This window comes from Streptomyces griseoluteus (genome assembly GCF_004784465.1).
GTDB classification, from domain to species: domain Bacteria; phylum Actinomycetota; class Actinomycetes; order Streptomycetales; family Streptomycetaceae; genus Streptomyces; species Streptomyces griseoluteus.
The window spans coordinates 282,155-339,216 of record NZ_SRRU01000008.1 but is presented as its reverse complement, the minus strand read 5'-3'; the positions used below and the strand labels follow the sequence as shown (position 1 = coordinate 339,216).

The following is a 57,062-nucleotide window of genomic DNA, read 5'->3' as shown; positions in this document are numbered from 1 at the left end:
CGATGCGGGACTGCGTCTTGACCGGCGCCTTCCGCGCCCAGCCTCGCTTGACCCAGTACGGGTCGTAGGAGTCGAACGTGGTGAGTTCGATGTCCTGGATCCACTTGCAGGCGGAGACGTACCCGTACAGGCCGGGCACGAGCATGCGTACCGGGAAGCCGTGCTCGAAGGGCAGCGGTTCGCCGTTCATGCCGACGGCGAGCATGGCGTCGCGGCCGTCCATGATGTCCTCGACGGGCGTGCCGATGGTCATGCCGTCCACCGAGCGGGCCACCAACTGGTCGGCCGGTCCACCGTGCGAGGGGGCCTTGACCCCGCATTCGGCGAGCAGGTCGGCCAGGCGGACGCCGGTCCAGCGGGCGTTGCCGGCGTACGGGCCGCCGACCTCGTTCGACACGCAGGTCAGGGTGATGTCGCGCTCGATCAGCCGTCGGCGCAGCAGATCGTCGAAGGTGAAGGTGGCCGGCCGGGTCACGCCCTTGCCGTGCACCCGGAGGTGCCAGGCGGTGGCGTCCACCTTGGGGACCACGAGGGCGGTGTCGACGCGGTAGAAGCTCTTGTTGGACGTGACGTAGGGGCTGACGCCCTCGACCCGCAGGGCCGTCCGCGCCGGTACCGGCCGTGCGGGCGAGCCGGGGCGGGGCAGGACGACCTGCTGGCGGGAGGCGACGGCGCCCCCCGCCCGGCTGCCGCTCAGCGTCCGGCCGACCCTGCCCACGACGGCGGACGCGGCGGCCGCGGAGGTGGCCGCGATGACGAAGCCCCGCCGGTCCCAGTCGCCGGGCTCGCTGTCAGCGACCGGTACGGGGGTGATGAGGCGTCCGGCCAGGAAGTGGAGCAGCAGCGTCCCGACGGCGGCCCCGATCAGGGACGGCAACGTGTCCGTGAAGCCTCGGGAGTCCGGGCGGGTGAGGGCGGCCACCGCGCCGATCACGCCGAAGAGGAGGACACCGGCGGCTCCGACGGCCCGGCGGCGCACCGCCGACGCGCCCAGGCCCAGGGCGAGCAGCGCGAGTACGGCGAGGATGCCGAGCTGCAGCACCAGCTTGTCGTCGGTGCCGAAGTGACGGATCGCCCAGTCCTTGACCGCCGCCGGGGTCTGGTCGATGGAGGCCCCGCCGACCACGACCACCGGGCTTGCCTGCGGCCGTACCCCCGCCGCCACCAGTTCGGCCACCGCCAGCGCGGCGAACCCGGCGAGCATGCCGCTCAGCGCGCCCAGCGCCGTCCGCGCCGGCCCCGGTGATCTCCTTGGGTCGCTCTGTTCCTCACTCACGCGGGGAATCCGGGGCCGGGGGCGGGGCCGGATTGGTGGCTTCCTCAGATCGGATGAAGACGCATCTCACACCAGTCCGGGGGGCGTTCGGCGACGGATCATCTGGGTGTCACCGCCTGACTGCCGAGGCGCTGTCAGCCGGTTCGGCCGCTGATGCCGGTTTCCGTTACGGCCGTTGCCGGGGTGCGCCGCGGGGGGCCGCCGCGCCGCTCCGGGCGCCAGGTGGTCACGAGGGCGGCGGCCAGCAGGAGTTCGGCGATGTCTCCGCCGTAGTACATGATCTCCGCGCCGCGCCGGACCTGGTCGATCGGCGCGTGGACGTCGGCGAAGAAGCCGCCGTACAGGGCCTGGGCGATCAGGGCGTGCGCTGCGATGGCGATGCCCAGGCAGGTGAGCCGGGCAGGTACGCCGGGGCGGCCGGGGGCGGGGTCGGGGCCCGCGATGGCGTGCGCGAACAGGCATCCGGAGAGCAGGAAGTGTGCCGCCATGAGCCAGTGCCCGGCGGGGTGGCTCATGGCGGTGTTGTACAGCGGGGTGAAGTACAGCACCGCCAGGCTGCCGGTGCTCAGCAGGAGCGCGCTGACCGGATGGACCGCGCACCGGACGGGCGGGCTGTGCAGGACGGCCGTGATCCGGCGGGCCCCGGCGGGTGGCAGCGCGCGCAACGCCAGCGTGACGGGGGCGGCCAGCACGAGCGCCAGCGGGGCGTACATGCCGATGAGCATGTGCTGGGCCATGTGCGCGGGGAAACCGGTGGGCGCCGGGGGCACCAGGGCGACGGCGAGGAGAGCCAGGCCGGTGACGAAGGAGATGGTGCGCCAAGCCGGCCAGTCCTGGGCGGGGTTGTGGCGTACGGCCCGTCGCACCGCGAGGTGGTGGAGCGCGGCGAGGGCCAGCAGGGCCAGGACGACCGTCACCGCCTGCGGCAGGACCGTGCCCGCTCCGTGGTGGTGTTCCGTCATGCGCCGCGCTCGGTCGCGGGGTCGTGGAAGCGGCCGCCGCGCCGGATCAGGTGGCCGGCGGCGATGAACAGCGCGCCGAGGACGAGGAAACCGGCGTCCCACCACGCCTGGTAGGGCCCGCCGTGCACATGGTGGATGCCGAGGATCTGGTGGTCGAGGACGCCCTCCACCAGGTTGAAGACGCCCCAGCCGGACAGCACCCACCCCCACAGCACCCGAGAGGTCCACACGGTGCGCCGGTCGTGGGTGACGCGGGAGTACAGGACGGCGAGGCCGAGCAGGACGGCGATCCAGCACAGGGCGTGGAAGACGCCGTCCCACACGGTGTTCATCTCCAGCCCGGACACCGTGTGCGGGTCGTAGTACTTGACGCCGATGCGGTCGTGGTTGGTGCTGGTCAGCATGTGGTGCCACTGGAGGAGCTGGTGCAGCAGGATGCCGTCGACGAATCCGCCGAGGCCGACGCCGAGCAGCAGTCCTGGCAGCCGCAGGCTCGCGGGTGCCGTGTCGGGCGGCCGTGCGGTTCCCGCTGTGGTGGCCATCGGCTGTGCTCCCTCCGGTGAGCGTGCGCTACGGTCCGTCCGCACACGGCTTTCCCACCGCGAGCGCGATCGACACCCGCTCCGCCGGCTTCCGTCCGGTCGGCTCCGCTCACCGCACGGGCGCCGCCTCGACCACGGGCCGCCCGCCGGGGCGCAGGGCGACGCGCTCGCCGCGTGCGCACGGTACGAGCCGTGCGCCGAGCCCGCGCTGCCGTACGGCGTGGAGGAAGTCGCTCAGCGGGGACTTCATGACGGTGTACTCCTCGTAGTGCACCGGCAGCACCCATTCCGGGTCCAGCCGTTGGGTGAAGCCGGCGCCCTGGGCTCCCGTCATGGTGACGAGGAAGCCGCCGGGGAGCGTGGTGCCGCCGAGGTGGAGGACGGCGAGGTCGAGGTCGGGGCAGCGGCGGGCGATGGCCGCGACGATCGGCGGGAAGGGCAGCGTGTCGCCGGAGAGGTAGAGGCGGAGCACGGGCGGGCCGCCGAGGGGGCCGAACTCGAGCAGGCTGCCCATGACCTGCGGCAGCAGGGGCCGGAGCGGGCCGCCCGCGTGCTGCCCCGGCAAGGAGGTGACGGTCACCTGGGTCTCGCGGCCGGTCACCGTACGGCTCTGCCAGGTCTCCAGCGCGGTGGCGTGCGGGAAGCCGTGCAGGCGGCGCAGTTTGCGGGCGGCCTGGGGTGTGGTGAGTACCGGGAGGCCCGAGTCGAGGCCGCGCCGCGCAACCCGGTCCCAGTGGTCTCCGTGCAGGTGGGACAGCACGATCGCGTCGATGCCGGCGGGCAGGTCGGCGACACCGAGGGTCGGCTCCAGCAGACGGCGGCTGACGAGGCCGTGCCCGAGGTAGGCGTACTGGCCGCGGTGGAGGAAGTTGGGGTCGGTCAGCAGGGTGACGTCGCCGTAGCGGATCAGGAGCGTGGCGTTGCCGATGAAGTGGCAGGTGACGGGTGGGTCCTGCGGGGTCGCGGTCATGTGCGCCTCCTCGGGTCGCCGGGGCCCCTGGGGACCGGGTGACCGGGCAGGCGCGGTCGAACCACGAACGGGCGGGCCGGCGTGAAACGGCGCTCGGCGCTATCGGCCCCTGGCCCCGACGACCTGCGCGAACATCTCCTCCATCGACGCCTGCGCGGGCCGGTACCGCACCCCCAGCTCGCGGCGGCTCTTGGTGGTGTCCACACGGAGGTCGTAGCCGATGTCGCGCCGTAGGTACCCGCGTTCGAGGCCCGCCGCCGGGGCCAGGGCGACCGCCAGGGGCTCGGGGAGGTCGCGGCGTGGCAGGGGGTAGGAGCCGTAGGCAGGGAGGAGGCGGCGGGCGAGGTCGACGTCGGTGGACTCGGCCGCGAGGAGGTGACGGCCCTCCGCGTCGGGGAGGAACGCGGCGGCCAGATGGGCGTAGGCGATCTCGCGTACGCCGACCACGGTCAGCGCGATGCGCGGGGCGCCGCAGCGCATCCGGCCGCTCGCCATCTGCCGCGCGATGGTGAAGCTCTCGCTGGTCGGCGCGGAGTTGAGGACTGGGCCGATGACCAGGCCGGGGTTGACGGTGACCAGCCGCCAGCGGTTCTGCTCCTGCGCGATCCGCCATGCCTCCAGCTTCGCCAGGGTCTTGGAGTAGCGGTAGGGCTCGCGGGTCAGGGAGGAGGTGGTGTTCCAGCTGCCCTCGGTCACGATCCGGCCGGGGTACATGAGTCAGGCAGCAAGTATGTGCACTGTCAACATGACCTCGGTTCCTACGGGGCCGCCGACACGCTGAACAGCGCCCGGACCGCCGCGCGGACCTGGGCGTCCACCACCTCCGGCGTCGAGGAGTCGAGCTTGCCGTCCAGGTGCAGGAAGGCCAGGCCGTGGACGAGTGCCCACACCGTGGTCGACAACGCGTCCGGGTCGACGCCGGGGAAGACCGCGTGTACGATGCCGCGGACGTACTCGGAGATGGCCGCGGTCGCCGCGACCCGCTCCTCACTGTTCGGATCGCACGGCTCCGCGAACATCACCCGGAACATCGCGGGCCGGTCCAGCGCGAAGCGCACGTAGGCGACGGCGACCGACGCGAGCTCGTCCGGGGTCCGGGGCTCGGGGTGGGCGGCGGCCAGGTGTTCGGCGAGTTCGCGGTACCCCTCGGCGGCCACCGCGGAGACCAGCGCGTCGCGGTCCGCGTAGTGACGGTAGGGGGCCGTGGCCGACACGCCCGCCCGCCGCGCCACCGCGCGCAGCGACAGCCCGGCGCTGCCGTCCTCCTCCAGCAGCTCCCGCGCGGCACGCAGGCAGGCCGCGCGCAGATCGCCGTGGTGATACGAGCTGCTCGCTTGAGGCATAGGTCACACTCCTTGAAGTTTACGGCGCTTACATTCCTGACCTAATGTGAACGCTGTACACATTGTAAGCGATGGAGATCGAGAGGGGAAAGCAGGATGACCAGCGAACTGTTCTGGCCGTTGTCCCTGCGCTCCGGGCAGGTACTGCGCAACCGGATCGCCAAAGCGGCCATGGAGGAGAACATGGCGGCCGACGGCCAGTTGCCCGGAGCCGAACTGCTCGGGCTGTACCGGCGCTGGGCCGGGGGCGGTGCCGGACTGCTCATCACGGGCAACGTCATGGTCCACGCCGAGGCGCTGACCGGTCCGGCCGGTGTCGTCCTCGACGAGGCCGCGCCGCTGGAGCCGTTCACCGAGTGGGCGAAGGCCGGCAAGGCGGGGGGCGGGGCGATCTGGATGCAGATCAACCACCCCGGCCGCCAGATCGGCTCCGAGATGCCCGGCGTCGTATGGGGTCCCTCCGCGGTCGGCGTCGACCTGGGCAAGCACAGCGGCCGCTTCGGCCGCCCGGTCGCCATGACCGCCCGGCAGATCGAGGAGACGGTCACCCGGTACGCGGTGACCGCGCAGCGCGCCGAGCAGGCCGGCTTCGACGGGGTCGAGGTGCACGCGGCGCACGGCTATCTGCTCTCGCAGTTCCTCTCCCCCCTGGTCAACAAGCGCACCGACCAGTGGGGCGGCTCGCTGGAGAACCGAGCCCGGATGCTGCTGGACGTGGTCCGCGCCGTACGGGCCGCCGTGTCGCCCTCCTTCGCGGTCGCGGTCAAGCTCAATTCGGCCGACTTCCAGCGCGGCGGCTTCGACGCGGACGACGCGCGCCAGGTGATCGAGATGCTCGCGCCGCTCGGTGTCGACCTGGTCGAGCTGTCCGGCGGCAGCTACGAGAGCCCGGCGATGTCCGGCCGGGCCGCCGACGCGCGCACGCAGGCGCGTGAGGCGTACTTCCTGGACCTGGCGAAGGACCTGGTCGGGTCCAGCCCGGTGCCGCTGATGCTGACCGGTGGCATCACCCGGCGCGAGACCGCCGAGCGCGTCCTCGACAGCGGGGTGGCGGTCATCGGGATGGGCACCGCCCTCGCGGTCACCCCCGACCTGCCGGAGCGCTGGCGCACCGGCGGCGAGGCCGAGCGGCAGCTCAGGCCGGTCACCTGGTCGGACAAGGCGCTCGCGTCGGCCGCGAGCATGGCGCAGGTCCGCCACCAGATGCGCCGGATCGCGCGCGGCAGCAGGCCCAAGCCGGGCACCCACCCGGCGGTCGCCCTCATCGCCGAGCGGCGCAAGCAGCGCCGGGCGCTGCGCCGCTACCGCGACTGGCTGGGCACGACGCGGGGCGCCGCGTAGCACGGGGCCGACAAGGCGCCCCAGGTACTCGGTACCTGGGGCGCCTCTTCGGTGGGACCTCCCACGACGCGGGCGGCGCGGCTCCATCGGGGAGCCGCGCCGCCTGCGTCCGGGTGTCTCAGCGGGAGCCGACCGCCTTCAGCACCTTCAGCGCGCCGGTCAGCAGCGCCGCCCAGGCCTCGGGCGGGATGCTCTTCGGCGGGGTGAACCCCTGGAGGCGCTGGTGGGCGACGTTCTGGGCCTCGGTGTACTTGAGGATGCCCTCGGCACCGTGACGCCGTCCGAGGCCGGAGTCCCCCATGCCGCCCATCGGCGCGTCGACGCTGCCCCACGCGGCGGCGAACGCCTCGTTGACGTTGACGGTGCCCGTGTGCAGCCGGGCCGCCACGGCGCGTCCCCGTGAGGCACTGCGGGACCAGACGCTCGCGTTGAGGCCGTACGGCGTGGCGTTGGCCCGCGCGATGGCCTCGCTGTCGTCGCGCACCGGGTGGACGGACACGACGGGCCCGAACGTCTCCTGCTCGTACAGCATCATGTCCGGGGTGACACCGGCGAGGATGGTCGGCTCGTAGAACAGCGGTCCCAGGTCCGGGCGCGCCCTGCCGCCCGCGAGGACCTTCGCCCCCTTGGCCACGGCGTCCTCGACGTGCTCGGTGACGGTCTTGAGCTGGGCGGCCGTGGTGAGGCTGCCGACGTCGCAGCTGAAGTCGTACGCGCCACCGACCTTGAGCCGCTCGGCGCGGGCGACGAAGGCGTCCACGAACTGGTCGTGCACCGAATCCGCCACGTACAGACGCTCGATGGAGACGCAGAGCTGCCCGGCCGAGGGGAAGCAGGCGGCGACGGCGCCGTCGGCGGCCTTCTCGATGTCGGCGTCGTCCAGGACCAGCATGGCGTTCTTGCCGCCGAGTTCCAGGGAGGAGCCGATGAGCCGCTCCCCCGCGTCCCGCGCGATCTTCCGGCCGCTGGCGGTGGAGCCGGTGAACATCATGTAGTCGGCGCCCGCCATCAGCGCGCCGCCGATGGAGCTGCCCCGCCCGATCACCATCTGCCAGACACCGGAGGGCAGTCCGGCCTCCCGCATCAGCTCCAGCGACCACAGCGCGGTGAGCGCGGTCTGGGTGTCGGGCTTCTGGACGACCGCGTTGCCGGCCATGAGCGCCGCGACGGCGTCGCCGGCGGCCATGCTCAGCGGGTAGTTCCAGGGCGAGACGACCGCCACGACGCCCTTGGGGTGTCGCAGCTCGGTGGTGTGGGTGAGCAGCGGGACCGCGCCCCGGCGCCGCTTGGGTGCCAGGTACCGGGAGCCGTTGCGGGCGTAATAGCGGGACACGACGGCGATGTCCACGACTTCGAGGAACGCGTCCCGGCGGGTCTTGCCGTTCTCGGCCTGCATCAGGTCCAGCGCCTCGTCCTGGCGGGCGAGCACGAGGTCGTGGAAGCGGAGCAGGATCTGCTTGCGGCGGCTCAGCGGGGTCGCGGCCCAGTTCCGTTGGGCGATCCGGGCGCGGGCGAAAGCGTCCTCGACGTCGCCGGGCGTGGAGACCGGCAGGTCGGCCAGGGGCGCGCCGGTGTAAGGGGCGGTGGTGGTCACGCGTACGGCGTCGGGCGCCGCGCTGACGCGTGCCGCCAGCCGCTCGATCCGGGCCGGCGTCAGGGACGCGGGCAGCGGGGCATGGGGGGCTGGGGCGGTGGTCATGGCGGGGCTCCTGTCTACCGGGTACGGACCGAGGTGGGGACCGGCATGTGCAGGGCGAGCTGCCCCTCGGTCACGACGTCGAACTGGATGGTCCGCATCGGCTTGAGGGAGCGCAGGTCGTCGGCCATGCGCCCCTCTCCGACCGTGAGCCGGAGGTCACGCGGGAGGAGCGCGGTACCGGCCGACAGCACGTTGGTCTGGCTCAGGGTGGAGTGCCAGGCGCCGTCGATCGAGGTGTACGAGCTGAGCGACGAGACGCGCTTGCCGCTGGGGTAGCTGTTCTGGGCCGGGGTGGGCGCGGAGAGCGCGAGGTCGACCCCGCCCGCGTCGTTGGCCACCCGCGCGGTGGTGCGGTGGGCGTCGATGCCGACGTCGAGGCCGGTCACCCACTTGGGGAAGCCGTAGCCGTCGTGGCCGCGCACCTGGGCGATCTCGGTGCTGACCGGGAGGGAGAGCACGTAGGAGTCGAGGTGCTCGTTCTTGAGCGCGGAGACGAGGTCGAAGAACCCCAGCTTGCCGTGGCGGGCGGGCTTCACCGCGATGCCGACGGCGGCCTCGGTGTAGAAGTCGATGTCGCACACGTCGTACCGGAAGAACATCGCGGAGACGAGGCCCAGTCCCGGCGCGACCTCCAGCGGGGCCAGTTCGCGGGGCAGCCGGGTGCGGATGGCGCGGGTGGGCGCGAGCATCGTGAGCCGGGCGGTGGAGATGCGGTAGTAGAAGTTCGGGGTGAGGGTCTCGCCGATGGGCGAGTCGACCTTGGTCTTGGGCAGCTTCCGGAAGAAGTCCACCCCGCTGACGCGGGGGTCGCGGGCGACCGCGTCGAGATCGGTGTCCATCCGGTACCGGTCGTACAGGCCCCCCTCGGGGACCGTGACCGAGCGGCCGCCGAGGTCGACCTGGACCGTTTCACGCGGGGACTGGGACGAGGGCATGACGCGGCTCCTGGCAACGCATGTTGACGGTGATTACATCAGCGTAGCCACCGATGTAAGCACCGTCAACACTCCGTCGGGCGGGCCGCCTCAGTCGTCCTCGTGCAGCGCCGATCCCAGGAAGTCGATGGCGATCTTGCGGGCGATGTTGGCCGCCCGGGTGTCGCGCAGGCTGTCCAGGAGCAGGAAGTCGTGGACCATGCCCGCGACCCGGACCGAGGTGACGTCGTTGCCCGCCTCGCGGAGCTTGTTGGCGTACTCCTCGCCCTCGTCGCGCAGCACGTCCGCCTCGTCGGTGATGACCAGTGTCGGCGGCAGACCCTTCAGCTCCTCCAGCGACGCCTGGAGCGGGGCGGCGTACTTCTCGGAGCGCTGGGACGGGTCGGAGGTGTAGGCGTCCCAGAACCACTTCATGCCGTCGCGGGTGAGGTAGTAGCCCTCGGCGAACTGCGCGTAGGACGGCGTGTCGAAGCCGGCGTCGGTCACCGGGTAGAGCAGGCACTGGGCCTTGAGGTCGATGCCGCCGCGGTCCTTGTTCATCAGCGCGAACACCGTCGACATGCAGCCGCCGACGGACTCGCCGGTGACGGCGATGTTCGAGGTGTCCATGTCGTGTTCCGCGCCGTGCTTGAGGACCCACTGGCCCACGGCGTAGTTCTGCTCGACCTGGGTCGGGTACTTCGCCTCCGGCGCGCGGTCGTACACCGGGAAGACGCCCACCGCGCCCGCGCCGACGGTGAGTTCGCGGAAGAGGCGGTCGTGGGTCTTGTCGTCGCCGAAGACCCAGCCGGCGCCGTGGATGTAGATCAGCACCGGCAGCGGGCCGGTGACGCCCTTGGGGCGGATGACGCGGGTGCGGACGGTGCCCCACTCGCCGGCGTCCACGTCGACCCACTCCTCGTCGACATCGGGACGGGGCACGCTGGTGTCGCTCTGCAGGTCCGCCAGGATGGCCCGCCCCTGTTCCGGCGGGACCTCGTAGATCCGGGGGTGCGGATCGGTCGCCTCGGCCAGCTCCTTCGCGGCCGGTTCGAGGTACGGGGTGACGGGCGGCGGGATTTCGGACATGGCCACTCCTAGGGCTGTTCCTTCGGGCACGCGAGGGCCCCGTCGCACGGCCGGTCCGGCCGTGCGCGGTGACGGCTACCCCAGTCGGGGATCACCCACGCAAGTGATCCCCCCCTGCCCATGTTTGGGGCCCCCGCCGGGGACCGCAACCGGCCACCAGGTGCCGCCCCGTCGCTCTCACCTGTGCGGGATGTCGCGCAGCCGAAGATCAAGTCGACGAGGGCGACGTCGAATCAGGCCAGGTTGCCGGCCTCGTGCCGGGCGCAGAAGGAGGGTCGTCCGTACACACCCGAGACGGGCGGGGTCAGGGCGGTGTGAGGGTGTCGAGTTGCGCGGCGAGGTCGGGGTGGGTGCCGGTCAGGTGGGGGCGGGTGTCGGTGAGGGGGCGGATGAGCTCGGCGGGGTCGTCGTGGGCGAGGGCCGCGTGGAGCCTGCTGAGCGGGGGGCGGGCCGCGGGGGGCAGGTCGGTGAGGGCCGCGATCTGGCCGGCGATGCGGCGCAGGTCGGCCGCATTGCGGCGGGCCCAGGTGGCGGTGGTGCGCTCGGCGGCGCGGCGTTCGCGGGTGGCCTGGACGCGTTGTTCGCCGGTGGTTCCGGCCGGACCGGGACGGCCGCGCAGGTAGCGGCGTTCGGCGGCCTGGCGGCTGGCGACGCCGAGGGGGTGGGCGAGGTCGGCCCAGCTGGCACCCGCCTGACGGGCGGTTTCGATCAGGCCGGTTTCCCATCCGGCGAGCTGCTCGCGTACCTGTCTCAGCAGCAGCAGAGAGGCCAGCGCCCGCTCCGGGCCGACGTCCTGCGTCTCGGCAGTGCCATGCACTTCGTGCCGGGCGGTCCGCAGGGCGTCGTCTATGGCGTCCAGGGCTGCCGCGGCGGCGAGGAACGACGCCGGGCTCGGTGTGTCGGCGCTGGACGATGCCGGCTGTTCGGTCTGGTTCATGGCCACCTCCCTCAATGTCATCGGTTGGACGACCCCGTGTTTGTCATCCATCGGATGACATGCTACAACGGTGTCAGTGAGGCGCATTGGCAGCCACTGCCGAGACCTTCCTGGAGGTGTTTTCCCATGTTGATGCGCACTGACCCGTTCCGTGAGCTGGACCGGCTGACCCAGCAGCTGCTGGGCCCCGCCACATGGTCCCGGCCGTCCCCGATGCCGATGGACGCCTACCGCGAGGGTGACGAGTACGTGGTGGCCTTCGACCTCCCCGGCGTCAGCCCCGAAGGCATCGACATCGACGTCGAACGCAACATGCTGACCGTGAAGGCCGAGCGCCGGCCCGTGGCGAAGGCCGACGACGTGCAGATGGAGCTGTCGGAACGGCCGCTGGGCGTCTTCTCCCGCCAGATCGTGCTCGCCGACACACTGGACACCGAGCACATCCAGGCCGACTACGACGCGGGCGTGCTCACCCTGCGCATCCCGATCGCCGAGCGCGCCAAGCCCCGCAAGGTCGCCATCGGCGTCGGAAGCGGCCGCAAGGAGATCTCCGGCTGAGCCGGACTCGACACGGGCTGAACAGCGGCGGACGGGCACCATCCGATCTCCCCCTCGCCCGTCCTCCGCTGCCCCAGCGAACCGAAGAAGGGCGGCGGCCGGCATGACTGTGCGGCGGGAAGCGTTCCTTGACCAGGTGAAAGAACGCGGCGAGTACGGCACCCCGCAGGAAGCCGAACGCGCGGCCCGCGTGGTGCTCGCCCTGCTGGGGGCACACCTGATCGGCGAGGTACGCGCCCAGCTGGCGGCGCGGCTGCCGGAGGGCTTCGCCCTGATCCTGCTCAACCCGCTGCAGAGCGCCGAGCCGCTGTCACCGGAGCGGTTCGTGCGTGCGACCGCGGCCTGGATCGAAGGAGCCACCGAACACACCGCCGCCTGGGACGTCAGTGCCGTCCTGTCCACGGTCGCCGACGCCGCCGACGACGACCTCCTCGAACAGATCCTGTTCCAGCTCCCCGCGGGCTACGACCTCCTCTTCGGCCGCCCCCAGGCCACCTGACCGCCCACCCCTGGTGACCGCGCACCGGCCACCCCGACCCTGGTGACAGAAAGGCAACCACCGCAGTGATGTCCGACCAGAGCGTGCCGTTTCAGCAGCCCTACGGCGGGGCGTACGAGCACTTGCTGGAAAAGGTCCGCTATGACGGTGCCTACCCCACCCGTGAGAGGGCCGAGGAAGCTGTCCGCCTCGTCCTCGCGGGACTGGGACGTCAGCTGACCGGCGACGAACGCGTCGAACTGGCCGCCCGGCTCCCCCTGGAAGCCGCACGCATCCTCACCGCCCAGATATCCGACACCCAGCCGCTGACCGGCTGGGCCTTCGTCAAGGACCTCGCCGCCCGCACCGGAGCATCTCTGGCCACCACCCGCTGGGACACCGGCTCCGTCTTCTGCGCCGTCGCCGCCTACGCGGGCCCCGACCTGCTGACCCGCATCCTTCACCAGCTTTCGCCGGGTTACGCGCTGCTGTTCGGCCACGCCGAACTCACCCCCGCCGCGTAGACGCGGCCGGAGCGGCAGAGGGGGGCACCGCCAGGGCACGCGACAAAAGCGGCACGCGCCCACCGTCCGGAGCCCCCTCGCCTGCGGCGACGTGTCGGGGCTCTTGAAACTCCTGACGGAATGATCTTTCGGGTCAGGAGTCGATCTCCCAGTGGAGGGCCCCAGCGTGGGCAAGAGGTTCCAATGCCTCGACGAAGGGCGCCTCATCCGCGCCAGGTGGGAGGTCCACGGCGAGATAGGTGCCCTGAAGCCACTCGCATGGCAGGCCGGCATCGACGGCTTTGCCGTGCAGGAGCTCATGTACCTGGTCTCGGTCCACGTGGTCCGCGACGAGTGCGACGCGAAGGGTCCGGTGACCGGACTTACGCAGGACCTTGTTCACCAGGTGATTGCTGTCGATGGTCACGACGTCGCGGTAGAAGATTCCGTAGGTGAAGAACGGCAGACAGGCCACCTCGAAGGTGTCCTCGGTGAGCCGGCGGGTCCACAACTGCTCGCGCCAGTCGTCCTGCGGGTCCGACAGGTCGGCGTGGATCATGTAGTTGGCCGGGCCCCGGCCGATCGGGTCCTCGTGCGTGATGATGATGATTGGGTGCCTCCTGGAGCTGGGTCCCGACTCCGAGATCCTGCAACAGTTGCCTCGGTCTTGATGAGGCGGGGCGCGTTCAGACATCGCTGGCAGATCAGTGCAGGTGGGCGAACGCACGCTCAACGACCCCCGCAGACAAGGGGTTTGACTACGTCCACCTGCGGAACGGCGTCTTAGCGGGCCCGGGCCGGACTGTTTGCCTCTGTGTGCGGGACCGCCGCCTCGTCGTACCGGCGCAGCACCAGTTCCGCCACTGACGGATGTGTGCCGAGAGGGGACGAGGTCCAGCGGGCGGGGGTTCGGGTCAGGGTGTGGGCGAAGTGGCCCGGGGCCAGGAGGTGGGTGGCGAGGGAGACGTCGGGGTGGCCGGTCGTGTGCCAGGCGGAGATCGCTTCGGTGGGGGTCGGGCCCTCGCCGGAGGCGTAGGCGACCGATACCGGGGCGTTCAGGTGGCGGGACAGGAGGCGGGCCGACTCCGTCGTGTCCGCTCTGGCGCGTGGGTCGGAGGAGCCGGTCGCGGCGAGGACCACGGGGGACGCGTCCGGTGGGCGGCCCGCTTCGCCCAGGCGGGACGCGAGGGCGTGGGCCAGCAGGGGGGACGGGCCCAGGGCCGGGGTGACCCGTACCTCGCCGGGGTCCGCGTCGGCGAGGAGGGCCGGGATGTCGGCGCGTACGTGGTAGCCGCTGGCCAGCAGGAGAGGAACGGCGATCACCGGGCCGGGGAGCGAGGACAGCGCCTCGGGCACCGAGGGTTCCACCAGGCCCAGCCAGGCCGGCTCGACCCGCAGGCCGGGGCGCAGGCGGCGGACCTCGTCCAGCAGGGCGAGTACCGTGCGGACGCCCTCCGGGTCGCGGGTGCCGTGGGCGACGGCCAGCAGGGTGGCGGTCACCGGGTGCCTCCGCCGGGCTCGGTCGCCAGGCGGTAGCCGCGCTTGGGGACCGTGCGGATCAGGCTCGCGTAGGGGCCGAGAGCCGCTCGCAGACGGGTCACCGCCGCCTCGACCGCGTGCTCGTCCGCACCCCGGCCCGGCCATACCCGGCGCAGCAGTTCGGGGCGGCCGACCACCCAGCCGGGGCGTTCGGCGAGGGCCCGGAGCACCCGTGCCGAGCCCGGTGTCAGCCATACCGCTTCCGCCGGGGCGTCGTCGCCCAGGAGCAGCGCGTTGCCCTGGAGGACCAGGGTCCGGTCGCCGGCCGGGACGAGGTGGCGGTCGCGGCCGGGGAGCGTGGCGGTGAGGAGGTGGACCATCGCTCCCAGTCTGCCTCGCTCGGGCCAGACGGGCCCGGCGTCCACCTCCAGCAGCGGGCGGGCGCACACCGCGCCGACGCACAGGGGGAGCACGTCCGTACGCAGCCGTTCGAGGACGGTCTCGTACTTGCCCGCCGCCTCCGCGTGCTCCAGGAAGGAGGTGATGGCCGGCGCGGAGGTGAACAGCAGCGCGTGCACCTCGCCGCGCGCCGTGGCCTCGGCCAGCCGGCGCACCGGCTCGGGGTCCCGGGGCGGCGCCCAGCGGTACACCGGGACCTCCACCACCTCCGCGCCCCGCTCCCGCAGCGCCGAGGCCAGCCCCGGCAGTGGCGCCCCGTGCTCCTGCACCGCGACCCGCCGCCCCCGCAGATCCCGCGCGAGCAGCCAGGTGCGCAGCTCGTCCACCGCCTCCGAGGCGGGCGAGTACGTCTCGGTCGTGCCGCAGGCCCGTACCGCGCCCGTCGCCTTCGGGCCGCGTGAGAGCACCTCGGCCTCGCGGCAGGCGGTGGTGAGGGCAGCGCCGTACCCCCAGCCCTCGGCGGCGCTCATCCAGCCGCGCCAGCCGACGCCGGTGGTCGCGACCACGTAGTCCAGCGGGGCCGCGAGGCACCGCTCGGTGGCCGCCCGCAGTGCCGCGTCGTCCTCCAGCGGCACGATGCGCAGCGCGGGCGCCTCCATCACCCGCGCCCCGCGCCGGCGCAGCAGCGCCGTCAGCTCCTCACGCCTGCGTGCCGCCGTGACACCGACCGTGAATCCGGTGAGTTCGGCGGCCGTCTCCCTGGTACCGGCCTTCATGCCCCGAGGCTGCGGGGACGTGATGTCACGGCCGTTGCCCGCCGGTCACGTCCCGGTTACCGCACCGGGCGTCCGTGTTACGGAAGATGTCCTCTCCCGCACACCGCTCCGCCGGGCCTGTGCGCGTTCCGTACCGCACGGGCAACGCGGCCGAGCTTCGGTGGAAACGGCGGCGGGCCAGCCTCGTTGCCATGACCGACACCCACTGCCCCTACTGCTCCCTCCAGTGCGGCATGCGCCTGACCCCGGGGCCCGCCGGAGAGGTGCCCGAGGTCACCGGACGCGACGAATTCCCGGTGAACCGGGGCGCGTTGTGCGGGAAGGGGCAGACTGCGGCCGCGTTGCTGGCACCCGGCGTACGACTGACCGCGCCCCTGGTGCGGGACGCGGACGGGCTGCGCGAGGCGTCGTGGGAAGAGGCGCTGGACCGGGTCGCCGGGGCGATGAAGGCCACTGCTGCGGCTCACGGGCCGGACGCGGTGGGGGTGTTCGGCGGTGGCGGCCTGACCAATGAAAAGGCGTACCTGCTCGGCAAGTTCGCCCGTGTCGCGCTGCGCACCCGCTCGATCGACTACAACGGCCGCTTCTGCATGTCCTCGGCTGCCGCCGCCTCCCGTGCCGCCTTCGGCCTGGACCGGGGTCTGCCCTTCCCGCTCGCGGACGTGGCCCGAACCGGCTGCCTGATCCTGGTCGGCGCCAACCCGGCCGAGACGATGCCGCCCGCCGTGCGTCACCTGCGCGAACTACGCGAGAACGGTGGCACTTTGGTCGTCGTCGACCCGCGCCGGACCCGTACCGCCGAACTGGCCGACCTCCACCTCCAGCCCCTCCCCGGCACCGACCTGGCCCTGGCGCTCGGGCTGCTCCATCTCGCCGTCGCCGAGGACCAGCTGGACGAGGAGTTCATCGCGAACCGCACGACCGGCTGGGCCGACGCCCGCGCCGCCGCCATGGCCCACTGGCCCGAGCGGGTGGAGGCGCTGACCGGTGTCCCCGTGGCCCGACTCCGGCAAGCGATGGCCCTGTTCACCCGCACCCCGCACGCCATGGTGCTCACCGCGCGCGGGCCCGAGCAGCAGAGCAAGGGAACCGCGACCGTCGGCGCCTGGATCGACCTGTGCCTGGCCACCGGCCGGGCCGGACGCCCGCTGAGCGGCTACGGGTGCCTCACCGGGCAGGGCAACGGCCAGGGCGGCCGCGAGCACGGGCAGAAGGCGGACCAGCTCCCCGGCTACCGCTCGCTGGAGGACCCCGAAGCGCGGGCACACATCGCGGCCCTCTGGGGCGTGGACCCCGGCGCCCTGCCGCACTCCGGGTCGTCGGCGTACGAGCTGCTGGACTCCCTCGGCCGGCCCGGCGGGGTCCGCACCCTGCTGGTCATGGGGTCCAACCCGGTCGTCTCCGCGCCGGACGCCGCCCGCATCACCCGGCGGCTGACCGCGCTGGACCACCTCGCGGTGTGCGACGTGGTGCTGTCCGAGACGGCCCTGCTGGCCGACGTGGTCCTGCCCGTGACCCAGTGGGCCGAGGAGACCGGCACCCTCACCAACCTGGAGGGCCGCGTCCTGCTCCGCCGTGCCGCCGTCACCCCGCCGGCCGGGGTCCGCAGCGACCTGGCCGTACTGCACGAGCTGGCCCGGCGGCTGGGCCACCTGACGGGGTTCCCCCAGGCCCCCGAGGAGGTATTCGCCGAGCTGCGCCGGGCCACCGCCGGGGCGCCCGCCGACTACTCCGGTATTTCCTACGACCGGATCGCGGCCGAGGACGGCGTCTTCTGGCCCTGCCCCTCCCCCGGGCACCCCGGCACCCTGCGCCTCTTCCTGGAGCGTTTCGCCCACCCCGACGGCCGCGCCCGCTTCACCGCGCCTTCCCACCGGCCCGCCGCCGAGGAGCCCGACGACGCGTATCCGCTGTACCTGACCACGGGACGGACCGTCGCCCACTACCAGAGCGGCGCGCAGACCCGCCGGGTGCCGGAGCTGACCGCCGCCGCGCCCGGTCCGTACGTGGAGCTGCATCCCGATCTGGCCGCTCAACTGGGCACTCGGGAGAACGAGTTGCTTACGGTCACCAGTCGCCGGGGCACCGTCACCGCCCCGGCCCGCCTCACCGCGGCCATCCGGCCGGACACGGTGTTCATGCCGTTCCACTGGCCCGGCGGGGGACGCGCGAACCTGCTCACCAACCCGGCGCTCGACCCGGTCTCCCGGATGCCGGAGTTCAAGGTGTGCGCGGTGCGGGTGGAGAAGGCGGTGCTCCCCCGGGTCTGCGCACCCGCCGAGCCGGTGGCGGTCGGCGCGTGAGGTCCCGTCGCATCGCCGTGGTCGGCGCCGGAATGGCCGCCGCACGCCTGGCCCAGCAGCTCCAGGCTCACGCCGGACGTACGGAGACGGTCCTGTACGGGGCCGAGCCGGAACCGCCGTACAACAGGGCGCTCCTGGCCGATGTCCTCGCCGGGCGGTACCGGACCGGCGCGCCGGCTCTGCCGACCGGGGACGCGCGCGTGCGTACCGGGACCGAGGTGGTGGCCGTCGACGTCCGGGGCCGGGTGCTCACGCTCGCCGACGGAAGCCGCGACACGTATGACGAACTGGTCCTGGCCACGGGTGCCGAGCCCGTACGGGCATGCGCGGAAGGTGCGCACACGCTGCGCTCCCTCGCCGATGTCGCCCGTATCTCCCGGCACGCCGACACCGCCGAGAAGGCCATGGTGATCGGCGGCGGCGTGCTGGGCGTCGGCACAGCCCGCGCCCTCGCCGCCCGAGGTCTGCCTGTGAACCTCGTTCACCAGGGCCCCCACCTGGTCGACCGCCACCTCGACAGCCAGGCCGGCAACGCCCTGCACACCACACTGGCCCGCCTCGGCGTCACCGTCCACCTCGCCTCCCCGCCGGGCGGCGGCGTCACACCGACGAGCGCCGACCTCGTCGTCGCCACCTGCGGAGTCCGCCCCCGCACCGCCCTCGCCCGCGCGGCCGGACTGCCCGTACGGCACGGCATCCTCGTCGACGACACCCTCGCCTGCGCTCCGCACACCTACGCCATCGGGGACTGCGCCGAGCACCGCACCGCGCCGTACGCCCTGGCCACGACCGCCTGGGAGCAGGCCGACGTGCTCGCCGCCCGCCTCTCCGGCGCCGACCCCAGGGCGCGCTACACCGGCTCCCGGCCCATGACCCGGCTCACCGCGGGCCCCGTGGAGTACGCCGCGTTCGGGGCGTGCGGTGACGCGGCCGAGGAGGGCGCCGACGTGCTGCGCATCGGGGACGCCACCCGGGGGGCCTACAAGAAGCTCGTGCTGCGCGGGGACCGGATCGTCGGCGCCATCCTCGTCGGCGATCTCGCCACCGCGGGCACCCTCACGCGTGCCTATCTCACCGGCCGGCCCGTCGGCCCCGACCCGTTGTCCCTGCTCACCGCCCCGCTGTCCGTCCGAGTGCCCGAGGAGTCCCGCCCATGACCGCCCCCACCACCCGGCCCCCGAAGGAGCTGGTGCTCGTCGGCCACGGCATGGTCGGCCAGCGCTTCCTGGAGGCGCTGTACGAGCAGCCCGGCGCCGGTGCCTGGCATGTCACCGTCCTCGCGGAGGAGCCCCGGCCCGCCTACGACCGCGTCCACCTGACGAGCTGGTTCTCCGGCACCACCGCCGAGGAACTGAGCCTGGTGTCCGACAAGTTCATGGAACGGCACGGCATCGCCCTCCACCTCGGTGACCCCGCGACCGCCGTCGATCGCAACACCCGCACCGTCACCAGCGCCTCCGGCCGCGTCCTGCGCTACGACGCGCTGGTCCTGGCCACCGGCTCGTACCCCTTCGTGCCGCCCGTGCCCGGCCACGACACCCCCGGCTGCCATGTGTACCGCACGCTCGAAGACGTCCGCGCCATCCGGGCGGAAGCGGCACAGGCCCGTACCGGGATCGTCGTCGGCGGCGGACTGCTCGGCCTGGAGGCGGCGGGTGCCCTGCGCGCCCTCGGACTGGACACGCACGTGGTGGAGTTCGCCCCGCGGCTGATGGCCCTCCAGGTGGACGAGGGCGGTGGGGCGGTACTGCGCCGCAAGATCGAGGAGCTGGGCGTGCGCGTGCACACCGGCGCGGGCACCTCCGCGGTAGAGGCGGGCCCCGACGGACGTGTCCGCGCGGCGCGGCTGTCGGACGGCACCGAACTCCCCGCGGATCTCGTGGTGTTCTCGGCCGGGGTCCGCGCCCGTGATCAACTGGCCCGCGACTGCGGCCTGCCCGTGGGCGAGCGCGGCGGCATCACCGTCGACACCGCCTGCCGTACCGCCGACCCGCGTGTGTGGGCCATCGGAGAATGCGCCCAGGCGGCGGACGGCCGGGTGTACGGCCTGGTCGCTCCCGGCTATGCGATGGCCGAGACCGCGGCCCGCCGACTGTGCCGGGGGGAAGCGGAGTTCACAGGCGCCGACCTCTCCACCAAGCTCAAGCTGCTCGGCGTCGACGTGGCCAGCTTCGGCGACCCGCACGGCACCGCCGAGGGAGCGCTCGACGTCACCTTCACCGACAGCCGCTCCGGCGTCTACAAGAAGCTCGTCATCGGTACCGACGGCTCCCTCCTGGGCGGTGTCCTGGTGGGCGACACCGAGGCGTACGGCGTACTCCGCCCCCTCGCACTCGCCGGACAGCCGCTGACCGTACCGCCGGAGCAGTTGGTACTGCCCGCCGCCCAAGGTGGCGACGTCACACCACGGCTGCCCGACAAGGCGGTGCTCTGCTCCTGCCACAACGTCACCGGCGGCGCCGTCCGCGCCGCCGTACGGGAACAGGGGCTCACCGGCATCGCTGAGGTCAAGAAGTGCACCAAGGCCGGTACCGGATGCGGCAGTTGTCTCAAAACCCTCTCCACCGTGGTCCGGGACGAACTCGCCGCCTCCGGCACCGAGGTCTCCCGCGACCTGTGTGAGCACTTCGCCCACACCCGCGCCGAGCTGTACGAGATCGTCCGCGTCCGGGGCATCACCGACTTCACCACGCTCGTCGACAGCCACGGCACCGGTGACGGCTGTGACGTCTGCAAGCCCGTGGTCGCCTCCATCCTGGCGAGCCTCGGCAACGGCCATGTCCTGGACGGCGAACAGGCGGCCCTCCAGGACACCAACGACCACCACCTCGCCAACCTCCAGCGCAACGGCTCCTATTCGGTCGTTCCGCGCGTCCCCGGCGGCGAGATCACCCCGGAGAAGCTCATCGTCATCGGTGAGGTGGCCCGCGACTTCGGCCTCTACACCAAGATCACCGGAGGCCAGCGCATCGATCTCTTCGGAGCCCGGGTCGACCAGCTCCCCGCCGTCTGGCGCCGCCTGGTCGACGCCGGCTTCGAGTCCGGGCACGCCTACGGCAAGTCGCTGCGCACCGTGAAGTCCTGCGTCGGGCAGACCTGGTGCCGGTACGGCGTGCAGGACTCCACCTCGCTCGCCATCGAGCTGGAACTGCGCTACCGGGGGCTGCGAGCCCCGCACAAACTGAAGTCCGCCGTCTCCGGGTGCGCCCGCGAGTGCGCGGAGGCCCGGTCCAAGGACTTCGGGATCATCGCCACCTCCGCCGGCTGGAACCTCTACGTCGGCGGCAACGGCGGCACCACCCCGCGCCACGCCGACCTGCTCGCCACCGACCTGGACAAGGCGACCCTCATCCGCACCATCGACCGGTTCCTGATGTTCTACATCCGCACCGCCGACCGGCTGGAACGCACCGCGCCCTGGCTGGAGCGCCTCGAAGGCGGCCTGGACCATCTGCGGGCGGTCGTGCTGGAGGACGCGCTGGGCATCGCGGCCGACCTCGACGCCCAGATGGCCCGCCATGTCTCCGGCTACGCGGACGAGTGGGCCGCCGTCCTGGACGACCCCGACCGGCTGCGCCGCTTCACCTCCTTCGCCAACGCCCCGGACGTACCCGACCCCACGGTCACCTTCGTCCCCGAGCGCGACCAGATACGCCCCGCCCGGCCCGGCGAGAACGGGCGTCCGCTGCGGGAGCTGGTCCTCGTCCCGGCCCAGGGGGCCGGCCGATGACGGACATCCTGGTCGAGGTCCGGCACGGCGCCCGCTGGGTGCCCGTCCTGAGATACGCCGACCTCGTCCCCGGCCGGGGCGTGGCCGTACTGCTCGGCGAGGAGCAGGTCGCCCTCTTCCGCGACCGGGAGGGCGCTCTGCACGCCGTGGGCAACCGTGATCCGTTCAGCGGCGCCCAGGTCATCTCCCGCGGCCTGCTCGGCAGCCGGGGCGCCACACGCGTCGTCGCCTCGCCGATGTACAAGCAGGTCTTCGACCTGAGCACCGGCACCTGTCTCGACGAGCCCACCGCCCCCGACGGCACGCCCGCCCGGCTGCCCGTGTGGCCGGTGCGCACCACTCCCCCGGAAGGCGGCCCCGCATGCCCGTGACCCACCCCACCGGTTCCCCCGACGTCCGGGAAGCCGCCCCGGCCCTGCGCCGGCTGCTCCCCGGCCGTCGCCGCGAACTCACCGACTGGCACCCCGAGGACCCCGCCTTCTGGCAGGCGGGCGGCGCCGGGATCGCCCGCCGCAACCTGCTGTGGTCCGTCGTCGCCGAGCACGTCGGCTTCTCGGTCTGGAGCCTGTGGTCCGTCCTCGTACTGTTCCTCGGCCCGGAGTACGGCGTCGACCCGGCCGGCAAGTTCCTGCTGACCGCACTGCCCACCGCGCTCGGCGCGCTGCTGCGGGTGCCGTACGCCCGTGCCGTCGCCGTCTTCGGCGGCCGTACCTGGACGGTGGTCAGCGCTCTGCTCCTGCTCGTCCCCACCGTGGCGACCGCCGTGGTCCTGGAGCCCGGCACCCCGTACGGCACCCTGCTGCTGACCGCCTGCCTGGCCGGGGTCGGCGGCGGCAACTTCGCCTCCTCGATGGCGAACATCAACGCGTACTACCCGCAGGCTCTCAAGGGCTGGGCCCTCGGCGTCAACGCGGGCGGCGGCAACCTCGGTGTCCCGGCGGTGCAGTTGGCGGGCCTCGCGGTCCTCGCCACGGTCGGCGCCGCGCATCCCCGGCTGCTGGTACTGCTCTACGTACCGCTCGTCGTCGCCGCCGCCGTGTGCGCCTACCTGCGGATGGACGACCTGCGCGTGCCCCGGCCGCCCGGCCGGTGGGGGGTGCTGCTCGGGTGGCGGCACACCTGGCTGATCTCGCTGTTGTACGTGGGCACGTTCGGCTCGTTCATCGGCTTCTCGTTCGCCTTCGGGCAGGTGCTCCAGGTGCAGTTCGCGGACGAGTTCGCCACTCCGGTCAGCGCCGCGTACCTGACCTTCCTGGGCCCGCTGCTCGGTTCGCTCGTGCGCCCGGTGGGTGGCCGGCTCGCCGACCGGTTCGGCGGGGCACGGGTGAGCCTGGCGGTCTTCGCCGCGATGGCGGGCGGCGCACTGCTGGCGCTGGCCGCCTCCCGCGCCCACTCCCTCCCGCTGTTCGTGACCGCGTTCACCGTGCTGTTCGTCCTCAGCGGCCTGGGCAACGGCTCGACCTACAAGATGATCCCGACCCTGTGCCGCACCACCCCCGACGGCGAGGCCCGCGCCTCGGCGTTGATCGGCTTCGCGGGCGCGGTCGGCGCCTTCGGCGGGGTGCTGGTCAACATCGCCTTCCGCGAGTCGTTCCTCGCGGTCGGGAACGGCGACGGGGCGTACGTCGCGTTCGTCGCCGCGTACGTGGTGTGCGCGGGCGTGACCTGGACGGCGTACGTGCGCCGGCCGGCCTGACAGGGACGCTCAGGAGAGCTCCTCCACCTCCGCCATGTCGAACGCCCCGAACCCGGCCGCGTCCGGTTCCCCGCCGAGCCGCTGCTCGGACCAGATCGTCTTGTCCTGCTGGCTGTGCCGGACGCCCCAGTGGGTGCTGAGGCACATGACGATGTACAGGCCACGCCCGCCCTCGTCGCTGTCACGGGCGTGGCGCAGGTGGGGGCTGGTGCTGTTGGCGTCGGTGACCTCGGTCAGCAGCCGGCCGCTGTCGTGGATGAGGCGCAGTTGGATGGGCCCGGCGCCGTAGCGGATGGCGTTGGTGACAAGTTCGCTGACGATCAGCCCCGTGGTGTAGGCCGCCCCCTCCAGGTGCCAGACGGCGAGCTGCTGGTCCACGAGCCGCCGTGCCGTGCTCACCACGGACGGCTCGGCGGGCAGCGTCCAGTCCGCGACGTTCTCCTTGGCCAGGGTGTGGGTGCGGGCGAGCAGGAGGACGGCGTCGTCGTCGCGGGAGGGCGCCATGCGGTACACGGCGTCGTCGCTCAGTTCCCGCAGGGGCCGCGCGGGCGAGGCGAGTGTCTGGGCGAGCCTGCGCCGGGCGGCGGCCGGGTCGTGGGCGTGGGCGCCGAGGAGGCCGTTGGTGTAGTGGGCGATCAGGGTCCCGGCGGGCAGGTCGATCAGGGCCGGGCTGAAGACCCGTCCGCCGCCCGCGCCCAGCGGTGGCCCGAGCGGTACGTCCACCTGGACCGGCGAGCCGGCGGGGTCGACGATCACCGGGGCCGGGTGTCCCGCCCGCACCATGGCGCAGCGGCGGGAGACGGGGTTGTAGACGGTGATGGCGCAGGTCGCCACATAGGCGTCCGAGGGTTCGGCGAGCTGTGAGGCGACCTCATCCAGGTGGGTCAGCAGCTCGTCGGTCTCCAGGTCGTTGAGCGCGAGGGTGCGCAGGGCGATACGGAGCTGGCCCATCGTGGCCGCCGCCTCGATGCCGTGCCCGGCGACATCGCCGACGACGAGGGCGACGCGCGCCCCGGAGAGGGGGATGACGTCGTACCAGTCGCCGCCCGCGCTCTCGGGCAGATACATGTGGGCGGTCTCCACCGCCGACAGGCGCGGAGTGGTGCTGGGCTGGAGCTTGCGCTGCAAGGTGGAGGCCACCATGTGCTCGCGGCGGTAGCTGCGCGCGTTGTCCAGGTGGGCGGCGGCGGTGGCGGCCGCCTGCCGGGCCACGTCGAGGTCTGCCTCCTCGAAGGGGTCGGTCCGGTGCCGGTACAGGGTGAGCAGGCCGAGCACGGTGTCCCGCACCCTGAGCGGTACGACGATCATGGAGCGCACGTTCGCCTTGAGCAGCGGCTCGAACATGTCCGGGTCGGCTGCCAGCCACGGCGCGTCCGGCGTCACCGCCACGATCCGGGCCTCGGTGTCGTTGAGGGCCTGCGTGTACGGCGTGGGGTAGGGGAAGGGACGGCTGTCCCCCTCCTTCCGGGCGGTGACGGCGTCCGCGGGGGCGAAGGAGATCCGGCGCAGCGGCACCCCGGACGACAGGGGGCCGGACGTGAGGCCGTCGTCCAGCAGGTCGACGCTCGCCCCGTCGGCGAACGCCGGGACCAGGCCCCGCACCAGCTCGTCGGCCGTGGTCCGCACGTCCAGCGTGGAACCGACGGTCGAGCGCACTCTGCTCAGGACGGCGAGCCGGTCGGCCGCGGCCTGCCTCTCGGTCACGTCCTCGACCACGGCCACCAGGCCGGAAGGGCCGCTGCCGGAGTCGGGCAACGGGAAGAGGGAGACCTCCACCGTGAGCGTCCGGTCCGGGTCGGACGGCGACTTCCCCCGGAGCAGCACGCGCCGCAGCGGCACGCCACTGGCCAGCACCTCGTCCATCAGGGACCTCAGCTCGGCCGCGTCCAGACCGGGTGCGAAATCCTCGACGTCATGCCCGACCACGTCCTCGGCGTCAAGCTTCCGCACCCCTCGTCCGGACGGGTTGTAGCGCTTGACCTTCCGCTCGGTGTCGAAGACGAACAGCCCTTGGGGAGAGTTGCCGAACAGCGCGTTCAGCACCGCGGCATCATCGAGGGGATCGCTCGCCACCGCAGGCTCCCTTCCCGGTCGTACCTCCTCACCTTCTCGCATCGACGGGGCCCAGCAACTCGACCGGCAAGCGGACGGAGCCGGGGCGCGGTGACCGGCATCGCCTTTCAGCGCACTCGTTCCGCCACGGTGACCGCTCGGCCGGTGCCCCGCCCGCTCCGGTCCGGCGTGCCGGACGTGGGTCGCGTCGACCGGCCCTGGGCGACGCGGGCCAGTGCGCCACAGGCGAGGCCGACGGCCGTGGTCCCGTCGAGGGGCGCGCCCTGCAGGCCCCGGGCCGCGAGCACGGAGACCGCCGGGACGAGGGCGAACAGGATCGACGCCCCCCGCGCTCCCCTGCTGCGCACGCGGGCCGCGTCGTCGACGCCCTCGACCGGCACATCACCTCCCTCGGCCCGAAGCAGGAGCCCACGCAGTGCGACGAGGAACGCTGGGTGTACGACACCGGGGAGAACGGCGACTGCTCGGTGGACGCGCTGATCAGCGACAACCCCGCCGACCTCGTCGCGGCCTTCCGGCAGTGGCCCACCGCGATGGCCTCCTTCGCCACCAAGTACGTCAACCGGGACCTGCTCACCCTGGACCCGCGCGGCTCCACCCGGATCCGCTTCTCGGTGATGCCGCCCGGCGACTCCCGGCTGCTGGACGTGCGGACCAGCCCGGTGGCCGAACGGATCGCCGCCGCCGGGGACTTCCTTGACGCGGGCTACGAGGTGCACTTCAATCTCTCCCCCGTCGTCCTGCGCCCCGGCTGGGAGGAGGACTGGGCGGAGCTGCTGCGCCACCTCGACGACGTACTGCCCGCGCGGGTGAAGGCGCAGGCGGCGGCCGAGGTCATCATGCTGACGCACAACCGCCGGCTCCACGACGTGAACCTGCGCTGGCACCCGCGCGCCGAGGACGTGCTGTGGCGTCCGGAGATCCAGCAGGCCAAGCGCTCGGAGAACGGGGCGCTGAACGTGCGGTACCGCAACGACGTCAAACGCGAGGGCGTGCGGCGGGTGACCGAGCTGGTCGCGGCGCACGCGCCCTGGCTGCGGGTGCGGTACGCCTTCTGAGTTGAATCGGTGTCAGGGAATCCATGGTCCCTGCACGGTGTTACCCGAGTCGGCCCGCGTCCGGCACGGCGGGCCGCCATGCCGACCCACGACCCATGGGAGCCCCGCGTGAGCGTCCTGTTCGAACCGCTGTCCCTCCGTTCGCTGACCGTGCGGAACCGTCTGTGGATGGCGCCGATGTGCCAGTACTCGGCCGCACCCGAGGGCCCGGAGACCGGCGCGCCGAACGACTGGCACTTCCAGCACCTCGCGGCACGCGCGGCGGGCGGCACCGGCCTGATCCTCACCGAGGCCACCGCCGTCAGTCCGGAGGGCCGCATCAGCCCGTACGACCTGGGGCTGTGGAACGACACCCAGCAGGCCGCGTTCGCCCGTATCACCCGCTTCCTCAAGTCCCAGGGCACCGTTCCCGGCATCCAGATCGCGCACGCCGGCCGCAAGGCGTCCACCGAGCGGACCTGGGTGGACCGGGGCGCCCCGATCGCCCCCGGTGACGGCTACGGCTGGCGGCCCGTGTCCGCCGGCGCGCTCCCCTTCGACGACGGGTACACCACCCCGGCCGAGCTGACCACCGCCCAGATCGACACGATCGTCGAGGAGTTCGCCGCCACCGCCCGGCGTGCGCTCGCGGCGGGCTTCGAGGTCGCCGAGATCCACGGTGCCCACGGCTACCTCGTCCACCAGTTCCTCTCCCCGTACGCCAACCACCGCACCGACGCCTACGGCGGCTCCTACGAGGGGCGGGCCCGGTTCGCGCTGCGGGTGGCGGAGGCGGTCCGCGAGGTGTGGCCGGACGAACTCCCCGTGTTCTTCCGGGTCTCGGCCACGGACTGGCTCACCGAGGACGAGAGCGACGACCGTACGGGCTGGACCGTGGACGACACCGTCCGGCTCGCCGCCGACCTCGGCCACCGGGGCATCGACCTGATCGACGTGTCCTCCGGCGGCATCGCGCCCCGCGCCCGCATCGAGACCGGCCCCGGTTACCAGGTGCCCTTCGCCGAGCGGGTGCGCCGTGAGACCGGCCTGCCGGTCGCCGCGGTGGGGCTCATCACGGAGGCGCGCCAGGCCGAGAAGATCGTCGCCGACGGCCAGGCCGACGCCGTCATGCTCGGCCGTGAGCTGCTCCGCGACCCCTACTTCGCGCTGCACGCCGCCCGTGAGCTCGGTGACGAGCCGTACGTCCCGCAGCCGTACCACCGGGCGTACTGACCGGGTTCCCAGGTCACTCCAACTCCAGCCGGACGGGCGCCTGTTCCGGCCGCGCGGGCAGTCTCAGCCCGTCGCGGCCGGGGGTCAGCGAGCCCAGGATGCTCGGATGGCGGGCGCCCGTGCTGACGGGGTCCGTTCCGGCGAGGCCGTGCAGGGTGAGGAAGCCCAGGACGGCGAAGGCGTACGCCTCCTTGGCGGCCGAGGGGAGGCCCAGGTCGTCGGAGACGCGCACCGGGATGCCGGGGAGCGCGGCGGCGAGGGCCCGCATGAGCGTGGGGTTCCGGGTGCCGCCGCCGGAGGCGATGACCTCGGTGGCGGACACCGACCGTACGGCGTCCGCGATCGTGCGGGCGGTCAGTTCGGTGAGGGTGGCGAGGACGTCCTCGGCGGAGACGTCGGCCGGCGAGTCGGCAGCCCGGGCCCGCAGATATCCGGGGTGGAACAGCTCCTTGCCCGTCGTCTTCGGCGCGGGGCGCGCGTAGTACGGGTCGGCCGACAGCCGCTCCAGCAGCGGCTCGTGCACCCGCCCCCGGGCGGCCAGCGCGCCGTCGGCGTCGTACGCCAGCCGGCCCCCGCTGGCCTCCCGCGCCGCCGCGTCCACCAGAGCGCATCCGGGTCCGGTGTCGAAGGCCGTCCCGTCCGGCGCGGTGAGGTTGGCGATGCCGCCGATGTTCAGCGCGACCGGCGTCCCCGGCCTGCCCCGCAGCCACAGCAGATCCACGAGGCTGACCAGCGGCGCGCCCTGACCGCCCGCGGCCACGTCACGGGGCCGGAAGTCGGCGACCACGGGCAGCCCGGTCGCCTCGGCGATCCAGGCGGGCTGCCCGAGCTGAAGGGTTCCGTGCACCCGGTCGCCGTCCACCCAGTGGTAGACCGTCTGCCCGTGCGAGGCGATCAACTCCGCTGCGTCACCGCACAGTTCGGAGTCGGCCCGAGCGGCCGCCGCCGCGAACGCCTGACCGATCCGGGTGTCCAGGCGGCACACGTCCGCCAGCGGGACCGCCGCCGGGGGCAGCGCACCGGCGAGCAGCTCCCGCAGGCCGGGATCGTACGGCTCGCTCACCATCCCGAGCGGCTTCAGGTGGAGCGTGTCCCCCGCGAGGCGCAACTCGGCGGCCGCCGCGTCAATGCCGTCGTACGACGTTCCCGACATCAGGCCGATCGCCAGCATCCGTCCCACCCGCCTTTCCCGCGATGCCGTTGAACGCGGTCTTCTTGAAGAGGGCGAGCATGCTCACCGCGCAGGCCGCCGCCGCGTAGTAGGCGGGTACGTCCACGTTCCCTGTCCGCTTCACCGCCTCCGTGATGATGAGCCCGGCGCAGCCCGAGAACACGGCATTGGACAGGGCGTAGGCGAGTCCGAGCCCCGTGCAGCGCACCCGCGTGGGGAACATCTCGGCGAGCAGGGCGGGGCCCGGTCCGGCCATCAGGCCCACGATCGCGCCGGCGAGCAGCACGGCCGGCCCCTTGAGCGAGGTCGAAGTGCCGGGGCTCTGCAGGAGGTCGAGCAGGGGCACCGCCAGCACCACGACCAGGCCCGCCCCCGTCAGCATCACCGGCCGGCGTCCGACCCGGTCGCTCAACAGGCCGGCCGGGATGATCGTGGCGGCGAACCCGAGGTTGGCCAGCACGGTCGCGGTGAGCGCCTCGCGGAAGGTCGCGTGCAGGGCCGTCTGGAGGTACGAGGGCAGCACGACGAGGAAGGCGTACCCGGCCGCCGCCCAGCCCATCACCCTTCCGGCACCCAGCACGATGGCCCATGCCACGTCCCGCGCGGGCAGGGTCTCGGCGGGCTCCTGTTCCCGGAAGGTCGGCGTCTCGTCCAGCCGCAACCGCAGCCAGAGCGCGCCCAGCCCCATCGGCAGCGCCAGCAGGAACGGCAACCGCCAGCCCCACGCGCTCAGTTGGTCCTCGCTCAGCAGGCTCGCCAGCACCGCCGCGACCCCCGCCCCGCCCAGCAGCCCGAGCGCCACGGTGAACGACTGCCACGCCCCGTACAGCCCCCGCCTGCCCGGCGGCGCGAACTCGGTCATCACGGCGACCGCGCCCCCGAACTCCCCTCCCGCGGAGAGCCCTTGCAGCACCCGGAGCAGGGTCAGCAGCCAGGGTGCCAGGGCGCCGGCCGTGGCGTAGGCCGGCAGCGCGCCGATCAGTGCCGTCGTCACCGTCATCAGCGAGATCACCAGGATCAGCACCGGCCGCCGCCCGATCCGGTCCCCGAGCCGGCCGAACAGGGCGGCGCCGACCGGGCGGAAGAAGAAGGCCAGCGCGAAGGAGGCGTACGTCTTGACCAGGCCCTCGACCGTGCCGCCGCCGGCCGGGGTGAAGAAGCGCTCCGCGATCACCGTGGCGAAGTAGCCGTAGACCCCGAACTCGTACCACTCGATGAAGTTGCCCACCGACCCGGCGACCAGCGCCCGCACGGACGGCCTGCGGCCGGCGTCCGTCCGCTCCTCGTGCTCCCTCTCCATGGCAACGCCCTCGTCCGTCGTCACTCCCTCGCGCCCGGCACCCGCCCGCACCACCGGCCACCCGTCAGGGCAATGGATGCCCGGCCGGGCCCGTGCCTACCCGGGGTCCCTGTTGAGCTGGTGGCGACGGGGCCGACCGAGTCAGCGCACGACCACCGTGTAGTCCCCCGCCGCCACCAGCTCCCCCACCACGGGCGCCCCCGGCACCTCCCCGGCCACGAGCAGCCCGCCCGAGGTCTGCGCGTCGGCGAGGAGGAGCCGGGTCAGCTCGTCGGTGTCTCCGAAGTCCGTGTACGGCGCGACCCAGTCGAGGTTCCGCCGTGTCCCGCCGCTGATGTAGCCCTCCCGCGCGGCCTCCTGCGCCCCGTCGAGGTACGGGACGGCGGCCGCCTCGATGACGGCGCTCACGCCCGAGGCACGGGCCAGCTTGTAGAGGTGGCCCAGCAGGCCGAAGCCGGTGACGTCGGTGGCGCAGACCGCGCCCGCCGCGAGCGCGGCCCGCGAGGCGTCCCGGTTGAGTGCGACCATGGTCTCGACCGCCTGCGGGAAGACCTCGCCGGTCGTCTTGTGCCGGTTGTTGAGCACCCCGAGGCCGAGCGGTTTGGTCAGCGACAGCGGCACTCCCGGCCGTCCGGCGTCGTTGCGCAGCAGGCGCTCCGGGTCGACGGTGCCGGTGACGGCCATGCCGTACTTCGGTTCCGGGTCGTCCACGCTGTGCCCGCCCGCCACCGCGCAGCCCGCCCGGGCGGCGACGTCCATGCCGCCGCGCAGCACCTCACGGGCGAGGTCGAACGGCAGCACGTCGCGCGGCCAGCACAGCAGGTTGACGGCGACGAGGGGCGTGCCGCCCATGGCGTAGACGTCGGAGAGGGCGTTGGCGGCGGCGATCCGGCCCCAGTCGTACGGGTCGTCGACCACGGGCGTGAAGAAGTCGGCGGTGGCGACGGCGGCGGGCAGACCGGGGCCACCGGGCAGCCGGACGACCGCCGCGTCGTCGCCGTGGTCGAGGCCGACGAGTAGCTCACCGGGGGCGTGGGCCAACGCCCCCTGAGGGACGAGCCCGGCGACCATCTCCTCCAGCTCGCCGGGCGGGATCTTGCAGGCGCAGCCGCCGCCGTGTGCGTACTGCGTGAGGCGTGGGGCTTCGGGTCCGCCCGCCGGTCCGGCATCGGTCCGCGTGTCCGTCATGGCTGTATCAGTCCTCGTGGGAAGGGTGGGTGCCGTGTGGCGCGTTGACTGTGGTGGGGAGGCGGCGGTTCCATGGCCGTACGGCCGCCGCATCTCCCAGACGGCCGGCGGGGAGGCGTAAGGGTGCCTGGTGGCCCTCCCGGTCTTCAAAACCGAGGTGTCCGAGCAACTCGGGCAGGTGGGTTCGATTCCCATCCGTCTCCGCCAACTCCTCTCGTCCGTCACCGTGCCCGGCAGCGGCGCAGCGTGCCGTCCAGTCGCTCGGTGCGGCCGTGCCGGTCCAGGTACTCCAGCAGCGGGACGGCCACCCGGCGGGTGGTGTCCAGCGCGCGGCGGGCCTGGCTGGTGGTGAAGGGCTGCTCCAGTTCCGCGAGGACGGCGGCGGCCTCGGCGTCCGCGCCGGGCAGCAGCACGATGTGCCGGTCGATCCGCAGCAGCGCCCCGGCCGCCTCGGCGGCAGCCAGCAGCTTGGCGTCCAGTCCGAGTTCCGCCAGCCGGTCGGCCTCGGGCGCGCGGAACGGCTGTCGGGCGAGGTCCGCGCGCACGGCCTCCACGGCCGCCGCGATCCGGGGCGGCAGGCTGGGCCCCGCCTGGCTGCCGTAGAGCCGGCCTTCGCTGTACCGCAGCTCGGCCGACTCCGCCGACAGCGCTTCTACGAGGCTTCGTTCGGGCAGGCCGAGCGCCTGGCGGGCTGCCTCCAGGGGCAGGCCGGGGTCCAGCGGGTGCCGGGCGGCATGCTCCTCGACCACCGTGCCGAGGCACTCGCCCAGTCTCGCCCAGTGGTCCGGGTCGGCCAGCCAGTCCCCGGTGACCGGTTCGGCGGGCGGGGTCACGCCCATGGCGAGCAGCTCGGAACGGCGGATCAGCCCGCGCCTGCGCAATTCCCCGGCGGCGTCCGCCTCCCGCAGCTCCTCGTCCCGCGCGGCGGCCGCCCCCCGCCGGGTGAGCCGGGGCGGGCGGACGTCGAGGACGGTGACGCCCGCCGGGATGCTGTGCCGGCCGGGGTCCCGCAGCAGCGCGCGGTCTCCGACACGCAGCGGCAAGCAGGTGCCGAGCCGCAGCCGCGCGGTGTCCTCTCCCAGCGGGCGGACGGTCACCGGAACGGCCGACGAGCCGACGTGCAGGGTGAGTTCGCGGGGCAGGTCGGAGGCCGGGTCGCCGCGGAGCCGTACGTCCACGGTGTCGGTGGTCAGCCAGCGGTCCGGCGTGAGCAGGGCGTCCCCCCGGCCCAGTGTCCCGGCGCCGGGCCCGCCGACGTTGACGGCCACCCTGGCCACCGCGCCGGCCTCCTGCCGGGGCTCCTTGAGACACTCCAGCCCGCGCACCCGCAACAAAGCTCCGTCGCGGGCGAGCCGGAGACGGTCACCGACGCGAAGGGTGCCCGCGCCGAGGGTGCCGGTCACGACCGTGCCATGGCCGCGCACGGTGAACGCCCGGTCCACCCACAGCCGTACGTCCGCCTCGCGGTCGGGCATCGGCAGCTCACCGGCGAGCCGGGCCAGCGCGTCGCGCAGGGTGTCGAGCCCCTGCCCGGTCACCGCGCTGACGTCGACGCTCGGCACCTTCCCGAGGGAGGACTCCCCGATCCGGGCCAGGGCCTCCGTGCGGACCGCGTCCGGGTCGGCCAGGTCGCTGCGGGTGACGGCGAGGACGCCGTGCCGTACGCCGAGCGCGTCGAGGATGGCGAGGTGCTCCTCGGACTGCTGCTGCCAGCCCTGGTCGGCGGCGACCACGAACAGGACAGCCGGGACGGGCCCGGCCCCGGCGAGCATGTTCCCGACGAGGCGTTCGTGTCCGGGGACGTCCACGAAGGCGATGTCCCCGGCTGCGGGCAGCCGGGTCCAGACGAAGCCGAGGTCGATCGTCATGCCCCGGCGCCGTTCCTCGGCCCAGCGGTCGGGCTCCATACCGGTCAGGGCGCGCAGCAGCGCGGACTTGCCGTGGTCGACGTGGCCCGCGGTGGCGATGACGTGCACGGTCAGCTCCCCGTCCCCGGCGCGACCCGGCGTACGGCCTCCGCCAGCTCGGCGTCGGCGGCCTCGGGTACGGCCCGCAGGTCCAGCAGGCAGCGGCCGTCCTCGACGCGGGCCATCACGGCGGGCTCGGTACCACGCAACCGGGCCGCGTAGGCGGCGGGCAGGGAGACGGCGGCGCTCGGCAGCGTCACCCCCGGCGCTCCGCCCCCGCCGACCACCGCCTCGGTGTCCACGGCCCGGCAGTCGATCCCATCGGCGAACAGCGTCCCGGCGAGCCTTTCCGCGCGCTCCCGGAGGGCCCGGGGGTCGGCCCGCAGCGCGCTCACGGTCGGGGGCAGCGGGCCGCGTACCGTCGCCTCCAGTGCGGCGAGGGTCAGTTTGTCGACCCGCAGGGCGCGGGCCAGCGGGTGCCGGGCCAGGGTCCGTACGAGGTCGGCGTTGCCCAGCAGCAGTCCGCACTGGGGGCCGCCGAGCAGCTTGTCGCCGCTGGCGGTGACCAGGGAGGCACCGGCGCGCAGCCGGCTCGTCGCGTCGGGCTCGTCGGGCAGCGCCGGTTCCGGGGTGAGCAGCCCCGAGCCGATGTCAGCGACCACCGGCACGCCGAGCTGGGCGAGTTCGGCGACGGAAGCCTCCCGGGTGAAGCCGGTGACACGGAAGTTGGAGGGGTGGACCTTCAGGATGCAGCCGGTGTCCGGGCCGACGGCGGCGGCGTAGTCGGCGGGGGTGGTGCGGTTGGTGGTGCCGACCTCGCGGAGCCGGGCGCCGGTGGAGACGAGCAGGTCGGGCAGGCGGAAGCCGTCCCCGATCTCCACCATCTCGCCCCGGCTGACGATGATCTCGCGGCCCCGCGCGAGCGCGGTGGCGGCCAGCACGAGTGCGGCCGCGCCGTTGTTGACGACGTGCGCGGCCTCGGCGGCCGGTACGGCCCGCAGCAGCGCGTCGAGGGCGGAACGGCCACGCCGGGCACGCACGCCGGTGCCGAGGTCGAGTTCCACGTCCGTGGTGCCGGAGGCGGCCAGTACGGCGTCCCGGGCGGCCTCGGAGAGCGCGGCGCGGCCCAGGTTGGTGTGGAGCAGGACGCCCGTCGCGTTGATGACGGGGCGCAGCGCGGAGGCGGTGGCGGGCAGCGCGGCCACCGCACGGTCGGCGATCTCGGCGACGGGCACCTCGCCGTTCCGCGCCTGGGCCTGCACGCCGGCGACCACGTCCTTGACCAGCCGTCGCCCGAGCCGCGCCGCCGCCGCGTCCAGCCGGGGGTCGGCCAGCAGCACATCGGTACGCGGCAGCCGCCGCCGCTCGTCCGCCGCCGGGGCGGCGGAAGCGTGCTCGCGGTCCATCTCGGGCCCCTCCTGTTCCGGCCGTGCCGACGACAAAGTCCCCTTTGCCAGGCTACGACCGGGTTCGGGTATGCACCGCCCGCGCCACACCGGAATACTCTGAGCGACGACGGCGTGGGACCTGATCGAGCGGCGGCCGGAAGCGGTACCCCAGCCTCAGCAAGTCGTGCCCGCGTTCGCGCAGGCGATGGAGTGGATCCAACTCGCGCACGCCGCTGTGCCATTGGCTCGGTACGTCCCTATGCTCGGCTCCCACCGGAGGCGCTTCGCGGAGCGCTTGTTGGAGCGAAGGAGCCGCACGTGCCCACTGCCGAGGTCAATGGCGCAGCGATCGCCTACACCGACACCGGCGCGCCTGCGGGCAGCCCGGACGCGCCGGCCGTCGTCTTCGGTCACGGGCTGCTGTTCAGCGGCTGGATGTTCCATCCGCAGATCGAGGTGCTCCGGGAGCGGTACCGCTGTGTGACCGTGGACTGGCGCGGCCAGGGCGACACCCCCGCGACGCCGTCCGGGTACGACATGGACACCCTGACCGCCGACGCCGTCGCCCTGATCGGACACCTCGGCCTCGGGCCGGTGCACTGGGTCGGTCTCTCCATGGGCGGCTTCGTCGGCCAGCGCATCGCGGCCCGGCACGGCGACCTCCTGCGCTCGCTCACGCTGTTGGACACGAGCGCGGACGGCGAGCCGTCGGACAAGGCGGCCGAGTACCGGCTGCTGGCGCGCGTCTACCGGTTCACCGGCGTCGGGCCGGTGCTGGGGAAGGTGAAGACCGCGATGTTCGGCCCCGGTTTCCTGGCCGACCCGGCGAGCAAGCCGGTGATCGACGAATGGGTACGCCGCCTGCGGCGCTGCGAGCGGGCCGGGATACGCCAGGCCGTGCTGGGAGTCATCGAACGGGAGCCCTGCCACGCCGAGTTGAGTCGCATCTCGCTACCCACGCTGGTCGCCGTCGGCGCCGACGACCTGGCCACTCCCCCCGCAGACGCGGAGCGCATCGCGGCCGCCGTCGAGGGGGCCCGGCTGGAGGTGGTGCCGGGGGCGGGGCACAGCAGCACACTGGAACAGCCCGCCGCGCTCACCGCGTTGATCGGCGACTTCCTGGCCTCGGTGGATGTCCGCCGCTGAGCGGGGCGGGGCGGCGCCCTCGCTCAAACCACTGAGCGCCGAACTCGCCCCGGCCGTGCTGGCGTTCGAGCTGGCGAACCGCGACTACTTCGCCGCCGCCGTCCCCGACCGGGGCGACGAGTACTTCGCCCGCTTCACCGACCGCTACACCGCCCTCCTCGCCGAACAGGCCGCCGGCGTCTGCGCCTTCTACCTGCTCGTCACCGGGACCGGCACGGTCCTTGGCCGCTTCAACCTCTACGACCTCGCCGACGGCACCGCCGAGGTCGGCTACCGGGTGGCGGAGCACGCCAGCGGGCGGGGCGTGGCGACCGCGGCCGTACGGGAGTTGTGCGCCCTGGCGTCGGGCAGACACGCCCTGCACACCCTCCGCGCGGCCGCCGCCCACGAGAACATCGCCTCTCAGCGCGTGCTGCTCAAGGCGGGGTTCGTCCGCACCGGTCCCGCCGGTCCGGCCGACCTCGGGGGCAGGTCGGGGAGTTGGTACCAACTCGACCTCTCCCACCGGCCCTGAGCACCGGGCGTCTCACCATCCCGTCAGCAGAAGGTGGTTGAGCAGCAGGGCCAGGATCACCTGGGCGGCGAGCCAGGCTCGGGGGCGGGGCAGCAGGGCGCACGCGGCCAGCAGCCACACCGCGAAGGGGAGCCAGATGCGTTCCGTCTCCGCCTTGCTCATGCCGGACACGTCCGCGATCAGCAGGGCGGCCAGGGCCGCGCAGACGATCAGGGCAAGGCGGGTGGCGGGGCGGTCGCCGCGGTGGACGAGGGAGCCCACGGTGCGCGGGAGGGCCGCTGCCGTCGCCGGGCCGGTGATGATCGCGGCGCAGGCGAGGTTGGCCCAGATCCAGTAGCTGTAGGGGCGCGTGCCGCCGACGCCCTGGTAGTAGCGGGTCACCAGCAGGTGGTATGCCGTCCACCAGTTGAAGCCGAGCAGGCCGAACACCACGGGGGTGACGGCCAGCCCGGCCAGGAAGGGCAGCACGAGCAGGGGGCGGGCCCGGAGGTCCGCGCGGGCGAGGACGAGTACCGCGAGGCCGATCAGGGCGATCAGGGTGAGGCCGTAGGAGAGATAGCCGGTCAGACCGGCCAGCAGACCGGAGGCGGCCGCCCACAGCAGTGAACGCCGGGTGAGGGCGAGCGCGAGGCAGGCCAGTGCCCAGGCGGCCACCGCGGCGAAGTAGGCGTCGGCCGAGGAGCCCATCCAGACCGCGGCCGGGGCGAACACCAGGAAGGGCGCCGCCCGCCGGGCGAGGCGCTCGTCCGCCAGCGCGCGTACGGCGACCAGCACCGCGGCGGAGGCGGACGCGCCCAGCACCACGCACCACATCCCGGCCCAGCCGCCCCCGCCCAGCCCGATCCGGTCCAGCAGGACGAAGGTGAGCGTGGCGGCGGGCGGATGGCCGGCGACATGGGCGGGCCAGTTGCCGGGGACGCCCGCGAGGATATGGCCGTCGAAGCCGCGCAGGGTGGCCGGGATGTCGTGGAAGCGGCCGATGACCTGGAGGTATTCGTTCGCGGTGGTGAGCCGGGTGGCGATGCCGTCGTGCCAGCCGTCGACCAGGGCGAGGGAGACGCTCCAGGCGGCGGACGCGGCCCAGGCCACCCAGGGCAGGGCCCGCCAGGGGAGCCGGGCGGCGAGCGTGGGACCGTACGCCACTGCGGCGGCCGCGAGGATCAGCGCGGCCGGGGTGCCGGGGCCGACGTGCGGGTCCCAGTCGGCGAAGAGCGGGGGCCAGTGCACGAACAGGGTGTGGTGGGCGTCCTGGATGTGACGGCCGACCAGGACGGCGGCGGTCACCAGCAGGACGGCTGCCGCCGCGGCGTACAGGTCACGGCGGGGGGTGTGGGGCTCGCGGGGGATCACATCGGCACGCTAGGCCGTAGGGGCGGCCCCGGTCCCCCTTCCGGGCCGGACGTCAGCGTTTCGTCATGGGTCGCGGGCCCGTTCCGGGGTGCTGCCGGGCCTACGGTCGGGGCATGCGCGACGATCCCCGGCTTCCCACCTCTTCCCACTTCTGGCGCAGCCCCTTGCGCGGCACCTGGTTCACGGCGGTGCTCGGGCTGGTGCTGCTCGGCGGCATCAGCGTGCTGTTCGTGACCGGCCTGGTGTCGTACGCCGCCTACAACCCGGACCTCTCACCGGTGAACGACACGACCCCGGACAAGGGGGTGCTCGGCTTCTACCTCTTCGACTGGCCGGCCGGGCCGTCCTGGCTGTACCGGCTGAGCCAGGGCGTCCACGTCACGCTGGGCGTGGTGCTGGTCCCGGTCCTGCTGGCCAAGCTGTGGTCCGTGGTGCCGAAGCTGTTCACGCTGCCGCCGGCCCGTTCGGTGGCGCACGCGCTGGAGCGGGTCTCGCTGCTGCTCCTGGTGGGTGGCGCGCTGTTCCAGTTCGTCACCGGGTTGCTCAACATCCAGCTGGAGTACGTCTTTCCCGGCTCCTTCTATCCCCTGCACTTCTACGGCGCCTGGGTGTTCATCGCCGCGTTCGTCGTCCATGCGGCGCTGCGGGCTCCGACGGCGGTGCGTGCCGTTCGCGCACGACGGCGAGACGAGGCGGAGTTGGAAGCGCCCCGACCTGCCCCGCCCACCGTCTCCCGGCGGGGCGCACTGTGGCTGGTCGGCGGGGGTTCGCTGCTGCTGTTCGTGACGACGGTGGGGCAGAGCCTCGGCGGGCCGCTGCGCCGTACCGCGCTGCTCGCTCCGCACGGCGGGGCCGATCCCGGTGGCGGCCCGAACGGTTTCCAGATCAACAAGACGGCCCGCTACGCCGGGATCACCGCCGCCGACACCCATCCGGACGCCTGGCGCCTTGTCCTCACCGGCCCGGCCGGCACGGTCCGGCTCAGCCGGGCCGAGCTGCTCCGTATGCCGCAGCACAGCTCGTCGCTGCCGATCGCCTGCGTCGAGGGGTGGTCCACGGCGGACCAGTGGTGGCGCGGGGTGCGGCTGCGCGACCTCGCCGCGCTCGCCGGCTACGAGGGCGGTCCGCCCGACGTGCTCGTGGAATCGCTCCAGCGGCACGGTGCTTTCCGGCGGGCGGCGTTGCGTGCCAACCAGGTGTCCGACCCGCGTTCCCTGCTCGCCCTGTACGTCAACGGCGAGGAGCTGTCCCCCGACCACGGCTATCCGGCGCGGATCATCGTGCCCGCCGCTCCCGGCGTCCACAACACCAAGTGGGTGGGCCGGCTGACCTTCGGAGATCTGTGATGCGCCTGCCGACCTTCCGTGTCCCGCTCGGCAGTCCGCTGCAACTGCTGTTGCTGGTCTGCTCGTTCGCGCTCGTCGCCTACGCCGGGGTACGGCTGCTCTCCGGCGACTGGCTGGGGGTGGTCCTCTGGTTCGTGGGGGCGGCGCTGCTGCACGACCTGGTGCTGCTGCCGCTCTACTCCGCGCTCGACCGCGCGCTGCGGGCCGGGACCGCCGCGCGGTGGACGCTGTACGTACGCGTGCCCGCCGTGCTGTCCGGGCTGACGCTCCTGGTGTGGTGCCCGCTGATCCTCGGCCTGTCGGCCGACCGCTACCGGTCGGCCACCGGGCTCGACCCGGACGTGTTCCTGCTCCGCTGGCTGCTCATCACGGCCGTCCTCTTCGGCGGCTCCGCCCTGCTGCTCGTCCTGCGGCTGCGCAGGGCCACGAAGCACCGCTCGCCGTCCGTCCACTGAACGGTCTCCGGCCAGCCCCCGCGCCGCGCGAGTTCCAGCAGCGCGGGGGTGCCGATGCGGGCCCAGGGGAACGGCTCGCCCACCGCTCCCCCGCCGTGCGTCACGTCCACCACGCATACCCGGGCCCGCTCGTCCACGTCTCCCGGCACCGTCTCGACGACCAACAGGCCGTCGCTACGCAGGAGTTCACGCATCCGGGCCAGCAGGGCGGTCACATCGCCGCCGATGCCCACATTGCCGTCCATGAGCAGCACCGTGCCCCAGCTTCCCTCGCCGGGCAGCGGGTCGAACACCGAGCGGTGCAGCGCCTGCCCACCGAGCGTGTGGGTACGGGCCACCGCTGCCTCGCTCACATCGACGCCCAGGGCGCTGCGGCCGCGCGCGGCGAGTTCGGCCACCAGCCGGCCGGGGCCGCAGCCCACGTCGAGCACGGTCCCTTCGCAGCGGTCCAGCACCGCCCGGTCCACGGCGTCGGCCGCCGCGCACCAGCGCTCCACGTCCAGCGGCAGCAGCCAGCCGTCGCCGCGCCGCAGGAACAGCGGGCCCCGGCCGGTGCGCAGCGCGGTGGCGTACGGGTCGGAGGCCGCCCAGGCGGGCGCGGTCGCGGTGCTCATGCTGCTCCGGAGTGGGTGAGGGCCGCCAGACGCGCGGCGAAGGCGGTGTCGGGGGCGAGGGCGGCCACGGCGCGGGCGTCGGCGGCGGTGTCGACGTCCCGCAGCCGGGGCAGCTCACGCACCCGCAGCCCGGCGGCGGCCAGCCGCTCACGCTGCACGCTCCCCGTCTCGGGCACGGACATCGGAACGCCCCGCAGCAGCCCGGGCTCGGGGCGGGCCAGGCCGAGGGCCCAGAAGCCGCCGTCCTCGGCCGGGCCGAAACGGGCGTCACAGTCGGTGAAGTCCAGGGTCAGCAGGTCGGAGGTGATCTGTGGGGTGTCCATGCCGACCAGCAGAGTGGGCCCGGTGCAGCGGGCGAAGGCGTCCGCCAGCCGTTCGTCGAGGCCGCCCCCGCACTGCGGGACGACCTCGAACCCGGCGGGCAGCCAGGGCCCCGGCCGCCCGTCCAGGACCAGTACCCGGCGTCTCGCGGGCGCGGCGGCCACCGCGCGGAGGGTGTCCGTGAGCGCGGCCTCGGCGAGCGCGGCGGCCTGCACGGGCGTGAACGGTGGGGTGAGGCGGGTCTTGACCCTGCCCGGCCGGGGTTCCTTGGCGATGACGAGGAGAGTGGTCATGGGCGTTCTCCAGGTACCGCAGCGCCGGGGGGCGGCCCTGCCTTCACCGGGTACCCCCCGTTGCCGTCCGCTCCCGCCGGTCCGGGGGCGTGTCCCGCAGGACCCGGCTCATGTCGCGTACCGCCTGCCAGGTGCCGCGCCAGGTGCCGGTGACCTTGGAGGCGCCGGAACGCGGCAGGTACGGCACGTCGTGCTCGACGACCCGCCAGCCGGCGTCGGCCGCGCGGACCACCATCTCCAGGGGGTAGCCGCTGCGCCGGTCGGTGAGACCGAGGGCGAGCAGCGGTGCGCGGCGGACCGCACGCAGCGGGCCGAGGTCGCGCAGGGTGAGTCCGGTGCGGCGGCGCAGCAGCAGGGAGAGCGCGAGGTTTCCCGCGCGGGCGTGCGCGGGCCAGCTCCCCCGCCCCTGCGGACGGCGCCGCCCGAGCACCATGTCGGCCCCGCCCGCGCGCACCTCCTCGACGAAGGGCACGAGCAGGCTCGGGTCGAGAGAGGCGTCGCAGTCGCAGAAGCAGACCAGGTCCGCGGTGGCGGCGAGCAGCCCGGCGTGGCAGGCGGCGCCGAAGCCGCGCCGCTCCTCGCGTACGACGGTCGCGCCCAGGGCGCTGGCGACCTCGGCGGAGCCGTCGGTGGAGCCGTTGTCCACGACGATGGCGCGCCAGCCCGCCGGGATGCGGGCCAGCACCCAGGGCAGCGCCTCTGCCTCGTCCAGGCAGGGCAGCACGACGTCCACGAGGGCAGCGGTGGGTGGGGGTGAGGTGGTCACGGCTTTCACCCTACGAAGCCGAACCGGGACGAACCGGACTTCCGCTCCTTACGAAACGCGGACGTCCGGCTGCCGTGGGGGCCGGGGCCCGGCCGGGGTGCCAGGCTGAGGGCATGCAGCAGCCGAACACAACCCCGTCCGCGGGCCGCGTACTGGTCGTGGACGACGACCCGACCGTCGCGGAGGTCGTCGCCGGGTACCTGGTCCGTGCCGGACACGCGGTGGACCGCGCCGCGGACGGCCCTTCCGCCCTCGCGTCCGCCGCCGGCCGGTGGCCCGACCTGGTGGTGCTCGACCTCATGCTGCCCGGCATGGACGGGCTGGAGGTGTGCGCCCGGCTGCGGGAGCGCGGCCCGGTGCCGGTCATCATGCTCACCGCCCGCGGTGACGAGGACGACCGTGTGCTCGGCCTGGAGGTCGGTGCGGACGACTACGTGACGAAGCCGTTCAGCCCGCGCGAGCTGGTGCTGCGCGTGGAGTCGGTACTGCGCCGCACCCGCCCCGCCGGCCGGGTGCCGGCCGCCCCCGGCCCGTTGGCGGCGGGGGGCCTGACGCTCGACACGGCGGCCCGTCGGGCCACCCGGAACGGCACCGAACTCGCCCTGACCCTGCGGGAGTTCGATCTGCTGGCATTTTTCCTGCGGCATCCGGGCCGTGCCTTCGGCCGCGAGGAGCTGATGCGGGAGGTGTGGGGCTGGGACTTCGGCGACCTGTCCACGGTGACCGTCCATGTCCGCCGGCTGCGCGGCAAGGTCGAGGAGGACCCGGCCCGGCCCCGGCTGATCCGTACCGTGTGGGGCGTCGGCTACCGCTTCGAACCGGACGCGGCCGCCGGGCCGGAGGAGGACCGACGTGCGTGACAACCTCCTCATCGCCCTGTACGCCTTCCTCGGTGCCGCCGCCTCCGGTCTGCTCGGCGCCGCCGTGCTGCGGCTGGTGCGGCGCCGCTCGCTGACCGCCTCGCTCACCGTCGTCGCGGGTGTCGGCGTGTTCGCCATGCTGGCGGGCACCATGGCGGTGGCCTGGGCGATGTTCCTGTCCCCGCACGACCTGCGGGTGGTGACCACGGTCGTCGCCATGGCGGCGGTCGTCTCGCTGGCGAGTGCGCTCCTCCTGGGCCGCCGGGTGGTCGCCCGCAGCCGGGAACTGACGGACGCGGCACGGCACTTCGGCGACGCGGGCGCCTTCTCCGCACCCGCCGCACCGGCCACCGCCGAACTGGACGCCCTGAGCCGGGAACTGGCCGCGACCAGCGGCCGGCTGGCCGCCTCCCGCGAGCGCGAACGCGCCCTGGAGGCGTCCCGGCGCGAGCTGGTCGCCTGGATCTCGCACGACCTGCGGACCCCGTTGGCCGGTCTGCGCGCCATGTCGGAGGCGCTGGAGGACGGGGTGGCCGCCGATCCGGCCCGCTATCTGCGGCAGATGCGCACCGAGGTGGAACGCCTCAACGGCATGGTCGGCGACCTCTTCGAACTCTCCCGCATCCACGCCGGGACGCTGCCCCTGAGCCCTTCGCGGATCTCGCTGTACGACCTGGTGGGCGACGCCCTCGCCGGGGTCGGCCCGCTCGCCCGCGAGCACGGCGTACGGCTGGTGGGCGACGGGGTGCGGCCGGTGCCGGTCGAGGTGGACGGCAAGGAGATGAGCCGGGTCATCGCCAACCTGCTGGTCAACGCCATCCGCCGGACCCCGGCCGACGGCACGGTCGCCGTCGCGGCCCGGCGGGCGCCGGAGGGCGTCGTGCTGTCGGTGACCGACGGCTGCGGCGGCATTCCGGAGGAGGACCTGCCCCGCGTCTTCGACACCGGCTGGCGCGGCACGGACGCGCGGACACCGCCGGCGGGCGCGGGGCTCGGGCTGGCGATCGTCCGGGGGATCGTGGAGGCGCACCAGGGGCGGGCGAGCGTGCGGAACATCCCCGGCGGCTGCCGCTTCGAGGTGACCCTGCCCGCCCCGGCCTCCTGACTCAGCCGGTCCCCGCGAAGTCCGCCATCCCGTCGGCGAAGGTGACCCCGGGCCGCCAGTGCAGCTCGGTGCGCAGCCGGGCGGAGTCCGCGGTGATGTGCCGCACGTCGCCGAGGCGGTACTCGCCGGTGACGACCGGCTCCGGGCCACCGTGCGCGGCGGCCAGCGCCCGGGCCAGCTCGCCGACCGTACGGGGCTCGCCGCTGCCGGTGTTGTACGCGGTGAGCACGCCTGGCCGGTCCGGCGCCGTGAGCGCGGCCAGGTTCGCCGCCGCCACGTCCCGTACGTGCACGAAGTCGCGCCGCTGGCCCCCGTCCTCGAACACCGTTGGCGCCTCGCCCCGTTCCAGCGCCGAGCGGAAGAACGCGGCGACTCCGGCGTACGGGGTGTCGCGGGGCATCCGGGGGCCGTACACGTTGTGGTAGCGCAGGGAGAGCGCGGTGCCGCCGGTGGCGCGGGCCCAGGCGGCGGCCAGGTGCTCCTGGGCCAGCTTGGTGGCGGCGTAGACGTTGCGCGGGTCGGCCGGGGCGTCCTCGCCCACCAGGCCGGGGACGAGCGCGGTGCCGCAGACGGGGCAGGGCGGCTCGAAGCGGCCTTCCTTCAGGTCGGCCTCGGCGCGCGGGCCCGGCCGTACGACCCCGTGGGCGGGGCACTCGTAGCGACCCTCGCCATACACCACCATGGACCCGGCCAGCACCAGCCGTGGCACGCCCGTCTCCGCCATCGCGGCCAGCAGGACGGCGGTGCCGAGGTCGTTGCGGGAGACGTACTCGGCCGCGTCGTCGACACCGTTGCCGAGGCCGACCATGGCGGCCTGGTGACACACGGCGTCCACCCCGGCGAGGGCGCGGGTGACCGCTTCCCGGTCCCGCACGTCCGCGGCGGGATCGTCGCGGACGTCGAAGACCACGGCCTCGTGCCCGGACGCCCGCAGCACGTCCACGACGTGCGACCCGATGAACCCGGCACCGCCGGTGACCAATACACGCATGGCCTTTAAGCTAGGCGCCCGGACGTCCGTTTCCCCGGTTCACCGCCCCGGCGTCACCACTCGGTAAGAACCCGTGCGCGGTCAGCCCTCGTCCCGGATCACGTGCACGGCCGCCTCCTCGGCGCCCGCCGCGCCCCCGTCGATACCGACGTCCTCCGCGACCTCCTCACTCACCGTGTCGGTGTGCGCGCCCTCGTCCGGGGCGACCAGGCGGCCCGCGCGGGCGTCGCCGACCTCCGGGTCGACCGGTTCGCCCTCCCCGCCGGGCAGGTCACCCACCCCGTCCCCGGCCGGCGCGGACACATCCGGCACCTCCTGCTCCAGCCGCTCGTCCAGCGTCTCCCCGTCATGCTGCTCGGCGGCCGTGGTTCCGTACTTGTTGACGCCCAGTGGCCGCTCGGGCGGGGAGTACCCCTCGTCGAGGATCTCGTCGTAGTCCCGCTCACCGACCGCGTCCTGCAGATCCAGCGGCGCGGCGTCCTCCTGCTCCTCATTGCCGCCGGTGGGCTGGTAGGCGTCGTCCGCCATCGGGGTCTCGTCACTCATGGTCGCCTCCTGGCGCTCGCGGTCAAGCGGTCCCGGTCCGCGTTTCCCGGAGGCGGCCGAATAATCCTGCCCACCCGCGAAACCCCTGCTCAGCTCGGGCGTCGCGCGCTATCTCGTGCGTCCGGCCTCTTGATCCACTGTGGTCGGCGAGGTGTTACGGCGGCTGCTCGACGGGAGGGGGAGCGGCTCGCCGCGCTCGCGGCTCTGATCGGGAGGGGCGCGGTGGTCGGGGCCGTTCGCGGTCGCGCGGTACCGGCCGTACCCGAGCCTGAGACGGAGAGCTGAACGGCCTTCCGTTCCGGGTCAGTCCGGCCAGGGCGACCTGACCTTCGACTGTTGCAAGTGGGGCCCATCGGTGTGCCATCCCTTCCCTCTCCCCTCCGCCACCGTCCGAACGGGCCGCTGCCCCGGCTGCCGCACGCGAACCGAGAAGGGTGGCATGGCACGGTTCGCGGGGAGCACGGCCCCCGAGCTGACGCTCCCTCCGACCGAGGTACTTCTGCAAACGCTCGGACTCACGTTGCGTGATGCGCCGAACCGGTGAAAAATCTTCTTGTAGCGGCTTTTGCACCGGACCTGTACGCGGAAGCAAGCCGTTGGACCACTCTCTAAAAGTTTTGTCCGCAACGGACGAAGCAGCACGACGTATATCCCGTCTGGACGCACGATGGCCAGAACCACTCGGCGACACGTCCTGCACATGGCCGGCGCATCCGCCCTGGCAGTAGCGCTCGGGTTGCCCGCAGCCCCCCTGATCCCCCTGCCGGCCTCTCAAGTCCCCAGCGAGGCCCAGGCGGACCAGCCTCGTCGGTCACCCCCCTCTTCACCCGCGCCTCCGTCACCGCGGCCCACTCCCCCATCGACGCCGGATGCTCCGTCGGACACGACGTCAACTCCTTCGTCGACGCCGAGCACTCCGCCCTCGACGACATCATCTCCGGGCGGGACTCCGAGTTCGACCGAGACCCCGCACCCGAGCAAGACGTCGGACACCGATGAGCCGTCCAGTCCCAGCGAAGGCGATACATCGGCGTCCCACGCCGAGACGCAGCAGAACGAAGACATCGATGAAGTGACGGGGGATCTGAACCAGAAGAAGGGGGAGGTTCCGGAGGAGTTGGCCCCCAGCCTGGGGCAACTGACCACTGCCCTACGGGCGGTAGAGGACCCGGGGACCTCGCCGCAGGAGCGTGACGGTGTCATCAGGACCGCGCGGGCTCTGAGCTCCACCCTGGACGTGATCGCCGATCCTGAGACACCTCAACCGCTGCGGAGACAGTTGACCGAGCTCGTGAAGCAGGTGACCGCCGTGCTGGACGCAGCGAACCAGTCAGGGACGTCGCCCGGGCAGCGGCGCACGTACACCCTGGTCGCGGAGAGGTCGGCATTGGCCCTGGGCGTGATCGGTGACCACAAGACGCCGCAGGGGCTGCGCGTACCGCTGAGCGGGACCGTGAACAACGTGACCACCGCCGTAACCCATGACCCTCCTGCAAAGACCTTGAAGCTCGCGAAGTCAGTGACTGCTTCGCTGGTCATCATCAGCGACCCGAACACTCCCGACAAGGAGCGGAAGGAGCTCGCGGAAACCACGCACGAGGCCAGTTCGTCCCTGGACGATCAGGGTGACTCGGACGAGCAGACCGAGCGCATGAAGAAGAAGCAGGAGGAAGCCGCCTCCGCGCAGGGCCTGCCGGACGAACCACTCCCGAAGGCGGCCGAAATCTGCACCAATGCCGTCTTCGATTCCGTCTCGGACGACACTCTGAACCGCGATCTCAAGAGCGTAGTACCAGCCAAGTGGAAATCCGAAGGCGTCAACGATTTCTGGAAATCGGACGCATCAGGGGACGACTCTCTTGATGTACTCGTCCAGTTGCTGAATGAGGAATCTGTCAACGCTCGACTGAAAATCAAACTTCTTATCCCCAAGCTCGCCGATGCCGTACCGGCGAGTGAACTCTTCGAGACCCTCGCCACTCCGGGGCTTCATTGCCTCCGGGTGGCCCTGCAACTCGATCAGGATTCCGGGGTCAAATCGGGTTCCTGGGTCAAGATGGCTAAGGAGATGGAATAGTCCTCAGCAACTCCGCCACGGACACCTCCGAATAGGCATAAACCGTGGATACGCCGAACCTGTCAACCTCTCTCGCTTCTTCGGCAGGATCACCCGCGGCCCCTCCTCCTTCGAAATCGTAAGTGGAAGAAATTGAGTATTTAGGGCCTTTTTTCGGCGACCATTCCGCCGTCACATAGCGTGGTTTGCGCGTCACGTTTATCAGGTTGTCGTTGTGACGCACCCGGCCGTGGTACCTGAGCGTTTCCCCGCACAACGACGGATGGCAGTAGTACGGGCTCGTCTTGATCCCCGAGGCGTGTGGTTCCGTCTTGATCCACGAGGCGTGTGGTTCGCTGAAATTCCCCACGTCGATCCGCCCTCGATCCTTCCTCATGTACGTGACCTGAAGGTCGACGCGCAGCAGGTCGTACCGGACCTTCTTGGGAATCTCAAACACATGCACCCGAGCGTCCTCCTGTCCACTGCCGAGAACTTCACCCGGCCGATAGAATCGCCCGCTGCTGATCCGCGTGTATTCCAGTTGATCGACGTGCAGTTCCGCTTCCTCTCTCGTCTCACTCTTCTCGAAGCTCTTCTTCCATTGCTGCTTCGCCAGGTTACCCTCCTCGGAATACTTGGCAGTTCTGCCGTACACGGTGAAGTCATTGATGACGACGTATACCGAGACCTCTCCAGTGTTCCGGACAGAGAGTTTCAATGGGACCTGGATGAAGGGACGTACGCGATCTTCCCGCGCCGTCCCAAATTCCGCCTTCAGCGCGAAACGCATAGGGGCAACTGCTGGTTGGTACATGGTTGAGTACGCCAGACTGAGAGCGGTCAGGAGGGCCGATACGAACACGCCGGCCGCGAATCGCTTGGGTTGCGGAACTCCCTTCCATGTTTTCTCCCGTACCAGCAGGACGAGGGCCCACACCGACCAGCACCAGAGAGGCATGAACGCCAGCATGTAGGGCGTGTACTCCCGCTCTTCGAGCCACATCAGAAGGAGAAGGCTGTCGGTACCGAGCGATATGAGGACACCGAGCAGGACGATCGCACCGGAGACTTTCGACTGCCGTCTTCCCCAGTAGTCGAGTACCGAGATCGCTGCCGCGACCTGTATCAGACTGGACAGGACGAAGAGGGCCCCGGTTATTCGTTGCGCGAAAGTCAGGGCGCCGGAGGCGTCCGGCCATCCGATGATTCCGTTGAGGACCGCGGACGCGACCAGTCCCAGCATCAGGAGGACGCTGGTCACACGCCTTCTCCAGACCCGGGCGGGCCAGGTACTGCTGTCGCCGCCGCGCCAGCACACCGACGCCGGATCCTCCATATCCACATCCGGGTACCCGAGGCGATCCAGCAGCTTTCGCAGCTCACGCAGCGACCAGGCAGTGCCCACGGTCTCCCCGCCGATGGTCACCCGGCGAAGGCCACGACCGTCCGGTGCCTCGACGACGACCCATGGACGGATGTTCATGAAGCCAAGCCTCGAACCGGAGGTGGAACCGCGCATGCGGGTGTGCTCCGGTTGGCCCCACGCGGACGGCCCCGTCTCCGGACACAGGCAGGACCGACCGGTAAAAGGATCACTTGAGGCGGCGTGGGGTGGGACGCTGATCCCAGCGGTAACCCGTCGCTTCGGCAGCGACCGCGGATGTCCGCGCCCACCACCGCACGACCGTTGCGCCACCCGTTCGGCGAGGGGAGCGAGGAGGGCCCCGTGACCCGGTACCGGGGCAGCCGTCCGCGCCGGTTCGCCCGTCCGGATCAATCCGACCGTCCGCACCATTACCGCCCCCCGCGCCGGGGCACAGCGGGACCATGGGTAACTACGACAAATCGATCACCGTGGCCGTCCCCGCGGACCGGCTCTTCGACTACCTCGCGGACGTGGAGAACCTCCCGTCCTACCTCCCCCGGCTGACCGCGGTCGAGCCGGAGGGCGGGGACCGGGTCACCGTCACCGCGCACATCGACCCGCCCGGCGAGCCGGAGCAGGACATCACCAGCGAGGCGTGGGTCCATGTGCTGGAGGACGGCAAGAGCCTGGAGTGGGGCGCGCCCGGCCCCGACGACTACCACGGCCGGCTGCACGTGGCCGCGGGCGACGAGGCGGGCAGCTCGCGGCTGACCGTCGAGCTGCACACCGACAACACCGAGGGCGAGCACGTCAGCCGCGGCCTGGAGGAAGCCCTGCACGGCATCAAGCGCGCCGCCGAGCGGTCCGCCCGCTAGCGCGCGGTCCCTCCCTTCCCCGGCGCCGGCAGGAAGCCCGTGCGCTGGAACCAGGTGAGGTAGCGGGCGAGCACCTCGTCCGTCAGGTCGGGCTGGTGGACTCCCAGGGTGTCCACCGCCTTGGCCGTCTGGTGGGAGTCGAAGCGCCGCCGGTCCATCGCCTCGTGCCGGGTCTGCGGCTCGTCCCCGAGGAAGAGCTGGGCCGCGTTGTCCGGGTCGGCGGCGACGCGGGCCTGCCACTCCTCGACGGGGACGGTGCTCAGCTCGTGGCCGAGCCGGGCGGCCGCCGCGAACACGCGGCCCAGGTCCGGGGCGTCCGGGTTGGTGAAGTGGTAGACCTCGCCGCCCGGCTGCACCGCCCCGGCGAGCGCCACGACCGCCCGGCTGACGTGGTCCACCGGCACCCAGTCGGTGGAGCCGTACGGCAGGTCGGGCACGGCCCCGGCCTGGAGGCAGCCCTTGATGAGCTGCCACAGCAGGTCCCGGTCCTGGCAGGCGCCGGTGGCGGTGTCGCCGCTGATCCGGCCGGGCCGGTGCACGGCGACCGGCAGACCCCGTTCGGCGGCGAGTCCGACCAGGCCCTCCGCGACCCACTTGCTGCGGGCGTACCCGTCGGGCAGGCCGGCCGGCGGCCCGGTCGGGGTGGACTCGGTGATGACGACCGGGTCGGGGCCGGTCGCCGGGGCGAACACGCTGGTGGTCGAGATGTAGTGCATACCCGGTGACGCCGAGTCGGCGAGCAGCCGCAGCAGTTCCTCCGTGCCCGCGACGTTGGGGGCGCGCAGATCCCCGTATCCCGCGGCGAAGTTGACGCGGGCTCCGTTGTGCAGGACCGGGCCGAGGCGGCGGAGCAGGGCGGTGCGGTCCTCCGGGGTCAGGCCGAGGCCGGGGGCGGCGAGGTCGCCCGGCACGGCGTTGATCAGGGTCTCGTAGCGGGGCTGCCAGAGGCCGTAGTGCTCCAGGTTGGCCCGCAGCCGCTCGGCCGCCCTCAGCGGGTCCTCGGCGCGGACCAGGCAGTCGACGGGGCCGTCGGTGCTCTCGATGAGGTCCCGCAGGAGGAACGCGCCCAGGAATCCGGAGGCACCGGTGAGCAGCGGGCGCGCGCCGGGACGGGCGCTCCTGCGGACGGTGGCCGTGATGTCCGGGGCGAGGCGGACCTCGGCGGCGAGGTCGGGTCCGCTGCCGTAGCCCCGCTCCCCCGGCGTGCGCTCGAGCAGGCGGGCGACGCCCTCCACGGTCGGCGCGGCGAAGAGGTCCCGCAGGGACAGGCGCCGGCCGTGGCGTTCCTCGATCCGCTGGGCGAGGTTGACGGCGAGCAGGGAGTGGCCGCCGAGGGCGAAGAAGTCGTCGTGGACGCCGACTTCGGGTACACCGAGGGTCTCCGCGAACGCCGCGCACAGCTCGCGTTCCAGGCGGGTGCGCGGGGCGGTGCCCTCGCCGGGCGCGGTGCGCTCGGGCGCGGGGAGGGCCTGCCGGTCGGTCTTGCCGTTGGGGGTGAGGGGCAGGGTGTCGAGCGTGAGGTAGGCGGCCGGGACCATGTGGTCCGGCAGCGTCTCGGCGAGCCGGGCGCGCAGTTCGGTGCCGTCGGGGACCCGCTGCCCGTCCTCCGCGACGGTGTAGGCGACCAGGCGCCGGTCGCCGGGCCGGTCCTCGCGGACCATCGCGCAGGCGGAACCGACACCGGGCAACGCGGTCAGGGCGGCCTCGATCTCGCCCAGCTCGATGCGGAACCCGCGCAGTTTGACCTGGTCGTCGACGCGCGAGACGTAGACGAGTTCGCCGTCGGCGGTCCAGCGGGCCAGGTCGCCGGTGCGGTACATCCGGCCGCCCGCGCGGTCGAAGGGGTCGGCGACGAACCGGCTCGCCGTCAGGGCGGCCCGTTCGTGGTAGCCACGGGCCAGGCTGGCGCCGGAGACGTACAACTCGCCGACCACGCCGGGCGGTACGGGGGCCAGCCGGTCGTCCAGGACGTGGACGCGGGTGCCGTCGACGGGGACGCCGATGGGCACGGTGCGGTCGGGGGCTAGAGGGCCGTCGGCGTGCTGGAAGGCGCTCATGGTGGCGCAGACGGTGGTCTCGGTGGGCCCGTACGCGTTGACCAGGTGCCGGTCGCGCGCCCAGGTGTGCACCAGGTGCGGCGGGCACGCCTCACCGGCGAGGGCGATGGTGGTGCCTTCGGGCAGCGAGCCGGGCGGCATCACGGCGAGCGCGGCGGGCGGCAGGGTGAGGTGGGTGACCCCGCGCTCCCGGACCGTGCCGGCGAGGGCCGGTCCGGGCAGCAGGGCGTCGCGCTCGTCGATCTCCAGGCAGGCCCCGGTGAACAGGCCCATGCACATCTCCCAGAACGCCGCGTCGAAACTGACGGAGGCGAGGTGCAACACCCGGTGGCCCGGCCCGACCCGCAGCCGCTCGGCATGGGTCCGGGCCAGGGCGCCGACTCCCTGGTGGGTGACGACGACGCCCTTGGGCAGACCGGTGGAGCCGGAGGTGTAGATGACGTACGCCGGGTGCGCCGGGTCGGGGTCACCGGGGGCGGGGGCGGACGCCGTGCCCTGCACGAGGTCCCCCACGTGGACGTACGGCAGCGGGAGCTCGGGCAGCCGCTCGCGCACCTCGGGGGTGGTCAGCAGCAGTCGCGGCCGTGAGTCCTCGACCATATGGGTGAGGCGCCGGGCCGGATAGTCGGGGTCCAGCGGTACGTACGCGGCCCCGGCCTTGAGGACGCCGAGCAGGGTGACCAGCAGCTCGCGGTTGCGGGGCAGCGCGACGGCGACCCGGTCCTCGGGGCCGATGCCGCGCGCGGTGAGCTCGGCGGCGACGGAGTCGGCGAGGGCGTCGAGTTCGCGGTAGGTGAGCGTGGTGGTGGCGTCACGGACCGCCGGGGCGTCCGGCGTGCCGCGTACCCAGCGCCTGAGGAGGGCGGGGACGCTCTGGGGCCGGTCCGCCTCGGGTCCGGTGCCCCAGGCGGTGACGCGGGCGCGGTCGGCGTCGGTGAGCACGTCGTAGGCGCGCAGCGGGCGGTCGGGGTCGGCGGTGACGGCGGTGAGCAGCCCGGCGAGGCGCTCGCCGAGGGCCTCCACGGTGGCCGTGTCGAAGAGTTCCGTCGCGTAGTCCAGGGCGGCCCGCATGGCGCCCGGTGCGCCCTGGTCGTCGTGGGTCTCGGTGAAGGTGAAGGACAGGTCGAACTTGCTGACCTCCAGCTCCACCGGGACCGGGCTCACGGTGAGGCCGGGCAGCTCGACCGGGGCGGCCGGGCTGTGGTTCTGGAGGACGAGCATGGTCTGGAACAGCGGGTGGTGGCTCTGCGAGCGGGCGGGGTTGAGGAGTTCGACCAGCCGCTCGAAGGGCAGGTCCTGGTGGGTGTAGGCGGAGAGGTCGAACTCCTTCACCCGGTCCAGGAGTTCACGGAAGGTGGGGTCGCCCGAGAGGTCGGTGCGCAGGACGAGGGTGTTGACGAAGAAGCCGACCAGATCGGTGGCCGCCTCGTCGGTGCGCCCGGCGACGGCGGTGCCGAGCGGGATGTCCTCGCCCGCGCCGTGCCGGGAGAGCAGCAGGGAGAGGGCGGCCTGGAGGACCATGAAGACGCTGCATCCGCTGGTGCGGGCGAGGTCCGCGATCCGGCGGGCGAGGTCGGCGTCCAGGGTGAAGTCGTGGGTGGCGCCGAGGTGTTGCGGTACGGCGGGGCGCGGCCGGTCCCACGGCAGTTCGATCAGCTCGGGCAGCCCGCTCAGCGCCCGCTTCCAGTGGTCGAGTTGGCCGGAGAGCACGCTGTCGGGGTCGTTCTCGTCCCCGAGGAGGGCCCGCTGCCAGAGCGCGTGGTCCACGTGGTCGACCGGCGGCGCGGTCCACACCGGGGGCTGACCGCCGACACGGGCGCGGTAGGCGGTGCCCAGGTCGCGGGTGAGGGGCGCGAGGGAGGAGCCGTCGGCGGCGATGTGGTGGACGACCAGGACCAGCACGTGCGAGTCGTCGGCGAGCCGCAACAACGTTGCCCAAAGAGGGAGTTCGGTCTCGATGTCGATGGCCTCGGCGGCGGTTTCCGCCACGGCCGCGTCGAGCCGGTCCTCGTCGGAGTCCCGGACGGTGAACGGCACGCTCGCCGCGCCCGGTTCGGTGATGTGCTGGTGCGGACCGTCCCCGTCGGCCGGGAAGAGGGTGCGCAGCGCGGAGTGCCGGGCCACCACGTCGTCCAGCGCGGCGCGCAGGGCCTCCCCGTCCAGCGGGCCGTCGAGGCGTACGGCGAAGGGGATGTTGTAGGTGGCGGAGGGGCCGTCGAGCCGGTGCAGGAACCACAGCCGCCGCTGGGCGTAGGAGAGCGGCAGCACCTCGGGGCGCGGCTGCGGGACCAGGGCGGGGCGGGCCGGGCGGTCGCCGTCGGCGAGGACGGCGGCGAAGGAGGCGACCGTCGGGTGCTCGAAGAGGGTACGGATCTCGGTCTCGGTGCCCAGCGCGGTACGGACGCGGCCCACCAGCCGGGTGGCGAGCAGGGAGTGGCCGCCCAGCGCGAAGAAGTCGTCGTCGACGCCGACATGGGGCACGCCCAGGACGTCCGCGAACAGTCCGGCGACGATCTCCTCGTGCGCCCCGCGCGGGGCGCGTCCCGCGGCGCCCGGTCCCGTACTCGTGGGCGCGGGCAGGGCGGCCCGGTCCACCTTGCCGTTGACGGTGAGCGGGAGTGCGTCGAGCGGCTGGATGGCGGACGGCACCATGTAGGAGGGCAGGTGGCGTCCGATGTGCGCGGCCAGCCTGCCGGGGTCCGCGGTGCGGCCGGGGGCGGGGACGACGTACGCGGTGAGGGTGCGGTCGCCGGGGAGGTCCTCGCGGACCAGGACGTAGGCGGCGCGCACGGACGGGTCGGTGCGCAGCACGCCCTCGATCTCGGCGGGCTCGATGCGGTGGCCGCGCAGCTTGATCTGCTGGTCGGCGCGGCTGACGTAGTGGATCAGGCCCTCGGTGTCCCGGCGCACCACGTCACCGGTGCGGTACATCCGGGTGCCGTCCCCCTCGAAGGGGTCGGCGACGAACCGGGTGGCGGTGAGGCCGGGGCGCCCGAGGTAGCCGCGCGCGACACCGGGGCCCGCGATGTACAGCTCTCCCTCGGCGCCGGGCGGCACCGGGCGCAGGGCCGCGTCCAGGACGTAGGCCCGCATGCCGTCCAGCGGGCGGCCGATCGGGGGCATGCCGGGCGGGGCGTCGGCCGGGACGCGGTGGAGGGTGGCGAAGGTCGTGGTCTCGGTGGGCCCGTAGGCGTTGAGGACGGCCGTGCCGGGGTGGGCGGTGGCCAACCGCTGGAGCACGCCGGGCGTGGCGGCCTCGCCGCCGGCGGCGGCCAGCCGGAGCAGGCCGAGGGCGCCGGGGTCGGTCTCGGCGATGACGTTGAACAGGGCGGTGGTCAGGAAGGCCGCCGTCACGCCGTGCCGGGCGACGAGGTCCCGGAGCGTCTCGGGCTGGAGCGTTCCCGGCGGGGCCACGACGACCCGGCCGCCGCTCAGCAGGGGCGCCCAGATCTCGAAGGTGGCCGCGTCGAAGACGTACGCCGAGTGCATCAGCACGGCGTCCGCGACCCCGTCGGCCCAGGTGCGGTCGGCGGCGAGAGCGGTGATGTCGGCGTGGGTGACGCCGACGGCCTTGGGCAGGCCGGTGGAGCCGGAGGTGAACATGACGTACGCCAGCCGGTCGCCGCCGGACACGGCGGGCAGCGGGCCGGGGGCGAAGGGACCGCCGCTGACGACGCGTCCGGCGGAGTCCACGGTGAGCACGGGGATGCCGAGTCCGCGCACCCAGGGGTTGTCCCGCGTGGTCCCGTCCACGACGAGGGCGCGCAGCGGGGCGGACTCGGTGACGCGGTCGAGGCGTTCGGCGGGCCAGCGCGGGTCCAGCGGGACGTACGCGGCGCCCGCGCGCAGAACGGCGAGGGCGGCGGTGACCTGGGCCGAGGAGCGGCCGAGCAGGATGCCGACCCCGTCCTCGGCGCCGGCCCCGGAGCCGGTCAGGGCCTTGGCCAGCGCGGTGGACACCTCCTGGAGCTGCCCGTAGGTCAGTTCCTCGCCCGCACCGGTGACGGCGATGGTGCCGGGGTGGTGCACGGCCTGCCGGGCCACCACGTCCGGCACGCTCAGGTTCCGTATGTTCAGCCGGAGTTCCGCGCCGCGTGCGGTCGCCAGCAGCCGCTCCCTCTCGCCCTCCAGAAGCAGCGGCAGGCTGCCGGCCGGTACGTCGAGGCCGTCCGCCATCCGGGTGAGCAGGCGGCGCATGCGCGCCACGGTCTGCTCGATCAGGGTGCGGTCGAGCAGTGCGGCGCGGTAGCCGAAGGTGACGCGGATGCTGTCCTCGCCGGGGGCGATGGTGAGGGTGAGCGGGTAGTGGGCGGCGTCGGTGCCCTCGATCCCGGCGACGGTCAGGCCGGCCATGCCCTGCTGGGCGGTGCGCAGTGCCTCGGCGTCGAGCGGGTAGTTCTCGAAGACGGCGAGGGTGTCGAAGAGCCGGTCCAGCCCGGCGGTCTCGCATATCTCGGTCAGCCCGGCGTACTGGTGGCCCAGCAGCCGGGCCTGCTCCTCCTGGAGCCGGGTGAGCAGCGCGGCCAGCGACTCGCCGGGCTCGGGGCGCAGCCGGACCGGGACGGTGTTGATGAACAGGCCGATCATCGTCTCGATGCCGGGGATCTCCGGCGGCCGCCCGGACACGGTGGTGCCGAACACCACGTCGGAGCGCCCGGTGAGGTGGGCCAGCACCAGGCCCCAGGCGCCCTGGACCAGGGTGTTGAGGGTGAGCCGGGAGGCGCGGGCCGTCTCGCGCAGCCGGTGTGTGGTGTCCCGGTCCAGCTCCAGCACGAGGGTCTCGGGGAGCTCGGCGGAGTCGGGCCCCTCCGGCGCGCCCCGCCCGGCGAGCAGGGTCGGCGTCTCCAGCCCCGCCAGCGCCTTGCGCCAGGTGTCCAGCGTGGCCGCCCGGTCCTGCGCGGCCAGCCAGGCGAGGTAGGTGCGGTACGGGGTGACGCGGGGCAGCGTGAGGTCGTCGCCCTGGCGGGCGTACAGCTCGAACAGCTCGCGGACCAGCAGGGGGACGGACCATCCGTCGAAGAGGAGGTGGTGGCTGGTCATCACCAGCCGGTACCGGCCGGGCCCGGTGTGGACGAGGGTGAACCGCATCAGGGGCGGTGTGGTGAGGTCGAACCGCCGGGTGCGGTCCTCGGCGAGGAACGTCTCCAGCGCCTCCGTGCCGTCGCCGCCGTCGGCCGGGGTGAGGTCCAGCTCCTCCAGCGGTACGGGCACCTGCGCCGCGACCGCCTGGACGGGCTGGTCCAGGTCCTCGTGGAGGAAGCCGACCCGGAGGTTGGCGTGGCGGCGCAGCAGGGTGCCGATGGCGGAGCGCAGGGCGAAGACGCTGACGGTGCCTTCGAGGTCGAACACGAACTGGGTGGTGTAGACGTCCACGGCCTGGGAGTCGTAGAGCGAGTGGAAGAGCATGCCCGCCTGCAACGGCGTCAAGGGCAGTACGTCCTCCAGCTGGAACCCGGTCACTTGCGTCCACCCCACTTGTTCTGAAGTCGGTCGATCTGGGCCTGGTCGAGGGAGACCAGGGGAAGGTCGGAGGGCGTGTAACCGCCCGCGTCGGGCTGTTCGGCGTGTTCGGCGACGGCGCGCAGGGCGCGGGCGAAGGCGTCGGCCAGGTCCGCCACGTCCTCCTCCTTCAGGAGGTCGCCGGGCCAGGCCCAGCGGGTGACGAGGACGGGTCCGTCGGGGCGGTCCTCGGTGTGGGCGTTGATGTCGACGACGTGGTGGACGGGCATGTCCGGGTCCTGGCTGCGCGGCTGGCCGCCGTCGGGCAGGACCTCCCAGTCGCCGCTGCTCTCGGCCGAACTCGCGTATCGGCCCAAGTAGTTGAAGCCGATCTGCGGAGCTTCGGCGGTGAGCCGGTCGCGGGTGGCGGGGTTGAGGTGCCGGAGCATGCCGTAGCCCACGCCGTGGTCGGGTATCGCCCGGAGCTGTTCCTTGATCTGCTTGACGGCGCGGTCGATCAGGGTCGCGTCGAAGCGTCCGGGGTCCTGGAGCCGGCCGGGTCCGGGATCGAGGCGCACCGGGTAGAGGCTGGTGAACCAGCCGACGGTGCGCGAGAGGTCGATGTGGTCGGCGAGCTGCTCCCGGCCGTGGCCCTCCAGGTCGACCA

General features: G+C 73.1%; 46 protein-coding genes, 1 tRNA gene and 2 pseudogenes (2 of these 49 running past the window's edge). 20 read left to right on the top strand and 29 right to left on the bottom strand.

What is annotated here, in order from left to right:
- The 6 genes from E5082_RS22970 to E5082_RS22945 form a co-directional block, all read right to left on the bottom strand.
- Positions 1-1,204, bottom strand: the 5' portion of a protein-coding gene (locus E5082_RS22970; protein ID WP_135793226.1) for a molybdopterin-dependent oxidoreductase. Its footprint begins 314 nt before the window's first position; 1,204 of the gene's 1,518 nt are visible here — the first part of the coding sequence; the start codon lies at positions 1,202-1,204; its stop codon lies off the left edge, out of view.
- A gap of 206 nt (positions 1,205-1,410) precedes the next feature.
- Positions 1,411-2,238 carry a cytochrome c oxidase assembly protein gene (locus E5082_RS22965; RefSeq protein WP_135793133.1) on the bottom strand — a complete coding sequence of 276 codons (828 nt, stop codon included), beginning with the start codon at positions 2,236-2,238 and terminating at the stop codon, positions 1,411-1,413.
- On the bottom strand, positions 2,235-2,780 hold the full coding sequence (locus E5082_RS22960; protein WP_135793132.1) for a DUF2243 domain-containing protein: 546 nt from the start codon (positions 2,778-2,780) through the stop codon (positions 2,235-2,237). Before E5082_RS22960 ends, E5082_RS22965 begins: the two co-directional genes overlap by 4 nt.
- A 109-nt stretch (positions 2,781-2,889) precedes the next feature.
- Entirely contained in the window at positions 2,890-3,750 is an 861-nt protein-coding gene (locus tag E5082_RS22955; RefSeq protein ID WP_135793131.1) for an MBL fold metallo-hydrolase, read from the bottom strand.
- Between the two features lie 99 nt (positions 3,751-3,849).
- On the bottom strand, positions 3,850-4,464 hold the full coding sequence (locus E5082_RS22950; RefSeq protein WP_135793130.1) for a Rossmann-fold NAD(P)-binding domain-containing protein: 615 nt from the start codon (positions 4,462-4,464) through the stop codon (positions 3,850-3,852).
- 44 nt (positions 4,465-4,508) lie between these two features.
- Positions 4,509-5,093 carry a TetR/AcrR family transcriptional regulator gene (locus E5082_RS22945; RefSeq protein ID WP_135793129.1) on the bottom strand — a complete coding sequence of 195 codons (585 nt, stop codon included), beginning with the start codon at positions 5,091-5,093 and terminating at the stop codon, positions 4,509-4,511.
- Positions 5,094-5,189: 96 nt separating this feature from the next.
- Here E5082_RS22945 and E5082_RS22940 point away from each other — a divergent pair, with 96 nt between their 5' ends.
- The gene (locus tag E5082_RS22940; protein WP_135793128.1) at positions 5,190-6,434 is read left to right on the top strand and encodes an NADH:flavin oxidoreductase/NADH oxidase family protein; all 1,245 of its coding nucleotides are present in this window, start codon (positions 5,190-5,192) and stop codon (positions 6,432-6,434) included.
- A gap of 118 nt (positions 6,435-6,552) precedes the next feature.
- On the opposite strand, the gene E5082_RS22935 is transcribed toward E5082_RS22940, so the two are convergent.
- From E5082_RS22935 to E5082_RS22920, 4 genes are all read right to left on the bottom strand, one after another.
- Positions 6,553-8,133 (bottom strand): succinic semialdehyde dehydrogenase, encoded by a 1,581-nt coding sequence (locus tag E5082_RS22935; RefSeq protein ID WP_135793127.1) that lies wholly within the window; start codon positions 8,131-8,133, stop codon positions 6,553-6,555.
- 14 nt (positions 8,134-8,147) lie between these two features.
- A complete protein-coding gene (locus tag E5082_RS22930; RefSeq protein ID WP_135793126.1) occupies positions 8,148-9,068 on the bottom strand; it encodes an acetoacetate decarboxylase family protein in 921 nt (306 codons plus the stop codon).
- Between the two features lie 90 nt (positions 9,069-9,158).
- The gene (locus E5082_RS22925) at positions 9,159-10,136 is read right to left on the bottom strand and encodes an alpha/beta hydrolase (protein WP_135793125.1); all 978 of its coding nucleotides are present in this window, start codon (positions 10,134-10,136) and stop codon (positions 9,159-9,161) included.
- Between the two features lie 304 nt (positions 10,137-10,440).
- A complete protein-coding gene (locus E5082_RS22920) occupies positions 10,441-11,073 on the bottom strand; it encodes a type III effector protein (protein ID WP_135793124.1) in 633 nt (210 codons plus the stop codon).
- Positions 11,074-11,199: 126 nt separating this feature from the next.
- Between E5082_RS22920 and E5082_RS22915 the strand changes: the two genes are divergently transcribed.
- The 3 genes from E5082_RS22915 to E5082_RS22905 all read left to right on the top strand — a co-directional run bounded on the left by E5082_RS22915 (position 11,200) and on the right by E5082_RS22905 (position 12,633).
- Positions 11,200-11,631, top strand: a complete 432-nt coding sequence (locus E5082_RS22915) for an Hsp20/alpha crystallin family protein (protein WP_135793123.1) — start codon at positions 11,200-11,202, stop codon at positions 11,629-11,631.
- Between the two features lie 103 nt (positions 11,632-11,734).
- A complete protein-coding gene (locus tag E5082_RS22910) occupies positions 11,735-12,130 on the top strand; it encodes a DUF2267 domain-containing protein (RefSeq protein ID WP_135793122.1) in 396 nt (131 codons plus the stop codon).
- Positions 12,131-12,198: 68 nt separating this feature from the next.
- On the top strand, positions 12,199-12,633 hold the full coding sequence (locus E5082_RS22905; RefSeq protein ID WP_373309998.1) for a DUF2267 domain-containing protein: 435 nt from the start codon (positions 12,199-12,201) through the stop codon (positions 12,631-12,633).
- A 133-nt stretch (positions 12,634-12,766) separates the two neighbouring features.
- Here the strand turns inward: E5082_RS22905 and E5082_RS22900 are convergent, their stop codons facing one another.
- From E5082_RS22900 to E5082_RS22890, 3 genes are all read right to left on the bottom strand, one after another.
- The gene (locus E5082_RS22900) at positions 12,767-13,171 is read right to left on the bottom strand and encodes a DUF4265 domain-containing protein (protein WP_167514122.1); all 405 of its coding nucleotides are present in this window, start codon (positions 13,169-13,171) and stop codon (positions 12,767-12,769) included.
- Positions 13,172-13,395: 224 nt separating this feature from the next.
- Positions 13,396-14,112, bottom strand: coding sequence for a sirohydrochlorin chelatase (locus E5082_RS22895; protein ID WP_135793119.1), 717 nt, complete (start codon positions 14,110-14,112; stop codon positions 13,396-13,398).
- Complete coding sequence (locus E5082_RS22890) at positions 14,109-15,266, bottom strand: uroporphyrinogen-III synthase (RefSeq protein ID WP_135793118.1); 1,158 nt, start codon at positions 15,264-15,266, stop codon at positions 14,109-14,111. Before E5082_RS22890 ends, E5082_RS22895 begins: the two co-directional genes overlap by 4 nt.
- A gap of 191 nt (positions 15,267-15,457) precedes the next feature.
- Here E5082_RS22890 and E5082_RS22885 point away from each other — a divergent pair, with 191 nt between their 5' ends.
- The 5 genes from E5082_RS22885 to E5082_RS22865 are packed head-to-tail and all read left to right on the top strand — an operon-like array spanning position 15,458 to position 22,995.
- The gene (locus E5082_RS22885) at positions 15,458-17,569 is read left to right on the top strand and encodes a molybdopterin oxidoreductase family protein (RefSeq protein ID WP_135793117.1); all 2,112 of its coding nucleotides are present in this window, start codon (positions 15,458-15,460) and stop codon (positions 17,567-17,569) included.
- Entirely contained in the window at positions 17,566-18,726 is a 1,161-nt protein-coding gene (locus tag E5082_RS22880) for an NAD(P)/FAD-dependent oxidoreductase (protein ID WP_135793116.1), read from the top strand. The genes E5082_RS22885 and E5082_RS22880 overlap by 4 nt, the downstream gene beginning before the upstream one ends.
- On the top strand, positions 18,723-21,299 hold the full coding sequence (nirB, locus tag E5082_RS22875) for a nitrite reductase large subunit NirB (RefSeq protein WP_135793115.1): 2,577 nt from the start codon (positions 18,723-18,725) through the stop codon (positions 21,297-21,299). Before E5082_RS22880 ends, nirB begins: the two co-directional genes overlap by 4 nt.
- A complete protein-coding gene (locus E5082_RS22870) occupies positions 21,296-21,670 on the top strand; it encodes a nitrite reductase small subunit NirD (RefSeq protein ID WP_135793114.1) in 375 nt (124 codons plus the stop codon). Before nirB ends, E5082_RS22870 begins: the two co-directional genes overlap by 4 nt.
- Positions 21,661-22,995, top strand: a complete 1,335-nt coding sequence (locus E5082_RS22865) for a nitrate/nitrite transporter (protein WP_135793113.1) — start codon at positions 21,661-21,663, stop codon at positions 22,993-22,995. Before E5082_RS22870 ends, E5082_RS22865 begins: the two co-directional genes overlap by 10 nt.
- A gap of 9 nt (positions 22,996-23,004) precedes the next feature.
- On the opposite strand, the gene E5082_RS22860 is transcribed toward E5082_RS22865, so the two are convergent.
- Positions 23,005-25,068 carry a SpoIIE family protein phosphatase gene (locus E5082_RS22860; protein ID WP_135793112.1) on the bottom strand — a complete coding sequence of 688 codons (2,064 nt, stop codon included), beginning with the start codon at positions 25,066-25,068 and terminating at the stop codon, positions 23,005-23,007.
- A gap of 107 nt (positions 25,069-25,175) precedes the next feature.
- Positions 25,176-25,448, bottom strand: a complete 273-nt coding sequence (locus E5082_RS22855; RefSeq protein WP_135793111.1) for a hypothetical protein — start codon at positions 25,446-25,448, stop codon at positions 25,176-25,178.
- On the opposite strand from E5082_RS22855, the pseudogene E5082_RS22850 reads away from it, so the two are divergent.
- Both E5082_RS22850 and E5082_RS22845 read left to right on the top strand, forming a co-directional pair.
- Positions 25,443-26,126: pseudogene (locus E5082_RS22850) on the top strand (spore photoproduct lyase family protein); the annotation flags it as partial. The gene E5082_RS22855 and the pseudogene E5082_RS22850 overlap by 6 nt on opposite strands.
- 108 nt (positions 26,127-26,234) lie before the next feature.
- Positions 26,235-27,338, top strand: a complete 1,104-nt coding sequence (locus E5082_RS22845; protein ID WP_135793110.1) for an NADH:flavin oxidoreductase/NADH oxidase — start codon at positions 26,235-26,237, stop codon at positions 27,336-27,338.
- Positions 27,339-27,351: 13 nt separating this feature from the next.
- Here the strand turns inward: E5082_RS22845 and E5082_RS22840 are convergent, their stop codons facing one another.
- From E5082_RS22840 to selD, 3 genes are all read right to left on the bottom strand, one after another.
- Positions 27,352-28,509, bottom strand: a complete 1,158-nt coding sequence (locus tag E5082_RS22840) for an anhydro-N-acetylmuramic acid kinase (protein WP_135793109.1) — start codon at positions 28,507-28,509, stop codon at positions 27,352-27,354.
- The gene (locus E5082_RS22835; RefSeq protein ID WP_135793108.1) at positions 28,463-29,809 is read right to left on the bottom strand and encodes an MFS transporter; all 1,347 of its coding nucleotides are present in this window, start codon (positions 29,807-29,809) and stop codon (positions 28,463-28,465) included. Before E5082_RS22835 ends, E5082_RS22840 begins: the two co-directional genes overlap by 47 nt.
- 141 nt (positions 29,810-29,950) lie before the next feature.
- Positions 29,951-30,997 (bottom strand): selenide, water dikinase SelD, encoded by a 1,047-nt coding sequence (gene selD / locus E5082_RS22830; RefSeq protein ID WP_135793107.1) that lies wholly within the window; start codon positions 30,995-30,997, stop codon positions 29,951-29,953.
- Between the two features lie 111 nt (positions 30,998-31,108).
- Here selD and E5082_RS22825 point away from each other — a divergent pair.
- Positions 31,109-31,204, top strand: a tRNA-Sec gene (locus E5082_RS22825).
- 14 nt (positions 31,205-31,218) lie between these two features.
- Here E5082_RS22825 and selB read toward each other — a convergent pair.
- Both selB and selA read right to left on the bottom strand, forming a co-directional pair.
- Complete coding sequence (gene selB, locus E5082_RS22820) at positions 31,219-32,973, bottom strand: selenocysteine-specific translation elongation factor (RefSeq protein WP_135793106.1); 1,755 nt, start codon at positions 32,971-32,973, stop codon at positions 31,219-31,221.
- Positions 32,974-32,975: 2 nt separating this feature from the next.
- Positions 32,976-34,310 carry an L-seryl-tRNA(Sec) selenium transferase gene (selA, locus tag E5082_RS22815; protein ID WP_135793105.1) on the bottom strand — a complete coding sequence of 445 codons (1,335 nt, stop codon included), beginning with the start codon at positions 34,308-34,310 and terminating at the stop codon, positions 32,976-32,978.
- Positions 34,311-34,610: 300 nt separating this feature from the next.
- Here selA and E5082_RS22810 point away from each other — a divergent pair, with 300 nt between their 5' ends.
- Both E5082_RS22810 and E5082_RS22805 read left to right on the top strand, forming a co-directional pair.
- Entirely contained in the window at positions 34,611-35,438 is an 828-nt protein-coding gene (locus E5082_RS22810) for an alpha/beta fold hydrolase (RefSeq protein WP_135793104.1), read from the top strand.
- Positions 35,425-35,952, top strand: a complete 528-nt coding sequence (locus E5082_RS22805) for a GNAT family N-acetyltransferase (RefSeq protein ID WP_135793103.1) — start codon at positions 35,425-35,427, stop codon at positions 35,950-35,952. Before E5082_RS22810 ends, E5082_RS22805 begins: the two co-directional genes overlap by 14 nt.
- Positions 35,953-35,964: 12 nt before the next feature.
- Here the strand turns inward: E5082_RS22805 and E5082_RS22800 are convergent, their stop codons facing one another.
- A complete protein-coding gene (locus E5082_RS22800; RefSeq protein ID WP_135793102.1) occupies positions 35,965-37,302 on the bottom strand; it encodes a hypothetical protein in 1,338 nt (445 codons plus the stop codon).
- 113 nt (positions 37,303-37,415) lie between these two features.
- Here E5082_RS22800 and E5082_RS22795 point away from each other — a divergent pair, with 113 nt between their 5' ends.
- Both E5082_RS22795 and E5082_RS33765 read left to right on the top strand, forming a co-directional pair.
- A complete protein-coding gene (locus tag E5082_RS22795; protein ID WP_135793101.1) occupies positions 37,416-38,648 on the top strand; it encodes a molybdopterin-dependent oxidoreductase in 1,233 nt (410 codons plus the stop codon).
- Entirely contained in the window at positions 38,648-39,103 is a 456-nt protein-coding gene (locus E5082_RS33765; RefSeq protein WP_373309997.1) for a hypothetical protein, read from the top strand. The genes E5082_RS22795 and E5082_RS33765 overlap by 1 nt, the downstream gene beginning before the upstream one ends.
- Before the next feature lie 188 nt (positions 39,104-39,291).
- On the opposite strand, the pseudogene E5082_RS33760 reads toward E5082_RS33765, so the two are convergent.
- The 3 genes and pseudogenes from E5082_RS33760 to E5082_RS22780 form a co-directional block, all read right to left on the bottom strand.
- A pseudogene (locus E5082_RS33760) lies at positions 39,292-39,717 on the bottom strand (class I SAM-dependent methyltransferase); the annotation flags it as partial.
- Entirely contained in the window at positions 39,714-40,331 is a 618-nt protein-coding gene (locus tag E5082_RS22785) for a TIGR04282 family arsenosugar biosynthesis glycosyltransferase (RefSeq protein WP_135793099.1), read from the bottom strand. The gene E5082_RS22785 and the pseudogene E5082_RS33760, both read right to left, overlap by 4 nt.
- 43 nt (positions 40,332-40,374) lie before the next feature.
- Positions 40,375-41,106, bottom strand: coding sequence for a glycosyltransferase family 2 protein (locus E5082_RS22780; RefSeq protein WP_135793098.1), 732 nt, complete (start codon positions 41,104-41,106; stop codon positions 40,375-40,377).
- A 104-nt stretch (positions 41,107-41,210) separates the two neighbouring features.
- Here E5082_RS22780 and E5082_RS22775 point away from each other — a divergent pair, with 104 nt between their 5' ends.
- Together E5082_RS22775 and E5082_RS22770 are read left to right on the top strand one after the other, a co-directional pair.
- Positions 41,211-41,957 carry a response regulator transcription factor gene (locus E5082_RS22775; RefSeq protein ID WP_135793097.1) on the top strand — a complete coding sequence of 249 codons (747 nt, stop codon included), beginning with the start codon at positions 41,211-41,213 and terminating at the stop codon, positions 41,955-41,957.
- The gene (locus E5082_RS22770; RefSeq protein ID WP_135793096.1) at positions 41,950-43,062 is read left to right on the top strand and encodes a sensor histidine kinase; all 1,113 of its coding nucleotides are present in this window, start codon (positions 41,950-41,952) and stop codon (positions 43,060-43,062) included. The genes E5082_RS22775 and E5082_RS22770 overlap by 8 nt, the downstream gene beginning before the upstream one ends.
- Position 43,063: 1 nt before the next feature.
- Here E5082_RS22770 and E5082_RS22765 read toward each other — a convergent pair whose 3' ends face one another.
- Complete coding sequence (locus E5082_RS22765; protein ID WP_135793095.1) at positions 43,064-44,053, bottom strand: NAD-dependent epimerase/dehydratase family protein; 990 nt, start codon at positions 44,051-44,053, stop codon at positions 43,064-43,066.
- Between the two features lie 81 nt (positions 44,054-44,134).
- Complete coding sequence (locus E5082_RS22760; protein ID WP_135793094.1) at positions 44,135-44,599, bottom strand: DUF5709 domain-containing protein; 465 nt, start codon at positions 44,597-44,599, stop codon at positions 44,135-44,137.
- A gap of 1,072 nt (positions 44,600-45,671) precedes the next feature.
- On the opposite strand from E5082_RS22760, the gene E5082_RS22755 reads away from it, so the two are divergent.
- On the top strand, positions 45,672-46,676 hold the full coding sequence (locus E5082_RS22755; RefSeq protein ID WP_135793093.1) for a hypothetical protein: 1,005 nt from the start codon (positions 45,672-45,674) through the stop codon (positions 46,674-46,676).
- On the opposite strand, the gene E5082_RS32685 is transcribed toward E5082_RS22755, so the two are convergent.
- On the bottom strand, positions 46,660-48,177 hold the full coding sequence (locus E5082_RS32685; protein WP_208766248.1) for a Yip1 family protein: 1,518 nt from the start codon (positions 48,175-48,177) through the stop codon (positions 46,660-46,662). The genes E5082_RS22755 and E5082_RS32685 overlap by 17 nt on opposite strands.
- Before the next feature lie 308 nt (positions 48,178-48,485).
- On the opposite strand from E5082_RS32685, the gene E5082_RS22745 reads away from it, so the two are divergent.
- Entirely contained in the window at positions 48,486-48,899 is a 414-nt protein-coding gene (locus tag E5082_RS22745) for an SRPBCC family protein (protein ID WP_135793092.1), read from the top strand.
- Here the strand turns inward: E5082_RS22745 and E5082_RS22740 are convergent.
- Both E5082_RS22740 and E5082_RS22735 read right to left on the bottom strand, forming a co-directional pair.
- Positions 48,896-56,416: a non-ribosomal peptide synthetase gene (locus tag E5082_RS22740; RefSeq protein ID WP_135793091.1), complete on the bottom strand. Its 7,521-nt coding sequence runs from the start codon at positions 56,414-56,416 to the stop codon at positions 48,896-48,898. The genes E5082_RS22745 and E5082_RS22740 overlap by 4 nt on opposite strands.
- Positions 56,413-57,062, bottom strand: partial view of a non-ribosomal peptide synthetase gene (locus tag E5082_RS22735; RefSeq protein WP_135793090.1) — the 3' portion only. Its footprint extends 13,657 nt past the window's final position; the window shows 650 of its 14,307 coding nt (coding positions 13,658-14,307); its start codon lies beyond the right edge, outside the window — the gene reads right to left on this strand; it ends in the stop codon at positions 56,413-56,415. The genes E5082_RS22740 and E5082_RS22735 overlap by 4 nt, the downstream gene beginning before the upstream one ends.

Coding starts and splice junctions, on each gene's coding strand:
- E5082_RS22760 (WP_135793094.1), bottom strand. CDS start 44,599: ATGAGTGACGAGACCCCGATGGCGGACGACGCCTACCAGCCCACCGGC.
- E5082_RS22745 (WP_135793092.1), top strand. CDS start 48,486: ATGGGTAACTACGACAAATCGATCACCGTGGCCGTCCCCGCGGACCGG.
- E5082_RS22965 (WP_135793133.1), bottom strand. CDS start 2,238: ATGACGGAACACCACCACGGAGCGGGCACGGTCCTGCCGCAGGCGGTG.
- E5082_RS22950 (WP_135793130.1), bottom strand. CDS start 4,464: ATGTACCCCGGCCGGATCGTGACCGAGGGCAGCTGGAACACCACCTCC.
- E5082_RS33765 (WP_373309997.1), top strand. CDS start 38,648: ATGCGCCTGCCGACCTTCCGTGTCCCGCTCGGCAGTCCGCTGCAACTG.
- E5082_RS22805 (WP_135793103.1), top strand. CDS start 35,425: ATGTCCGCCGCTGAGCGGGGCGGGGCGGCGCCCTCGCTCAAACCACTG.
- E5082_RS22960 (WP_135793132.1), bottom strand. CDS start 2,780: ATGGCCACCACAGCGGGAACCGCACGGCCGCCCGACACGGCACCCGCG.
- E5082_RS22920 (WP_135793124.1), bottom strand. CDS start 11,073: ATGAACCAGACCGAACAGCCGGCATCGTCCAGCGCCGACACACCGAGC.
- E5082_RS22775 (WP_135793097.1), top strand. CDS start 41,211: ATGCAGCAGCCGAACACAACCCCGTCCGCGGGCCGCGTACTGGTCGTG.
- selD (WP_135793107.1), bottom strand. CDS start 30,997: ATGACGGACACGCGGACCGATGCCGGACCGGCGGGCGGACCCGAAGCC.
- E5082_RS22935 (WP_135793127.1), bottom strand. CDS start 8,133: ATGACCACCGCCCCAGCCCCCCATGCCCCGCTGCCCGCGTCCCTGACG.
- E5082_RS22795 (WP_135793101.1), top strand. CDS start 37,416: ATGCGCGACGATCCCCGGCTTCCCACCTCTTCCCACTTCTGGCGCAGC.
- E5082_RS22900 (WP_167514122.1), bottom strand. CDS start 13,171: ATGATCCACGCCGACCTGTCGGACCCGCAGGACGACTGGCGCGAGCAG.
- E5082_RS22840 (WP_135793109.1), bottom strand. CDS start 28,509: ATGCTGGCGATCGGCCTGATGTCGGGAACGTCGTACGACGGCATTGAC.
- E5082_RS22945 (WP_135793129.1), bottom strand. CDS start 5,093: ATGCCTCAAGCGAGCAGCTCGTATCACCACGGCGATCTGCGCGCGGCC.
- E5082_RS22940 (WP_135793128.1), top strand. CDS start 5,190: ATGACCAGCGAACTGTTCTGGCCGTTGTCCCTGCGCTCCGGGCAGGTA.
- E5082_RS22785 (WP_135793099.1), bottom strand. CDS start 40,331: ATGACCACTCTCCTCGTCATCGCCAAGGAACCCCGGCCGGGCAGGGTC.
- nirB (WP_135793115.1), top strand. CDS start 18,723: ATGACCGCCCCCACCACCCGGCCCCCGAAGGAGCTGGTGCTCGTCGGC.
- E5082_RS22885 (WP_135793117.1), top strand. CDS start 15,458: ATGACCGACACCCACTGCCCCTACTGCTCCCTCCAGTGCGGCATGCGC.
- E5082_RS22890 (WP_135793118.1), bottom strand. CDS start 15,266: ATGAAGGCCGGTACCAGGGAGACGGCCGCCGAACTCACCGGATTCACG.
- E5082_RS22765 (WP_135793095.1), bottom strand. CDS start 44,053: ATGCGTGTATTGGTCACCGGCGGTGCCGGGTTCATCGGGTCGCACGTC.
- E5082_RS22870 (WP_135793114.1), top strand. CDS start 21,296: ATGACGGACATCCTGGTCGAGGTCCGGCACGGCGCCCGCTGGGTGCCC.
- E5082_RS32685 (WP_208766248.1), bottom strand. CDS start 48,177: ATGCGCGGTTCCACCTCCGGTTCGAGGCTTGGCTTCATGAACATCCGT.
- selA (WP_135793105.1), bottom strand. CDS start 34,310: ATGGACCGCGAGCACGCTTCCGCCGCCCCGGCGGCGGACGAGCGGCGG.
- E5082_RS22905 (WP_373309998.1), top strand. CDS start 12,199: ATGTCCGACCAGAGCGTGCCGTTTCAGCAGCCCTACGGCGGGGCGTAC.
- E5082_RS22915 (WP_135793123.1), top strand. CDS start 11,200: ATGTTGATGCGCACTGACCCGTTCCGTGAGCTGGACCGGCTGACCCAG.
- E5082_RS22835 (WP_135793108.1), bottom strand. CDS start 29,809: ATGGAGAGGGAGCACGAGGAGCGGACGGACGCCGGCCGCAGGCCGTCC.
- E5082_RS22925 (WP_135793125.1), bottom strand. CDS start 10,136: ATGTCCGAAATCCCGCCGCCCGTCACCCCGTACCTCGAACCGGCCGCG.
- E5082_RS22955 (WP_135793131.1), bottom strand. CDS start 3,750: ATGACCGCGACCCCGCAGGACCCACCCGTCACCTGCCACTTCATCGGC.
- E5082_RS22865 (WP_135793113.1), top strand. CDS start 21,661: ATGCCCGTGACCCACCCCACCGGTTCCCCCGACGTCCGGGAAGCCGCC.
- E5082_RS22930 (WP_135793126.1), bottom strand. CDS start 9,068: ATGCCCTCGTCCCAGTCCCCGCGTGAAACGGTCCAGGTCGACCTCGGC.
- E5082_RS22910 (WP_135793122.1), top strand. CDS start 11,735: ATGACTGTGCGGCGGGAAGCGTTCCTTGACCAGGTGAAAGAACGCGGC.